We start from the raw sequence: 57,382 nt of genomic DNA, 5'->3' as shown, positions 1-57,382 counted from the left end.
AGGGCTTGTTCCTCGGGACGGGGGCGCAGGCAACGGCAGCGATGCCGTCAGGTGCAGTTCGTCGACTGCAACGACTTCTCCGGCAGCAAAAATCACCGCACGCTGCATGACGTTTTCCAGTTCCCGCACGTTTCCGGGCCACGAATGACTGCGCAGGGCGTCCTCGGAGGAGGGTGCCAGCCGCAAGCCGGTGCGCCCGGAACGACCGCCGTGCTCGGCCAGAAAATGCTGCGCCAGCGGGACAATATCTTCGCGGCGCTGACGCAACGCAGGTATCAGCAAGGGAAACACGTTGAGCCGGTAATAGACGTCTTCCCGGAAAACCCCCTTGGCCACGGCATCGGCAATGTCTCTGTTGGACGTGGCGATGATACGAATGTTGAGCGCGACCGGCTTCTTGCCGCCAACCCGCTCGACCTCGCGCTCCTGAAGCACGCGCAACAGCTTGGCTTGCAGCCCCAGCGGCATCTCGGTCACTTCGTCGAGCAACAGCGTTCCGTTTTGCGCCTGCTCGAATTTTCCGGCCTGGGCCTGCTGGGCGCCGGTAAAGGCGCCTTTCTCGTAGCCGAAAAGCGTCGACTCAAGCAGGCTGTCGGGAATGGCGGCACAGTTGATGGCGACAAAGGGCCCCGAACGCCGCGCCGAGTGGTTGTGGATGTATCTGGCGACGATTTCCTTGCCGACACCGCTTTCACCGGTCAGCAAGACCGTGGTGTCGGTCTGCGCCACGCGTGTCGCCAAGGCAAACAGATTGCGGGTGACCGGGTCGTTGGCGACGACGCGGTCATCATCCATGGCTTCCGGCAGTCGATAGCGCGCCACGTGTTCGAGCAGCGCCTTGGGTTCGAAAGGCTTGAGCAGGAAATCACAGGCGCCGGAGCGCATGGCTTCGACCGCCCGATCGACTTCGGCATAAGCGGTCATCAGGACCACCGGGAGATGCGGGAAACGGCTGCGAATTTCCTTGAGCAGCGCGATGCCATCCATCGGCATCATGCGCACATCGCTGACGACCAGCGCCACGGACTGCGCTTCAAGCAGCTTGAGCGCTTCCTCGCCGCCCGGCGCGGAAACGACGGCCAGCCCGGCAAGTTCAAGCGTGTCGCACACCGCTTCGCGCAAATGGGGGTCGTCTTCGACAACCAGTATCGGCAATCCCTGAGCCATCATTGTTCTGTTATCCTAAAAACCGCAGTTCAAACCACGGCGACACGGCGTCACGGCGGGCACAGCGAAAAACCTCAGCATTTCAGGATTTCATGGCTCACCCAAAGGGTGATCCATGAAAACATTTCAAGTCATTATTTTGTTACGTTGTCCCTCTTCAGGGAGCACCCCGAGGGTATTTGCTACGGCGCAGCTTCGCGCTGTTCGCCGTGTTCGCCGTGGTCAACTGCTTTTTCCAAGGTTATTTGTTCGTTCGCCGCCCCGGCGGGCAGCAACATGATGAATTCCGACCCCTCACCCGGCATTGAACTGACTTCAATGCTGCCGCCATGAGCACGCACGACACCGAGCGCAATCGCCAGACCGAGCCCTGTTCCCTGGCTCCGAGTCGTAAAGAAGGGCTCGAAAATCCTTGCCTGCGCTTCCGGCGCGATGCCGCCACCGCTATCGCGCACGCTGACCCTGATCTGCCGCCCGGCGATGATAGCGCTTAACCTTACCTCACGCTGGCTTTCAATGCGCCCCTCGCAGGCCTGCAATGCGTTTTCCAGCAAGTTCAGCAGCGCACCACCGAGCGCTTTGCGACTGCCGATGATCATCGAGTCGCCCACCTCGGAGGTGACACGGAAACTGACTCCTTTTTCCCGGCACAAGGGCTCCAGCATCTGTGCGGCATCGGCGATCAGCGCAGCGGCCGGAATGATGTCACGACCGATGCTTTCGCCGCGCGCGAAAAGCAGAACGTCCTGAATCAGCCGCTCGAGGCGTTTCAATTGTTCGGTCGCCTTGCCGGCAAAGCGCGTACGTGCGGCATCGGAGAGGTCCGGCTGGGTCAGGTTGGAGCTGTAGAGCAAAGCTGTCGCCAGTGGCGTTCGCAACTGGTGTGCCAGTGAGGCGGCCATCTCGCCCATGGCCGCCAGGCGCTGGTTGCGCTCGACGTTGGCCTTGAGTTCGCAGGCGGCGGTAATGTCGTGAATCAGCAGCAGGCGACCGCCCGCTGAATCAAGCGGGCTTTCGGCGATTGAAACGCGTCGCGCTTGAAGCTGCCACTCGTCCGGTGCGTCGGTTGCCGCGAGTTTGTTCCTGGCCAGCGTCGGCCAGTCGCTGTCGATGACTGTTGCGCCAAACATCTGCCGGGCGACGGGATTGGCTTCACTGACCGCCGCTGTGCTGTCGAGAACCACGACGCCGGCCGGCAAGGCATTGAGCAGCAGGGAAAGACGTTCGGAAAGCGCTTCCTTCTCCTGAAATTGCCGTCGCAACTCGCCGTTGGCGACGGCCAGCTCAGCGGTCAGCGATTCGACGCGACCTTGCAGTCCCTCGTAAGCCTGGGTGAGTTCGAGCGAAACCTGATTGAATACGTCAAAAGCGCGCTGCAATTCCTGCGCCTTCATTTCCGGAGCCGGTATTTGCGCCGCTTCACTCATTCGTTGGAAAATCCCATGCCGTTAACAGCTACAATAGTAGAATAATTTTTAGTACTTTTCGCTTTTTGCTTGATTAATCGCAGAGTTAACTCATTATCGCAAGCATGGCGGCAACAGGAACCAACACAGAGACTACAGCAGGCACAGAAAATCTGACTGATCGCCTGCGCTTCGCCTTGACGCGCTTGAGCAACCAGCAAAAAGTTCTGCTGATGGTTTCGATCGCTGCCGTCATCGCGCTGGTCGTGGCCAGCAGTACCTGGCTCAAGCAAGCGGATTACCGTGTGCTTTTCTCCAATATCTCTGAACGTGATGGCGGCGCCATCATCGCCGCGCTTGAACAACTGAACGTTCCTTACAGCTTCAGCCCTAGCGGGGGGGCCATCCTGATCCCCGGCGGACGGGTGCATGAAGTTCGCCTGCGCCTGGCCACGCAAGGCCTGCCGAAGGGTGGCGGCGTCGGTTTCGAGCTGATGGAGAACCAGAAGTTCGGCATCAGCCAGTTTGCCGAACAGGTCAATTACCAGCGCGGCCTCGAGGGCGAATTGGCACGTACGATTCAGTCGATTGGTGCTGTCCAGGCCGCCCGTGTGCATCTGGCAATTCCCAAGCCGACCGTTTTCGTGCGCGAGGAATTGAAGCCTTCGGCGTCGGTATTGATCAACCTTTACCCCGGACGCCTGCTGGAACCCTCCCAGATCGCCGGTATCCAGAATCTTGTTGCCGCCAGCGTGCCGAATCTGGCCGTCTCCGGCGTAACGCTCATCGACCAGAGCGGGGCGATGCTCTCGCAACTGAAGAGCAAGCTGATGGAGGCCGGCCTCGATCCGACGCAGATCAAGTACGTCCAGGAAATCGAGGCGAGTGCCATCAAGCGGGTTGAGGACATTCTTTCGCCAATCGTTGGCCAGGGCAACGTCCGCGTCCAGGTTGCCGCCGATGTCGATTTCTCGCAGAGCGAGCAGACGGCCGAAACCCACCGCCCGAACACCACGCCGCCTGATATCAGCATCCGCAGCCAGCAGACCAGCGAATCGGCGAGTGCCACCCCGTCGGCGCAGGGTGTTCCGGGTGCGCTAAGCAACCAGCCGCCAGTTCCTGCCACTGCTCCGCTGACGCAACCGGCGGTGCCGGGCGCCGGACCTGCGGCTGCCCCCGGTCCGCCGTTGCCGGGCCAGCTTAACGCGGCCGGGGTCCAGGCGCCGATCGCCAGCGTCGCCCAGCCGATCAATACGCGCAAGGACTCGACGATCAATTACGAGGTCGACAAGACCATCCGTCACACCAAGCAATCGGTCGGCATGATCAAGCGCCTGTCGGCCGCTGTCGTGGTCAATCACCGCAAGGATGCCAAAGGCTTGGTCAAGCCGCTCGCTGATGCCGAGCTCAAGCAGATCAACGAACTGGTCAGGGAGGCCTTGGGTTTCAGCAAGGAGCGCGGCGATACCGTTTCGGTGGCCAACGCGCCATTCACCGCCATCGACCGGAGTGATTCGGAAATTCCGCTCTGGAAAGACCCGGAGATTCTCTCGCTGCTCAAGGAGCTCTTCAAATACGGCGCCATCGCTGCCATCATTGCCTACCTGATGCTCAAGGTCGTTATTCCGCTGAGCAAGGCCATGCTTGAAGCGCCGCCGAAGCCGGCGAAACAATCCCTGGGCACCAACGTCAATATCCTCGACGAAGAAGAGGAAAACCTGCCGCCTTCCGCGGCCGAGAGCCTGGAAAGAAAGCTCGGGCACGCGCGCGACCTGGCACAGCAGGATCCCAAGGTTGTCGCCAACATAATCAAGGACTGGACGGGTGCCAATGCCAGCTGAGGACGGCGTGGAAAGGAGCGCCATTCTGCTCATTGCACTCGGAGAGGACTATGCCGCCGAAGTGCTCAAGCATCTTGGCCCGAAAGAGGTGCAGAAGCTGGGACATGCGATGGCGGCACTGAAGTCGGTGCCACGAACCAAGCTGGAAGAAGTGCTGGCGGATTTCCATAAAACGGCCCGTGATGCCGCCGCAGTGCACGTGGATACCGACGCCTACGTCCGCTCGGTTCTGACCAAGGCTCTGGGCGACGACAAGGCGGCCAACCTGATTTCACGCATCCTGCAGGGCGGCGATACCAACGGTATTGAAGGCCTCAAGTGGATGGACGCACCGACTGTCGCCGATCTCATCCGCAACGAGCACCCGCAGATCATTGCCACCATTCTCGTTCATCTTGAGAACGACCATGCCAGTGAAATCCTCAACTACTTTACCGAACGCTTGCGTAACGACGTGATCTTGCGCATTGCCACGCTTGAAGGCATCCAGCCCGAGGCGCTGAAGGAGCTGAATGATGTGATGCTGCGCCTGCTCTCGGGCTCGGCCAACATCAAGAAATCAGCCAGGGGTGGGGTGCGTGCGGTGGCTGAAATCCTCAATTTCATGGGTACCGCCAATGAAACCACGGTCGTCGATTCGATCCGCGAATACGACCCCGACCTCGCACAGAAGATTCTCGATGAAATGTTCGTCTTCGAGAACCTGCTTGATCTTGACGATCGCGGCATTCAGTTGCTGCTGCGCGAGATCCAGTCCGACTCGCTGATTCTGGCCATGAAAGGCGCTTCCGAGGCGTTGCGCGAGAAGATTTTCAAGAACATGTCGCAGCGCGCGTCGGAAATGTTGCGCGAAGATCTCGAATCGCGTGGGCCGGTACGCCTCTCGGAAGTCGAAGGCGAACAGAAGGAAATCCTCAAGATCGTCCGCCGTCTGGCCGACGAAGGCCAGATCGTGCTAGGCGGCGCGGGTGGCGAGGAAATGGTCTGAGCGCCTGTGAAAAAGTCATTTCAGCCTGATCTCATTGCTCGTCACCCCGGCGAAGGCCGGGGTCTAGTTCGTCTATCTGATTGTTTTCATGCATATCAGAGGTGCTTACTGGATTCCGGCCTTCGCCGGAATGACGGTCTTGGATGCTTGTCCAATTTAATTCGCCGCCTCTGAGTACTTTTTTGTCATGACCGGTTTTGTTCCCAAGGAGATGCTCACCGCCTACCAGCGCTGGGAAGTGGCTGCCTTCGACGAGGCAGAGCAGGCTGCAACCCGTGCCGCCAGATCAGTCGCCACTCCGGCGAGCAATGCCATTCCGGCAGAAGTTGCCGAGCCGAGCGAGCAGGCACCGATTGTTTTGCCGACGGCGGCCGACATCGAACGTATGCATATCGAAGCACACGAGCAGGGTTACGCTGCCGGCTATGAAGAAGGCAGCGCCATGGCGCGCGCCAGTGCGGCAAAAATCGATGCCGTAATGACGAACCTGCAGCAGGCACTCAGGGAGCTGGATCAGCACGTTGCCGATCAGTTGCTGGCCACCGCCGTGGAAATCGCCAACCAGATGTTGCGGCAAAGCCTGCGCGTCAAACCGGAATTGCTGCTCCCGGTGGTCAGGGAGGCCGTCACCACGCTCCACCCGCATACGGGTCATCCGGCACTTTTTGCCCACCCCGACGATGTGGCGATGATCCGTACCCATCTTGGCGATCAGCTTGCGCATAACAACTGGCGGATTATCGAAGATGCCACGCTGACGGCCGGCGGATGTCGCGTCGAACTCGGCGCCAGCGAAGTCGACGCCACCCTGGAGACGCGCTGGCGCCGCGTGATTGAATCCATCGGTATCAGCCAGGAGTGGCTGAGCGATAAGCCGTGAAGCGCTGCTGGCCATGAATGACGTCGTTAAAAACCAGCGTATTGCCGGCTGGTGCGACTTTCTCGACAACTGCCGCGATGCGGCCAGCCAGTCCGCACCGCTGCTGCCCAGCGGCCACCTGACACGAATCAATGGTCTGGTCATGGAAGCCACCGGCCTGAAATTGCCGCTTGGCAGTTCGTGCCGGATTCTTCCCGTTGGCGGTTCGCCAATCGAAGCCGAGGTGGTCGGCTTCAACGGCGAGCGTCTTTTTCTCATGCCGTCCGAGGATGTCTACGGCCTGTCGCCTGGCGCCAGGGTTGTTGCTCTGGAGACGCCGACCGTACCTCCAAAAATGGGGCAGCCCCCTCCCGCCAGACGGCGGGCCATCGATCGCGCCAAGCTGCTTCCGGTCGGCAACGCACTGCTTGGCCGTATCCTTGATGGCGCCGGTCGGCCGCTGGACAAACTCGGCCCCCTCCGGGCAGACACCCTGCGCCCGCTTCAAGGCCGACCTATCAACCCGATGTCGCGCGCGCCGATCGAACAGTCGATGGACGTTGGCGTGCGCGCCATCAACGCGCTGCTGACAGTCGGTCGCGGGCAGCGCATGGGGTTGTTTGCCGGCTCAGGGGTCGGCAAGAGCGTCCTGCTCGGCATGATGGCCCGCTACACCGAGGCCGATGTCATTGTCGTCGGGCTGATCGGCGAGCGCGGTCGTGAAGTCAAGGAGTTCATCGAACAGATTCTCGGCGAGGAAGGCCTGCGCCGATCCGTTGTCGTTGCCGCCCCGGCCGATGTCAGCCCGCTGATGCGTCTGCAAGGCGCCGCTTACGCCACATCGATTGCCGAATACTTTCGCGATCAGGGTCGCCATGTCCTGCTGATCATGGATTCGCTGACCCGCTACGCCATGGCGCAGCGCGAGATCGCCCTGGCCATCGGCGAGCCGCCGGTCACCCGCGGCTACCCGCCCTCGGTTTTTGCACGCTTGCCTCAACTTGTCGAACGCGCCGGCAACGGTGCCGATGGCGGTGGTTCGATCACCGGTTTCTATACGGTGCTGGCCGAAGGCGACGACCAGCAGGATCCGATTGCCGATGCGGCACGCTCGATTCTCGATGGTCACGTGGTTCTGTCACGGGCGCTGGCGGATGCCGGGCATTATCCGGCAATCGACATGGAGCAATCGATCTCGCGCGCCATGGTCAATCTGATCAAGCCGACGCACTTTGAGCAGATCCGTCGCTTCAAGCAACTTTTCTCGCGTTATCAACGCTCTCGTGACCTGATCAGCGTCGGCGCCTACGCCGCCGGCTCAGACCCGCTGCTCGATCAGGCCATCAAGCTCTACCCCGCCTTTGAAGCCTTTCTGCAGCAAGCCTTGAGCGAGCGAGCCGATTTCGATAGCAGCGTTAATCAGCTCTACGCTTTGTTCGGTGCTCACCGCTAAGTACGGTTATGACCAAGCCGTTCTCTCTCCAGGCCGTGCTCGAATTGATGCAACTTCGTGCCGATGATGCAACGAATCGCCTGGCGCGACTGATTGCCACCGAGCGCGACGCAACAAGCAAGCTGGAAATGTTGCAGCAGTACCGTGACGAATACGCCACGCGTTTTCGCCAGGCGGCACAGAACGGATTGGCTCAGCGCGAATGGCACAACTATCAGGAGTTTCTCAACCGTCTTGACGAGGCCATCGACAGCCAGCGTCTGACGGTTGCTCAGCAGGTGCAGAACACCGCTGCCGGCCAGACGCACTGGCAGCAACAACGAACGAAACTCAAGGCCTTCGATACGCTTTCCGAACGTCACTTCGTCAGCGAAAACGCCCTCGAACTAAAGCGCGAACAAAAAACCCAGGACGAGTTTGCTGCACGGCACAAGGGCGGCAAGGAGAAGCAGTAATCCCGTAATCAGGTGGCTTGCATATCCACAAGTCCTGAAAATTCAGCCTAAAAACCTCAGTCTATCCACGAAAATCACGAAAGACACGAACAAAATCAACAGCTTGATGTATTTTCTCTATTCACCCTTTGGGTGGCGATCTTCAGCTTGTTATCTCCTTGATTCTTTTCGTGCTTTTGGTGTATTTCGTGGACGAACTGCTTTTTCTAGATTCAATAATGACCTGACTGGCACAAAGATTGCTAATAGCAATGCAACACTTGCCATCAAGGATAAGATCATGTCCGTTACCATTGTTTCGACGCTACCCAAACCGCCGCAGGCCAGCGTAGCCGATAAAGCGGCCAGCAGCGCCAGCGGTAGCGACAACGCGTCAGCAGGTCTGGACTTCGCCAGCTTGCTGCTCGGTCAGTTGGCGCCCGCCGTTGCGGAAACCCTTCTCGCCGCCCCCGTACAGAAGGACTTGCCGGCAACTGATGCCGCTCCAGCCGATGCGGCCTCCCTTCTCGCCGCCCCCGTACAGAAGGACTTGCCGGCAACTGATGCGGTTCCAGCCGATGCCGCTCCAGCCGATGCGGCTTCCCTCATTGCCGCGCTGGGACTCGTCGCACTCGAACCGGGGCGTAATTCGGACAAATCCCTGCCTGATACGGGCAAGGTCGTCAAGACGGCTTCGGACTCATTGACGGCTGTGCAAACAACGGTAAGCGTTGGCCAGAGCCTCAAACTGGAAGGCAAAGCCGATTCGCTCAAGACCGAACTTGCGTCAACTCCCACGCTAGCCGGAACGCTTGCCGCTGACGACAAACCGGCAAAATTTGCCGTCACTCCCTTTGTTGCGGCAAGTGCAGAGGCCGTGATAGTCAAGAACGTTTCCGCCGACTCCTTGCCGAACATCATCCCGGCAGTCACCAACAACGCCTCCGGCAATGCCAACAACCTCCCGGTTGGTCGTGAAGCCGCGCTATCGGTACCAACGCCAATCCGCGATCAAAACTGGGCTGGCGATTTCAGTCAGAAAGTCGTGTGGATGGCCACCAACGACAAGCAGTCCGCCCAACTCACCCTCAACCCGCCGCAAATGGGGCCGATAGAGATATCGTTGAAGCTGGATAAGGGCAACGCCATCGTGTCCTTTGTTTCAGCAAATTCCGAGGTTCGCAATGCGATCGAAACGGCGCTGCCAAGATTGCGCGAAATGTTTGCCAGTGCCGGCATCGAGCTGGGCCAGACCAACGTCAGCGCCGAGTCATTCAAACAGCAAGCCGGAAGTTGGGAAGGCAACCGGAGTTCATCCCAATGGAGGGCCGATAACGCTATACTTGATGCCAGTTCGGCTGGTTCGCTGCCAGCCAGGGCGTTTGCTACGCAGCAAGGAAACGGAATGGTCGATATTTTTGCTTGATCTCCTTGCCCAGCGTCCTGACGGCTCAGTGGCAGGATCGATAGCCACAATCCGGCTGGCAATTTGAAACTTGTAAATTATTAGAAAACTAGAGGGAGGTTTCGCAGATGGCCAAGGACGCCAAGCCTGAAGCAGAGGTCGTAGTAGCAGCGCCACCGAAGAAGAGCAAGAAGCTGATGATTATCATTGCCGCTGCCCTTGTGCTGGTTCTGCTTATTGGTGGCGCTGCTGCCTTCTTCCTGATGAAGAGTCATAACGCGCAGGTTGTTGGCGAAGACGGAGAGGTTGCTGCCGAAACTGCCAAGTCCGACAAGAAGAAAGGCGCCAAGGAAGTGGCGCCGGTCTATGTCGCGCTTGACGCGTTTACGGTTAATCTTGTTCCGGAGACGGGCGACCAATTCCTGCAACTGATAATTTCCGCCGAAGTCGCAGATATGCGTGTAGGTGACAGGCTCAAGATGTACACGCCGAAGCTGCGCAACAACGTGATGATGCTGTTGTCAGGCAAGAAAGCGTCCGAACTGATCACGAAAGAAGGCAAGGAAACCCTGGCCAACGAAGTTCGTGACCAGATGAATGAAATTCTTGAACCCGGCGTCAAGGGGGATGAAGGCCCGGTCAAGGAAGTGTTGTTTACCTCTTTCATTATTCAATAACGGGATATGGCCACCGACTTTCTATCCCAGGAAGAGGTTGACGCTCTACTCAAGGGCGTCAGCGGCGAGACTGACGAACCTGAAGCCACCGATGAAGGTGAAGGCGGTGTTCGTTCGTACAACCTGGGAACGCAGGAACGCATCGTCCGCGGGCGCATGCCGACGCTCGAACTCGTCAATGAGCGATTTGCCCGTTACCTGCGCATCGGCCTGTTCAACTACATGCACCGCACCACCGAGATTTCGGTCGGCCCGATCCGCGTGCAGAAATACAGCGAATTCATCCGCAATCTGGTGGTGCCGACCAACCTGAATCTGGTCGCCGCCAAGCCGCTTCGTGGCACATCGCTTTTCGTTTTCGACCCCAACCTGGTTTTTCTTGTCGTCGACAACATGTTCGGGGGCGACGGACGCTTCCATACACGCGTGGAGGGTCGCGATTTCACGCCAACCGAACAACGCATCATCCAGGGGCTGCTGAACGTCGTCTTCAAAGAATATTCACGCTCGTGGAAGCCGGTATACGACATCACCTTCGAATACATCCGGTCCGAGATGAATTCGCAGTTTGCCAATATCGCCACCCCATCCGAGATCGTCATTTCGACGACTTTCACGCTGGAGTTTGGCGGAACGGCAGCCGACATGCACATCTGCTTTCCCTACTCGATGGTTGAACCGATTCGCGACCTGCTCTATAGCACGATGCAAAGCGATCAACTGTCCACTGATCGACGCTGGATCATCATGCTGCGCAGACAGTTGAAAGATGCTGAAGTCGAAATCGCCGCTCAACTCGCGACAACGACGGTCACGCTTGGCCAGATACTGAAGATGAAGACCGGAGACATCATTCCGATCAACATCGAGGAGAAGATCGTTGCCAAGGTGGACGATATTCCGTTGATGGAATGCCGCTACGGTCAGCAGGGCGGTCAGTACGCACTCAAGGTTGAACGATTCATAACGTCGGAGGGCGAGGAAGTCGCCCCGGGAGTACAAAATGGCTGACGAAACAGAAACCAGCGCAGAAGACGATTGGGCAGCGGCGATGGCCGAGCAGGCGATTGCCGAGTCGGCAGCACCTGCAGCCAATGCCCAGCCCGCCCAGATATTTCCTGCCTTTGGCGAGACGGACGGCAAAGCGTCGATGATGAACGAACTCGACATGATCCTGGACATTCCGGTCCAGATCGCCGTCGAACTTGGCCGCACGAAAATCACCATCAAGAATCTGCTGCAGCTTGCCCACGGCTCCGTGGTCGAACTGGATGCCATGGCCGGCGAACCGATGAGTGTCTTTGTCAATGGCACGCTCATCGCACAAGGCGAAGTCGTGGTGGTCAACGACAAATTCGGCATCCGTCTCACCGACATCATTACCCCCTCCGAGCGCATGCGGAAAGTCGGACGCTGATCGGACTGGGTGCGATTCTGACAGGCACCCAGGTTTCACCTTGCGCTTACATGCTTTAAGATAGCGGCCAGAATGCATTACCGACCGACTGACTTGATTAAACATCCCAGATTTTCTCTCCTTCGCATCCTCGCCGCTTGCTTCCTGGCGTCTGCTTTTCTTTGTTCGCCCTCGTTTGCACAAGCTGCTGTCGAGGCACCTGGAGTGTCCGGCGCTGCGCTGCTGCAAATGCTGCTCGGCCTGACGCTGGTCATCGGCATCCTGTTCTTTGGCGCTTACTTCTTGCGCAAGCTCAATGGCGGCAGAAGTTTTGGCAACACCGGCCCTTTACGCATTGTCGGCGGTTTGATGATCAGTACCCGGGAGCGAATCGTCCTCGTCGAAGTCGGCGACGCCTGGATTGTCATTGGCATTGTCCCGGGGCAGATCAAAACACTGCACACTCTACCCAAGGGAGAACTTCCCGCCAGCCAAAGCGGCGAAAAACCTTTTGGCCAGTGGTTGAAGCAGATGACCGAGCGCAAGAATGAAAACAAATAGGCTCACCTCCTGGCTCATGCTGCTCCTGCTACTCTCCCCGCTTGCGGCGTGGGCCCAGGCCGGCGGGCTGCCGGCACTGACCAGCACCCCCGGCGCCGGAGGCAGCCAGACCTACACGCTGTCGATCCAGACACTGCTCACGCTTACCTCGCTGACCTTCATTCCCGCCGCGCTGTTGATGATGACCAGCTTTACGCGCATCATCATCGTGTTCTCTTTGCTACGACACGCGCTGGGCACACAAACCTCGCCGCCCAATCAGGTCCTGGTCGGCATGTCGTTGTTCCTGACGTTTTTCATCATGTCGCCGGTCCTCGACAAGGTGTATGTCGATGCCTACCTGCCGCTCTCGGAGAGCCGGATTACTTTCCAGCAGGCCGTCGAGCGCGGCGCAGTACCGCTACGCGGCTTCATGCTGAAACAAACGCGCGAAGCCGACATCGGCCTCTTTGCGCGGCTGGGCAATCTGCCGGTGCTTGAATCAACCAACGACATCCCGATGCGAGTGCTGATTCCGGCCTTTGTGACCAGTGAGCTGAAAACGGCTTTCCAGATCGGCTTCATCATTTTCATTCCCTTCCTGATTATCGACATGGTGGTGGCCAGTGTGCTGATGGCGATGGGCATGATGATGATGTCGCCGGTGATGGTGGCGTTGCCCTTCAAGTTGATGCTTTTCGTTCTGGCCGATGGCTGGCATCTGCTGCTTGGTTCGCTGGTCATGAGTTTTGCCACATGACACCTGAACTGGTCATGAACATTGGCCGACAGGCCATCGAGATGACCTTGATGCTATCCGCCCCCTTGCTGCTGGCGGCACTCGTCATCGGCTTGGTCATCAGCATTTTTCAGGCCGCGACGCAGATCAACGAGCAAACGCTCTCATTCATCCCGAAGTTAGTAGGAACATTCATGGTGCTGATACTGGCCGGCCCCTGGATGTTGCAAATGATAGTCGAGTACATTCGGCGGCTATTAGAGAGCATTCCTCAGGTCGTCGGCTGAACGGTGCATGATCAGCTTCACTTCCTCCGAAATAAACGCCTGGATCGTCGCCTTTTTTTTCCCTCTGGCACGCATCCTGTCGCTGCTGGTTACCGCACCGCCATTCAACAACGCCGCCCTGAGCGTGCGCATTCGCCTGATGCTTGGACTGGCGATAGCCATCGCCATCACCCCCGCGCTGCCAAAGATCCCCGCGCTCGAACCAGCCTCCGGGCTGGGCCTGCTGATCCTCGCCCAACAAATGATCATCGGTTTCGCCATGGGGTTTTCCATGCGCCTGGTGTTCACCGCCATTGATCTGGCCGGCACCCTGATCAGCAACCAGATGGGGCTGGGCTTCGCAACCGCTTACGACCCACTGAGCACGTCCCAGACACCCGTTGTTTCAGAACTTCTGGGGATGATCGCCTCGCTGCTGTTCCTGTCCGTCAACGGCCATCTGATGATAATCGCCACCCTCGCGCAAAGCTTTACGCTCATTCCCATCGGCACCTTGTCCGTCACCAACGCCAGCTGGTTGAACATAGCCAACGCCGGGGCGATGATTTTTTCTTCCGGGGTTTTATTGTCGCTGCCGGTGGTTGTCGCTCTGATGATCACCAACATAGCTCTGGGCGTTCTGGGGCGTGTGGCACCACAACTCAATCTGATGGCAATCGGCTTTCCTTTAACCATTGCCTTGGGATTTTCCGCACTTATTGTCAGCATGTCGCACCTGAGTGCGCCGCTTCAAAAAATGTTCGAATTTGGACTGCAGTCGATGCTCGGCTATTTTGTGCTCAAGTAGGCGCATTGTCGGACTGAAGTCCGAGCCACGCTATTTTGACTAGCGATTCAGGGGCAACTGCGTATTGACCAACTGGATGGTGCCTTCGGCCACACGGTGCGTTAGCGGCGTACTTGATTCAACGCCTTCCGAGTAGTCAAGAATGCGATAGTCTGTATATCCCTTTTCACGCTGAAGTTGCAGCGCGCGCCGCTTTACGATCTGGATCGCCTCGCCGTCGCCGCCAATTCGATAACTTTTGGCGCGCAGCGAGAGGTAGTAAGTGCCTTCGCTGATTGGCGTCTCCTCGATGCTCCAGTTCGGCGCCAACGGACCATAGCTGGCGATATTCTGTAGAGCGCCTGACGCTGAAGTCGTACCACACGAAGCCACGGAAAAAGCGGCGAGCAGGGAAAAAATAATGCGTACACCACGACCGCCAGCCATCAGATGTACTTGAACAAACTTAAACCGCTGATCTGCACAAACGATTTTTGTGCTGCTTCAAGATTTACCTGTTGCTTGGAGAAATCAGTAATCGCCTTGACGTAATCCAGATCCTGAAGATCGGACAAGGTCGACGTGTATTGAATTCCCTCGGCGGTTGATGCACTAGCCAAGGAATCCAGTTCGTTCATACGCGTCCCCATCGTTGCCCTGATCTGGCTGACGTTGTCGAGCGCTTGGTCGACGTTTGTCAGTTGCGCCCTTAGATCCTGAGCCAACTGCGTCGTGGAATACGTTGAGGTGCCGATAGGCGTGCGCAAAATTCCGATCAGGCTCTGCATTGTCTGGAAGATGCTTTGACTGGAATCGGGCGTGATGGTAAACGTATCGCCATCGCTCGGTACGCCGCTTATAACCACCCGTGCGCCAAAATCGGTTCCAGCCGGTAGTGTCGTAGACGGCGTTGGGGGAATAGTCGGAATTGGGCTGGCCACCGCCGTCGTTACCAGCGAAATGGGCGACCCCGGCGAGAAAAGGACAGGATCACTCACCGCCACGGGCGTCGAGGGTGTGGCATCAAATAGCTGATAATATCTTTTATCCAAATCAGGATCGGTAGGATCGATGGGGTCATGAACAACCGTAAATTTAATCTGCAGCGCCGGATTGTTGCCGGGCAGCAAATTGACTGCCGCCTGCCATTTCTCACGATCCAGCACAGATCCCGCATCGACGGTCCCAGTTCCCCCATTACCGCTGGCTGATGAAGCAATAAAGGAACCATTGCCACTCGTGGCCGTCATGAACAGATCGCTACCGGCAACGTTAATAGCCATTTGCTGCGAAGTCGAAACCTGCAACAAGCGCTGGCCGTCATCGCCAAAATAACCAATAGGTGAAACCTTAGCCGGAGAAATCGGATCGCCACCCGACACCGCAAAGGGCAGCGTCCCCCCTTTATAGCCGGAAAACATGTAATCACCCGACCCATTATCAATGTTGGCAATTCCCATCATTTCACCCAATCGCGAATCGATCTCGGTGGCGATCGCCTGCCGGTCACTATTGGCCAAGGTCGTATTACCAGCCTGTACGACTCGATCACGCACGCTTTGCAAAAGATCGGTCAACGAGCCCAACTGGGTATCAACCAGCGCCAACTGGTCCGAGGCGATGGCCTGATTCGCCAGATGTTGTTTAGTGACAGATTGAGACTGTGTAACCACCAGTGCTTGCGCGGCAGCAACGGGATCGTCAGCAGGCGTCAGGATGCGACGCCCACTTGATATCTGGTTACTTGTTTTAAAAACCGCCGCTTGATTGCGCTGAATACCAAGTGCGCCGGCATCGTAAATTTGACTGGTACTGATACGCATGTGCTTCCCCTTAGGCTCTGAGCGCCAACAGGACATCGAATAATTTCGATCCGATTTCGATTACTTTCGCCGACGCCTGATAAGCCTGCTGAAAACGAATGAGATTGGCGGCTTCCTCATCGAGGTTCACGCCAGAAAGTGACTGCTGTGCTGCCGTCGTCTGATCGAGAAGCGACTGCTGCGAAGCTCCAGTCACCTGGATTTCACGCGTCTTGTTACCGGTTTCGCTGACCAGTTGGGCGTAGGCAGACTGGTAAGTGGCGGTTTGACCGGACATCGTGTTTTGCGTTTGGAGTTGACCAAGGGCGAGTGCGTTGCGGCCATCGGAGACGGCGCCACTATTTTTGGAGATCGTAAACTTGTCACCGTTATTCGGAGAGCCCGATATTTCAAAGCTGAATCCGCCAGGAGGAATGCTTGCATTTGATCCAACAAGCGTAATCGTTGCACCGCTAACGTAAGGAACAGAAGCGACAGGGAACGGGTAGTCGGTCGTGATCGGCGGCGTTCCGGGAACGGTCACCGACACTGCCACCGGAAAACCCGTCAGATTCGGAACGGGCGGCGTTGAAGCTGGCGAAGTGTTTGTGTTATAGGTCAGCGTGATTGGTGCAGCTGCAACCGCCGCAGAATAACCGGTTGCCACTTTACCCGCGCTGATGGTTGCCACACCCGTATTGCCCGTTGCAGCTTGCGTACGGACTGGTGCAGCCGCAGCGATCAGCCGTGGATCTGCAACGATCGCCGAGTTAAGCGTCAGATTTTGAACCCCCGCTCGGGTGGGCTCGATTTTAAAGGAATCATTAGTCGCCATTCGCTTTGCAGCGTTCTCGGTGAGGGTAAAACCTTCCGTTGCCGAGAAGATACTGCCTGTCGAGTCAGCCATAGCATTTACGCTTGCAGCCGACCATTGGTGATTATCAGTCGATCGAGTCAAAGTGTAATTCGTCCCGTTGAACGCCAGTTGATAATCAGCATTGGTCAAACTGGTAGAATTCGCCACGGACGTTGGCACTGACAGTGTCGCCGTTATATCTGCCGGTGCGAGCTTATTGTTATTAGCATTCGCAATCACTGTTGGCGTGGGAATTGAAAAGAAATTTGCCTGAAATGTCGAACCTGCCGGCGACATTGCTGACTGTCCAAGCAAGTCCTGACCCAGTGCATTCTGCGCATTAAACGTCAGTGCCAGCGATGCTGCGTTATTCCCCAACTTATTGGCCACGCTATCAAGCGACTCACTACGAAAACGCAACAGACCCCCAAGCGAGCCGCCGTTAATAAACTGTTCGGGAAGTTCCTGACTTCCCCCTGCGTTTGGCAGCCACACCGTGAACCGCGATGAATCGGCACTCGAAGGCAGCGCCGATATTTTTGACACCTGAGTGTTTACGACGAGTTGCTGGCCGGTACCGATAAAAACGTTGAGGCTACCATCGGAGTTTGTGAACGTTGACACACTGATCAGTTTGTTCAATTCAAATACCAGTTGGTCACGCTGATCAAGCAAGTCGTTGGCCGGTTGATTGACTGACGACTCGGCGATAATGATCTGTTGATTGAGACTGCCAATCTCGGTCGCGTAGGAATTGATGCTCGATACGGTAGAAGTAATTTGGCTGTTAACGCCGTCGTACATCTGGCTGAGTTGATCATTGAGTCCTTGAAAGCGAGAAATCAGCGCCTGGGCTGAGGAAACCATCGCTTGCCGCGCCGGTAACTGCGACGGGTTGGCTACTACCTGCTGAACGCCGGTAAAAAAATCCTGGAGCGCCGGAGACATGCCTGTATTTGTATCCGCCAGCATGTTGTCAATCTGACTAAGTTGGGCATAGTAGCTGTCGAGTTCGCTAACCTTGCTCTGCGCCGTGCTCACCTGGGAATTCAAAAACGAACTGTACATGCGATCTACAGTAGATACATGCGCTCCTTGACCGACGAAACCGGCACCCGTTGCCAGTGCGATATTACTCGCCTGTACTGACCGCTGCCGGTTAAACCCTGGAGTGCTGGCATTAGTGATGTTGTGCGAGGCCGTTTGCAAACCCATTTGCGCGACCTGTATGCCTGTAACACCGTTACTGATAGTTCCCATGGAGTAAGTTCTCCTTCTTTATTGTCTACGGCAGAATCGCCGGAATATTTAGCTTTGCTTCTGCCCGGCTTCTGCTAGATCACTACCCGGCCAATGCCTGACGTAGCGTCGGGCCGTTAATGATGCGGCTGAGTTTGTCGGCGTAGAGCGGATCGGTGGCATAACCTGACTGTTGCAATGATTTAGCAAACTGCGTGCCATCTTGCTGACCAAGCACAGCGGAGAAGCGGGAATTGTTCTTGAGAAGATTGGCGTAATCGTTAAAGGATTCAGCGTAGGAGCCATAAACCCGGAATTTCTCACGCGACGTCTGCGCCACACCGTTGACGTATTCGGTAGTCTTAACCTCAACCGTCGGCCCTTGCCAACTGCGCCCAGCTTTAACTCCAAATAGATTGTAACTAGGCGAGCCATCGGCGGCTCGAATCTCACTCTTGCCCCATCCACTCTCCAGCGCCGCATGCGCAACAAGGAATTGTGGCGGCAGTCCGGTCGCCTTGGCGGCCTCGATGGCCTGCGGCCAGACGCGATTGACAAAGTCAGTGTTGCGGCCTGCTGGCGTCGAGGCAGCGGAAGAAACTGATGAGACGACAGCGGCGGGCGTGCTACGGATGCGCTCGGCACCGCTCATGGAGCCGGCAGAACTTGCCGCTTGCTGCGCAATCAAGGTCTGTTGAAGCGCTTCCAGAGAAGACGCCGGATCAGCCGTCGTTCCACCAGCCATGGTGCGGCCCAGTTGTTGCTCGATCAACTTGGCGAAACCAAGCTGGCCCTTGGCTGAAAGATTCTGCGCCAGTTGCTGATCCATGATGGAGGTAAAGAAACGGGTTTGATCGCTATCCATCAACCCATCCTGCGGCGTTGCGTCGCGCATGCTCTTGAGCATCATCTGCAACAACATGCCTTCGAATTGCTGTGCCGCCTGTTTCAGCCCGGCTTGCGGGTCTTGTTTGAGTTTGAGGCGAAGATCGGCCGAGGCCTTCGGATCAAGGACAAAGCTGTTAGCGGTGAGGTTTTCTGCTTTCATGAGGTTAGATAGAGCAATTTCTGCGCCTGACATAGTTCTCCAGCGCGAATATCACTTTAGTCGGATTGAAACAAATCTGTGCAAAATACCGAGCCCACCGCAAAGGCGCAAAGGTGCAAAGGTGCAAAGGTTTCGCAAAGAAAACACTTGCAAACAATGGGTTTCCTCTGCGTTTTCTTTGCTTCTTTGCGCCTTTGCGGTGGATTTTTGATTTTTTCAAAGGCTCTCAGCCTTAAATAACTTCCAGATCGGCTCGGAGCGCGCCAGCGGCTTTCATTGATTGCAGGATCGACACCAGATCCTGCGGATTGGCGCCAAGGGCATTGATCGCCTTGACCACGTCGGAAAGATTGGCGCCAGCCTTCAACACCATCAGCGCACCCCCACCTTGTTTGATATCGATCTCGGTCTGGGTGGTGGTCACCATCTGACCTCCGGCCAGCGCATTCGGCTGGCTGACCTGCTGGTCGGTATTGATCACCACCGAGAGTGCTCCATGCGCGACGGCACAGTTTTCGATGGTAACCATCTGATTCATCACCACCGAGCCGGTGCGCGGATTAACGATGATCTTGGCCATCATTTTCATCGGTCGTACTTCAAGATTCTCGATGCGCCCCATGAAGGCCACGCGGGAACTAGCTTCTTCCGGTGCATTGACGCGGATCAGGCGCCCATCAACCGCTTGCGCCGTACCCGGACCCATCTCGCGATTGATCACCTCCACCACGCGCTGTGTGGTACCAAAATCGGTAATACTCATCTCGTAATGAACGAACGGGCCTTGCCCGAGCGAGGTCGGCACCTCGCGCTCGACCGTGGCGCCAGAAACAATGCGCCCGGCCAGAAGGTGATTGATCACGGCCTTGGTTCCGGCCGCCGCTGCGCCGGCGCCACCGACCATCAGGTTACCTTGTGCCTGGGCGTAAATCTGCCCGTCCGCGCCTTTGAGTGGCGTCATCACCAACGTTCCACCGCGTAAACTCTTGGCGTTACCCATCGACGATACGGTGATATCGATCTGCTGACCGATTCTGGCGAAGGGCGGCAAGTTCGTCGTAATCATCACCGCAGCAACGTTCTTCAGTTGCAGCGATTGCGTCGTCGGCAAGGTGGTGCCCAATTGCGCCAGCATATTGATGATGCTCTGGGTGGTAAAAGGCGTCTGCGTTGTCTGGTCGCCGGTACCGTCAAGACCGACCACCAGCCCGTAGCCCACCAGTTGATTGTTACGAACCCCTTGCACCGAGGCCAGATCCTTGATTCGATCCGCCCAGGCGGCGCTGCTGAAAAGCGGCAAGCTGCAACAGGCAAGAATTGCCAGTCGACGCCAGAAGTTGCCGGTTTGAAATGTGCTCACGATAGCGTTCTCAGAAAGGCAGGAAGGTTAAGAAGAAGCGAGCCAGCCAGCCCATGACCTGCGCCTCGCTGATCACACCGGCTTCCTTATATTCGATGCGCGCATCAGCCACATTCGCCGAGCTGATGGTATTGGCCGCATTGATGAAGTAAGGATTGACGATTCCCGAGAGCCGGATGTATTCAGTGCCGGCACCGATGGACACCTGCTTTTCACCCGAAACCAGCAGGTTGCCGTTGGGCAACACTTCAATCACGGTGACGGTGATGGTTCCGGTAAACACGTTGTTGGCTGCCGCATCGCCTTTGCCGGCAAGGGAGTTAGCACTGTTGGCTTGTAGCCCCAATCCCTGGAAGCTCTTCCCCGGTAGGCCGGCGATCAAGGGCACCGATGCTGAAACCGCCGTGGTACGACTGGCATTGGTATTCGACGCCGTTGCCGCCGTGGTGGCTTCGGCGATGGTGATGTGCATCGTATCGCCGACATAACGCGCACGACGATCTTCGAACAGGGTTCGCGAAACGCCAGCCTGGAAAATACTGCCGGTGGCGGCCATGTTTTCCGTTTTTGGCGCTGGGCGGGCGGTCATCGGCTGATGTACGCTGGTCGGCGGAATGGTCGTGCAGGCACTGATCGACAAGCCGGCAAGAATAATAACTAGCCCGTTTTTCATCATCGCTCCTTTACAACTGCGTCAGTTTCGCGAGCATCGCGTCGGAGGTCGAAATAACCTTAGAGTTTAGTTCGTAAGCCCGCTGGGTTGCTATCATACTCACCAGCTCCTCGGCCACATTAACGTTTGACGTCTCGACAGAGCCCTGAATAAGGGTGCCAGCACCATTGGCTCCCGGCGCATTCGGTGATGGCGTTCCGCTCGACGCGGTTTCAAGAAAGAGGTTCTCGCCAATCCGCTGCAGGCCCCCATTATTAACAAAAGTGGCTAGCTGAACGGTGCCGAGCGAGGTCGTGCTGATGGGGGGGGTTGTCGTACTGAAGGAAACCTCACCAGTGGAAGCGATGGTCACTGTACCAGTCCCCGGAATGGTGATCGGCGGCTGCAAAGGATAGCCGCTGGAAGTTACAATTTGACCTACACTATCCTTCGCAAACGACCCGTCACGGGTATAAGCGGTCGTGCCATCGGGCAGTAGAACCTGCAGGAATCCCGCACCGTTGATTTCAACATCAAGTTGGTTACCGGTGGAGAGAGAGCCCCCTTGATTGAAAATAGTTGCCGTCATTACCGGCAGCACCCCGGTACCGATTTGCAACCCGTTTGAAATCTGGGTCGATTGCGACGACTGGGCGCCGGGCTGCCGTATTGTTTGATAGAGCAAATCCTGGAAAACCGGGCGCGCCCGCTTGAATCCATTGGTACTGACGTTGGCCAGATTGTTGGCGATCACGTCCAGGCTGGTTTGCTGTGCATCCAGGCCGGTACGGGCAATCCACAGGGAGCGGATCATTTTTTTATAGTCCAGTTAGTGTGGAAGTCGCTCTAGCGACTCTCGAACCTCCCCTCGCCCTGCGGGAGAGGGGTCAGGGGGTGAGGGGAACGGGCATGGCTTTCATAACTTGGGGCGACTCTCAAAGCCATGCCCGTTAAGCATTCATCGTAAGAATCTGGGTCGCCTTGCTGGCATTGGCATCGGCGGTTTGCAACATCTTGATCTGCATTTCAAATTGCCGAGCCAGGCTGATCATGTTGACCATTGAATCGACCGGATTGACGTTGCTGCCTTCCAGCGTTTCAGGAGCCACTTTGACGTTTTCATCGAGTTCGGCTGGCGCACCGTTGCGCGTGCGAAAAAGCCCGTCGTCACCGCGCACCAGATCGTTTTCCGCCGGATTAACCAGTTTGATACGGCCAACGATGCTGACGTTATTCGGTGCCCCAAAGAGTGGAACGGTAGAAATCGTCCCGTCCGGCGCGATGGTTATGCGGTTATCCGGCGGTATGGCAATCAGACCACCATCACCTTGCACGTTCAGGCCACTGGCCGTCTGCAGTTGGCCGTTGGCGTTGATTTGCAGGTTTCCGGCGCGCGTATAAGCTTCACGCCCATCGGGTGCCTCCACCGCAATCCAGCCGGCGCCTTGTACCGCGACATCAAGCGGCCGTCCGGTAGCCATCATTGGCCCCTGATCGAAGACATTAGCCACCGAAGCGTCGACCACGAAAGCGCGTGTCGGCGCGCCTTCACCCTGGATTGGCACAGCGCGGAACTTGTGCTCCATGGCGCGGTAACCGGTCGTCGAGGCGTTGGCCAGATTGTGCGCAACGCCTGCTTGTTGCAGGAAAGCGTGCTTGGCGCCGGTCATCGCGGTATAAATCAGGCGATCCATGGTTGCTCCTTTTCGATTTCAAGCACCATCGCTGTGAGCCACACCAATAGGCGTTCTACAAACATACTTGCCTGAGAGCAAATAAAAATAATGCTCTTCAGGCATAGCCTCTGTAGATTGCCTATCCATGCGCTTATCAGCGAAGCATCAATGGATATTTTATTTAAAAACAGGTGCATTACCTGACTTGGCTCATGCTGTAACTTAACGCAGATTGATCAGCGTTTGCATGAGCTGATCCTGCGTCTTGATCGACTGCGCATTAGCCTGGTAATTACGCTGCTGGGTGATCATATTGACCAGTTCGGCGGTGAGATCGACGTTCGATTCTTCAACGGTCGCCGATTGCAAAACACCCAGCGTCCCGGTATTGGGCGCACCGACCAGCGCGGTGCCAGAGGCTGACGATTCCGCCCACTGACTGCCGCCGAGCGAAATCAGTCCGTTTGGATTGGTGAAGCTGGCGAGAGCCACCTGCCCCAAATTTTTAGATTGTCCGTTGCTGTAGTTACCGCGAACGGCCCCCCCCGGGTCAACATTGACACCTGTCAAACGACCCGAGGTATACCCATCCTGCAGCAGATTGTTGGTACCAAAGGCAGCACCAAACTGAGTGCTGGAAGCAAAATCAAGATTGAACTCGAACGGAGTTGCTGCACTGTTCGCCTGGCCCAGATCGGCCATCACCTTATTGAGATTGATAACTAGTGGAGAACCTTGAGATGGCGCATTAACCATCTTCCCGTAAGAATCAAACTTGAGAACCAGTGGAGTGCCACCATTAATATTACTTGGATTTGTCCCATCGAGGGATGTGTACATATTCCATTGCGATGGATAGGCGGAAGCGGAAGCAGCTGCTGCAGTAGCATCGGCAGTAGCGATGTCGAGTACTGAAGTTGCTGTCCCTGTCAATAGTTCATCCGGAGTCGGGGCGACCGGGGTGGTGGCGAAGGCTGCTGCGGGTGTGGCGTAGGCTGCAGCGCTCGTAGCGGCCAAAGCTGCAGCCGTCGCGGCCCTGCTATAAACATCAGGAATGACAACAGCTGCTGCTGCAGTGTCGGCGGCTGTAGCTGCGGTGGTGGCGGCTGCAGCTGCGGTGGTGGCGGCTGCAGCTGCAACGAGGGCAGCAGCAGCAGCAGCATCTGCTGCTGCTTGTGTACCGGTAGGCGGTACTGCTATTACGGCGGCGGCGGCGGCGGCGGCGGCGGCGCCAGCACTAACGGCCGTATTAGCTGCATTTACGGCAGTGGCAGCAGCCGCAGTAGCCGCGCTGGCTGCGGTGACGGCGGCAATATCCAAAGGGTCAGTGGCAGCAGACCCTTTTACGGCATACATTGTCAGAGTGTGCGCATTTCCCAAGCTATCGTAGACCGAAGTCGATGTCGAGAAGTTGTAACTCAGCGGATCGACCACCCCACCAATCCCGCCCGACCCGGAAGTAAATGCAAACGGTACGGTCTTGATTAAATCGCGCGAATCGAAATTGAGGCTGGCCTGCACACCTGTAAAACTCCCACCAACGCTTGCCCCCGTGGCAACCGGGTCAATATTGGCTGAACTCAATAGCAACGGGACTGGCGCCGACACGACGGTTGTACCCTGAACTGCGAGGTAACCGGTCAACTGGCGCCCACTATCATCAATAACATAGCCACTCTTGTCCAGATGAAACTGGCCGGCGCGACTATAGGTTATTGAACCGTTATCGCTCATGCGATAGAAGCCGTTACCATTGATGGAAATATCCAGCGGGTTATTCGTTGTCGTGAGATTCCCTTGAGTAAACTGTTGTTGAACTGCGCCCACCGATGTTCCAATACCAACGGGTGCGCTTCCACCGGACCCCAGCGAGGCAGCAAAAATATCAGCGAAGTGAGCCTGGGCCGACTTGAAGCCCACCGTAGCCGCATTGGCGACGTTATTGCTCGTGACATCAAGCGCTTTTGAAGCTGCGTTTAATCCACTCAGACCTTGTTGGAATGCCATTTTTTTCTCTCCCTTTTATTAGAGTATCTGCTGCACGTTCTTGAAATCGACTGTTCCAAGTGCGCCCAGATCGAGCAGGAATCCACTGCCTGATCTAACAAGAGCAGAAACCGTGCCAACTTGAAGTGCGTCCGCCACGACATTGTTGCCGCCCTGCGTGGCCGTGACCGAAAACTTGTAGGCGCCATCGGCGGCAGTTTCTCCAGCTTGGGTTTGTCCATCCCACATGAAATTGAAGTTACCCGCCTCACGCGCACCGAGATTCTCGGTCTGCAATACTTTCCCGCTCGCATCGCTGATGGTCAAGGTCACCTGATCAGCCGCACTAGCCAGATTGACGCCACCAAACGCCTGCCCCGAGGCCAGTGAAAGCTGCGTTCCGGGAACCAGAACACTCTTGCCGATCAATGCAGCCGCCTGCATGGACTGGCTACTACCAGCACTATCGACCAGCGCATTCATTGTCGCATTGAGTTTCTCGATGCCGGAAACCGTACTCATCTGGGCCAACTGACTGGTCATCTCGGCGTTGTCCATCGGATTGAGCGGATCCTGATTCTTCAACTGCGTGGTCAGCAGCTTGAGAAAACGATTCTGAGAATCTTCGGTTGCCGAAGTCGCAGTCGATGAATTGCTCGTTGTTGAGGCGTTCAGCGAAGCATAGATATCGCTGGCGGAAGTTGTCGACTGCACGGTTGCCATGTTTTTTCTCCTGGGAATTTAATTATTATTGGCCGAGCGTCAGTGCTTTGAGCAGCAACTGCTTGGCGGTATTCATCACTTCGGCGTTGGTCTGGTACGAGCGCGATGCTGAAATCATGTTGACCATTTCGTCGACCACGCTGACGTTCGGCATCATCACGTAGCCCTTCTCGTCAGCCGCCGGGCTGCGCGGGTCATAGACCATGCGCCCCGGGCTGGCGTCCTCGACCACTTGCTTGACGCGCACGCCCTGCGCCGCCGGTCCGTTCAACGGCGTTGCCTCAAATACGACTTGCTTGGCGCGATAAGGCTTGCCATCCGGCCCGGCAATGCTGTCGGCGTTGGCCAGGTTGCTGGCCACCGCGTTCAGACGCATGCCCTGCGCCGTCATGGCGCTACCGGCGATATGAAAAACGTTGAATACGCTCATGATTATTGTCCTTGTATGGCCGTCATCAGGGTTTTGAATTTGCCCGTGATAAACCTCACGCCAGCTTCAAGCTGAATGGCGTTTTCGGAAAACTGGGCACGCTCGATATCCATATCCACCGTATTGCCATCGACACTGCCCTGCGACGGTGTGCGGTACATGAGGTGCGCCGGACCGTCGTCCAGCGAGCCGGTCAAATGCCGCGCGGTGGTGGTGGCCATCGCCAGGTTGCCAGCACTGCGGCCGGCAACCGCTTCTTTTAAGGCGCTGGAAAAATCAAAGTCACGCGCCTTGAAGTTGGGCGTGTCGGCATTGGCAATATTGCCGGCCAGAATCTGCATCCGATGAGTGCGCAAGCCAAGGGCTTGTTGCTGGAAGGCAAAGGCATTATCAAGCTTACTGACCATGACGACTCCGGTTTGAGTGTTGCACCCGGTTCAATAACGCAATTCTTGTGCCATGGATTAAAACCCTCAGAAATGGACACTCCCGAGCAAATTTGAACAAATTCTGCCGGACGATCGGCAAATATTGCCGGGCCGCTTCGCCAAATGCTTTGCTGAACGCTACGCTGGCCGAAAAAAACAGAGTGCTTCGCTATCGCGCCGCGATCAGGCAAAATAGAGCCATGAATTTCCACTGCCCGAGCCATCTTCTGCGCACCGTTTGCGGGGTCTTTTGGCTATTACTTCTGACCCCGATGCTTTCTTTTGCTCAGAGCCCCCTGCACAGCGCGCTGGACGACTACCTGCGAACGCAAACGCAGGGCTTGCCCGGCACCGTCACCTACAGCATTGGCCAACTCAATGCTCGCGCTCAGTTGTCGGAGTGCTCCGCCTTCGAGCCCTTTCTGCCGGCCGGGGGCAGGCTCTGGGGTAAATCAACGGTCGGCGTTCGCTGCCTTGGCCCATCGAACTGGACGATCTATGTTCCAGTCAGTGTGAACGTTACCGGCAACTACTTGATCACCGCACGGGCGTTGCCGACAGGTTATTTGCTCACTGCAAGCGATATTATTGTCCGCAGCGGCGATCTCAGTTCGCTCCCGGCCAGTATCGTCACTGATCAGTCACAAGCCATCGGCAAAACAGTCAAAAACAGGCTTCCCGCAGGGCAGCCACTGCGCAGCGATCAATTGCTTGCCCCATGGGCTGTCCAGCAGGGGCAGAGCGTTAAAACCGTTTCAAAAGGCCCCGGCTTCAGTGTCAGCAGCGAGGGAATAGCGCTCACCAACGCAGTTGCCGGACAGATTGTTCAGGTGCGCACGGCTTCCGGACAATTGATCAACGGCATTGCGCGACCCGGTGGCGTCGTGGAAGTCTCGCATTGATTTGCACTGCTTTGGCCTATCAGGGAAAATAGTTCTAAAGTTTCGCTGATACAAGTCGTTAAAACGCTTGAGAAGTAATCCATTAGAGGCATAGCCATGAAGATCGAAAGTTCAACCAATCCCGTCGCTGCCCCACCGGTCAAAGAGACGCGTGTTCATTCCGCCAGCAATGCAGCGTCGGCAGTTGTCGACGACGTTAAATTAAGTGGCCTTTCCGCGCAGATGCGTGCAGCCGATGGCGAACAACCCTTTGATGCCGCTCGCGTTTCTGAAATAAAGCAGGCCATAACCGATGGTCGCTTCACGATTAACGCCGGCGCTATTGCCGACCGTCTGCTTACCTCCGCCAGAGAGCTTGTGGATTCCCAGCGGCGGGCATGATTTTGGCAACATCAATGACCGCTGAGACCAGTGCCTTCTTACAGGCACTGGTGGCTGAGGCAGAAACGGTTCAGCAGTTTGTTGACCTGCTGAAGCTTGAGCAAACTGATCTCAGTAGCGGGAAGACGAATGACCTGCCGGCATTTGCAGAAAAAAAGGCAACGCTTGCCGCGCATTTGAACCGTTTTGCTACCCGACGCAACACAGCACTTGCCGCGCAAGGATTCGATGCTGATCGTGCGGGCGTTGAGGCTTGGTGTGCGAACCATTCCGGGGTACAAGAGGCTGTTGATGCCTGGTCGAGAATCATTTCTCTGGCCGGTGAGGCGCGTGAGTTGAATCGTCTCAACGGCGAGTTGATCCGGACGCGCATGCACTATAACGCCAGGGCGTTAGAAGCCTTGCAGGGCGGGAAAACCTCGCTCGATTTGTATGGCCCTGATGGCCAATCGAAGTCTTCAGGCATCCGTCGTATCAACGACGCCGTGTAGCTGGGCTGGTGCTGGCTGGTGCTGACTTATCCCAGGCTGCAGCCCGATTTGCAAATCCCTTGCGGCTACGGTTTTACGGTGGCGGAGCCGACTGAGATTCGAGATCAACCTCTTTCCCTTTATCCGGTATTGCCGAGTCAATAAGAATGGTCACCCGGCGATTTCGCGCCCGTCCATCAACCAGCAGGTTTGGCTCTACGGGGCGCGTATCGGCATAACCTATCGCGGTCAGACGCTCGGGCGCCACGCCGGAATCGGCAAACAAGCGCAAAACCGTCGTTGCTCGCACCGCCGAGAGTTCCCAATTGGAAGGAAACTGCGGGGTCTTGATCGGCACATTGTCGGTGTGGCCTTCAATGGTAATCGGAAAATCCGTCGGAACCAGCACCTCAGCAATGGCGCTCATGGCTTTGACCAAAGGGGGTTGCAGTAGCGCCTGCCCGGGTGAGAACAAGATACTGTCGTTGATTTCAATGGTCACCCCACGGTTCGTTTCAATCACCCGAACCTTGCCTTGCTCGATGAGCGGCGCCATGACTTCAAGAATCTCCTTGGCAACATTGCGCATTTTTTCGCGCTCTAACTGTTTTGTCTTTTCTTGCCCTTTGCTCATGACGCTTTGCTGCTGAATTGTCTGAATCGGCGAGGCTACAGGAATTACAGGGGCTACCGGCGTGATCAACTGCGACGAGGTATTGATTTGTACGTTGCGAAAGGCACTGGTCATCGAATCGCTGAGGATACGATACTTCCCCTCATTGACCGTCGAAAGCGCATACATCACCACGAAGAAGGCAAAAAGGAGCGTAATGAAATCGGCGTACGAAACCAGCCAGCGATCGTGGTTGGGATGGTCTTCTTCGCGTTTTCGGCGAGCCATAAATTAAAAGATGTAGCCCTGAAGGCGGCTTTCAATAATGCGCGGGTTGTCGCCGTTGGCGATACCGACCAACCCATCGACAATCATTTCACGCTGCACGACCAGACGATTGATATGCGCCTTGAGCTTGTTTGCCATCGGCAGAAAAACAAGATTGGCCAACCCCACGCCGTAGATCGTCGCCACAAACGCGACCGCTATACCCGCCCCCAACTTGGATGGGTCGGAAAGATTCTCCATCACTTGTATCAGGCCCATTACGGCTCCAAGTATGCCAATGGTTGGCGAGTAACCACCGGCGGCGTCCCAGATTTTTGCCGATAGTTTCATTTCTTCTTCAAAGGTGCTGATCTCAACCTCCAGCACCTCGCGCAAGCGCTCTGGTTCTGCACCGTCAACCAGCAGTTGCAAGCCCTTGCGGGCAAAATCATCCTTCAGTTGGTTCATTACGCCTTCCAGCGCCAGCAAACCTTCACGCCGGGAAACTTGGCTCCAGTTCGACACCTGCTTGATCAACTGCAGATAATCAACAACCGGTGGATACCATACCCAGCGAGCCATCCGCATGCCGCGCATAAAGGTCGCATAGGGACTTTGCAGCATGACCGCGCCCATCGTCCCTCCCAGAACGATCAGCAACGCGGTAGGCTGCGATAACGAAGCAACATGGCCGCCTTCCAGTATCTGCCCACCGACGATCGCTACCATGCCGAGCAGCAATCCGAGAACGCTAATTTTATCCATTCTGCCCGGCTTTCTTTTTCTTGATCCCGGCCTCACCAAAAATCCGCGCTCGCAGTCGGATCACCGCTTGACTGTGCAACTGGCAAACGCGTGACTCCGTCACGCCCATGACCGCGCCGATTTCGCGCAGATTGAGATCCTGCTCGTAATATAGGGCCATCATCAGTTTTTCACGCTCGGGCAAGGATTCGATACCCTGCACCAGCAACTGTCGCAAACTCTCTTCTTCGAGCAGCTTCGACGGCTCGTTCGAGGTATCTGTCAAATGCCGCTCGAGAAAATCTTCTTCGCCGTCTTCAACCATATCCTCAAAAGAAATGAGTTGATGCCCGCGTGCATCCTGAAGCATTTTTTGATAATCAACCAATGTCATACCCAGCGCGTCGGCCAGTTCTTTCTCGGCTGGTGGGCGCCCATGCTTTTGTTCGAGTTGAGAAATTGCGACTTCAATGCGACGAAAATCCCGGCGCAAACTGCGCGGCAACCAGTCGTTCTCGCGCAAACCATCAAGCATGGCACCCCGCACACGTTGCGCTGCGTAGGTTTCAAACTGGGCACCCATCCCGGATTCAAAGCGGTTTATGGCATCGAGCAAACCCATCATGCCGTTCTGAACCAGATCGTCGACCTGGACACTGGACGGCAATCGAGCCATCAGATGATAGGCGATACGCTTTACGAGCGGAGCGAAGCGCTGTACCAGCTGATCCTTGTTAATCTGGCCAGCAGCGTTATACATGTATTGGAGCTATCAACCTAGAAAAAGCAGTTCGTCCACGAAAAACACCAAAAGCACGAAAAGAATCAAGGAGATAATAAGTTGAAGTTCGCCACCCAAAAGGTGAATAGAGAAAATACATCAAGCTCCTGATTTTGTTCGTGTCTTTCGTGATTTTCGTGGATAGACTGAGGTTTTAAGGATCAAGCGTAAATGGCTATCGGATCGATGTGTTGGCTCAAGTGTAGCAGTTGTTGAACGAATTGTTCGAGCCCACCGGCCTCATTTCCGGGCAACGGCCAGTTGAGCAGATCACTGGCTATCGTTCGATACGCTTTTGCCGAGGGTGCGTCAGGGAATAAGCCCAGCACGGGCTGACACAGGCGTGCGGCCTGCCGCAGGTGTACGTCAAGCGGTACGAAGCCGGCGTATTCAAGGCGTGCCAGTCCCCGACTGTGAGTCACCTGGGCAATATTGCCGTGTATCGCCTCCGCTTCTTCCAGACCGCGCACCTTATTCACCAGAATCCTGAAGTTTTTTCGCGAATAACCCAGGCTGACTTTCTTGATCAGGGCGTAGGCATCGGTAATCGACGCACTGGTCGCCGATATGACAATCACCGTATCGTGAGCGGCCAGGCCAAGCGGTGAAAAACCGAGCGGGTGATCAAGGGAGGCGTCCACCAGAATCACATCGGCCGGATGTTCCATGCCGGTGATGCTTTCAATCAGGGCTTCCTGCTGATGAAGACTCAACTTGCCGAGTTTCTTCACCGCCCGGGCTGCTGGCAATACGCGAACACCTGGCGCGACCGTTAACAGCACTTCATTAAGCACTTTCTCACGGTAGATCACCTGTAACAGGTCGTGGCGAGCCAGAGCACCGTAATAAGATGCGATGTTATTCTTGATATTTTCGTCCAGAATCAGGACTTCCTTGCCCTGACGAGCCAGCGAGGCCGCGAGATTGGCCACCAGAATGCTCTTTCCGACGCCGATACTCCCCGCAGCGAAGGTGACGATGCGCGGCGGCTCGCGACCAAAAAGGCGGCGCAATCCATCCGCCTGGTCACCGTGACACTCAGCCACGACGGCCTCCGGTGGCCGCCATGCCGGAACCTGCACTGGCCATCATCAAGCCCGGCTCAAGGCCGTCAAGACGATGCGGCGAGGTCTCGGGCACATCCTTGAAGGCCCGGTGCAGCAGATAGGAGCGATTGGGCAGATGCAGGTCTTCCGGAACACGTTGGCCATTCGAGACGTAGTGCAGGCGCAAGCCGTGGCGAATAATGACATCAAGCGCCGAGGCCAGGCTGGCTGCCTCGTCAACCTTGCTCAGGATGCAGCCGGCCAGATCAGGCCCGTTATAGGCGCGCACCACGTCGTCAAGGGTGTCGCCGCGCCCAGTGGCTGAAAGCAGCAGCAAGCGTTTGACGTTGCTGTTGCCAAACATCGCCACCTGTTCCCCGACCATTCGGTCGCGCTGGCTCATGCCCATCGTATCAACCAGTACCATATGCTTCTGTTGCAGATTGAACAGGGTCTGCTTCAACTCCTCGGCATCCTTCACCAGATGCACCGAGACGCCGAGAATACGGCCATAGATCCGCAGTTGTTCGTGAGCGCCGATACGGTAGCCGTCCGTGGTTACCAGCGCTACCTTGCTGGCCCCATGACGAAGCACGCAGCGGGCAGCAAGCTTGGCGGTGGTCGTCGTTTTGCCAACGCCGGTCGGGCCGACCAGTGCATAGATGCCGCCGCGATCAACAATGTCATTCTCGGCATTGATGGTCAGAAAAGATCGATCAGCGCCGGACTTCACCCAGGCCAGAGCCTCCGTTGCATTGAGTGTACGCGGCAATTGCATGAGCAGTTCGCGGGCCAACTGCGGTGAGAAGCCGGCATCAAGCATCTGCCGAAGAATTTCCGTTTTGACCGGCTCCGAACGTGCGCTTTCCCCCCAGGCAGCGCCCGCCAGATGCTGCTCGAACATTTTCCGCAGTGAGCGGATTTCGTCCATAACCTCCGCTGGAACAATTTCTGCCTGCGGCTTGGCCGTTTCCTGCGCTGGAGTGGATGGCCGGTCAAGCTGCGGTGCAGGACGCGGAGTCAATGGTGGAAGTTGAGGTGGAAGTTTCGGTGGCTGTTGCGATGATGATTGCGGTGGCTGTTGGGAGGGTTGCGCTACTCTTGCCTTGAGCGGCATGCTGCTGGTCGGTGAGGAAAGCCGAACCGTATAGTCATCATGCGGCCTTGGATTTTCCCTGGCCGGTGTAGGAACGATCATTTCCATATCACCGGCGGCGACCGCCATGATCTCGACACCCCCGGGAATGGCCCGGTTGGACAGGATGATCGCATCAGGCCCCAATAGCTCCTTGACCTTGCGCAATGCGTCGCGCGCCGTAGCGGCGATGAATTTCCTGACGTTCATACCTTACCTCCAATGATCGAGGTGACCTTGATGATTTTGCTTTCAGGCACTTCGCTGTGGGCGAGGACCTTCAATTGAGAAATGCCGCGCCGCAGGAATCGGGACAGCAGTAAGCGAAGATTGCCGGAAACCAGCAGGACGGCTGGCAAACCGAGTTCTTCCTGGCGCTGAGCGGCGGCCGACGTCTCGCGGATCAGCGTATCGGCGAGACTCGGCTCGATGCTGGCATTGTCGCCACCGCCGGCGATGGCTTGCAGAAGAATACGTTCGAGTTGCGGATCAAGCGACATGACCTGCATTTCAGAACCACTCGGGTAAAGTTGCTGAACGATTGAGCGGCCAAGCGCGATACGCACTTGCGCCGTCAGCGCTTCGGCGTCCTGCGTGCGGGTCGCCGTCTCGGCAAGCGTCTCGATGATGGTACGCATGTCGCGAATATGGATGTCTTCTTCGAGCAGGTTTTGCAGGACTTTTTGCAGTACGCCGAGTTGCAGCACCTTGGGCACCAGATCTTCGACGAGCTTCGGCATGTCCTTTGCCAGATGATCGAGCAGCGCTTGCGTTTCCTGGCGACCCAGCAGTTCAGCAGCGTGCGACAGAATCAGGTGGTTCAGATGCGTCGCGGTAACGGTGCTGGCATCAACGACGGTGTAGCCATAGGCCTGTGCCTGCTCGCGCAGCGCGGTGTCGATCCAGACGGCGGGCAAGCCGAAGGCCGGATCTTTGGTTACGGCGCCCGGCAACTGGCCGGCTACTCGTCCTGGATTGATCGCCAGCAGGTTGCCAGGGAAGGCCTCGCCCTGGCCAATCTCGACGCCCTTGAGGAGAATCCGGTAGGCATTGGGCTTCAGTTCCAGATTGTCGCGAATATGTACGGGGGAAACGAGAAAGCCCACTTCCTGGGCAAACTTCTTGCGAATCCCGCGAATGCGCCGCAGCAACTCGCCATCCTGCGCCTTGTCGACCAACGGAATCAGCCGATAGCCGACCTCCAGACCAAGCACGTCAAGCGGCGATACATCCGCCCAACTCGCCTCCTGGGATTCTGTAGCCACCGTCGGCGCCGCCATGACCGGCACCGGCTTGGCTTCCCGCATCCGTTTGTCCATATTCCAGGCCATTGTTCCCAGGCCTGCCGCCAGCATCAGGAAAACAAAATTCGGCATTCCGGGAATCATTCCGAGCAGACCAACGATGGCCGCAGTCAGCCCGATCACCTTGGGATTGTTGAAAAGCTGGGAAATGAACTGCTGGGAAATGTCCTGGGTGTCGCCAACCCGGGTAACGACCATGCCGGCAGCGATCGAGACGATCAGCGCAGGTATCTGCGCGACCAGACCGTCACCAATGGCGAGCAGGGTATAAGTCTTGGCGGCTATTCCAAAGTCCATGTTGTGCTGCAGCATGCCAACAAACAAGCCGCCGATGACGTTGATGAACATGATCAGGATGCCGGCCACGGCATCGCCGCGCACGAACTTCGACGCGCCATCCATTGAGCCGAAAAAGTTGGCTTCGTCGGCAATCGTGGTGCGCCGCTTGCGCGCTTCGTCCTCGCCAATCAGGCCGGCATTGAGGTCGGCATCGATCGCCATCTGCTTGCCCGGCATCGCGTCGAGGGTGAAGCGTGCCGCCACTTCGGCAACCCGGCCGGCACCCTTGGTAATCACGATAAAATTTATGATCACCAGAATTGCAAACACCACGATACCGACGGCGTAGTTGCCGCCGACCAGAAAGTGGCCAAAGGCTTCGATCACCTTGCCGGCAGCCCCCGGGCCGGTATGCCCTTCGAGCAGCACGATGCGCGTTGAGGCCACGTTGAGCGACAGGCGCAACAGCGTTGTGACCAGGAGAACGGTCGGAAAGACCGAGAAGTCGAGCGGCTTCTTCACGTTGATCGCCACCAGCATGACGATGATTGAAATCGCGATGTTGAAGGTGAAAAACAGATCCAGCATGAACGGTGGCAGCGGCAGCACCATCATCGACAGGATCAGCAGGATGAGTACGGGGCCCGCCAGTTGCTGCAGGCCTGAGCGCCCGAAGAAACTCTGTAGCATCATGGTTGCGCTAGCCATTTACCACCTCGGGTACCAGTTCGGCGGGAACGGCAATTTCATGCGGCGGCATCGGGTAGTTGCCTCCGACCTGCCGCCAGTTGGCGAGTTGATAGACGTAGGCGAGAACCTCGGCCACGGCCGCGTAGAGTGCTGACGGGATTTCCTGATCGATTTCGGCATGGCGATAAAGCGCCCGTGCCAACGGCGGTGCCTCAAGCATGGGCACTCCGTTCGCCGCGCCGATTTCACGAATTTTCAGGGCAATCTCGCCCATTCCCTTGGCCAGCACCTTCGGTGCCCCCATACCGCTCTTGTAGGCCAGGGCGACGGCAAAGTGCGTCGGGTTGGTGACGATTACATCGGCAGTCGGTACCGCGCCCATCATGCGCTTGCGTGCCGCCTCTCGCTGTAGCTGCCGGATACGCCCCTTGACTTGGGGATCACCCTCCATCTCCTTGCCTTCCTGCTTGACCTCATCCTTGCTCATCTTCAGTTTGTCGTAGTATTGCCAGAGCTGGAACGGCACATCAACGGCAACGATCAGCAGCATCGCCAGGACAATCATGAGAAAACTGTAATTGACCAGATGACCTGCGCTGGTCAGACCGACCTCGATGGACTGACCAAAGATCGCGAAAATTTCGTTGCGCTCGCTCCACAATACCCAGATGGCGACACCGCCGACCAACAAGGCTTTGGCGACGGCTTTGAGGAGTTCGACCAGCCCGTTCCAGGAAATCAGCCGAGCCAGCCCCTTGAGCGGATCCAGCCGCCCCAGATCGGGATTCAGCGCCTTCAGTGAGAAATTCCAGCTACCGAGAAAAAATGGGGAGATCAGTGCGGCAATGACCAGCGCCAGGAGCAGCGGCGCAAAGGATAGCAAAGCATCAAGGGAAAGATCGGCGAAACGCACCAGCATGAACTGGGGATCGCGCAGCAACGGCTCTTCAAGAGTCAGGCCACGCCTGACAATGGCCGTCGTACGTTGCATCATCCATGGCCCGACGAACCAGAAAGCGCTCGCTGAAACGACCAGAATCAAAAAAGCACCGATCTCTCGCGAGCGGGGGACTTGCCCCTCCTCGCGTGCCTGCTCAAGGCGTCTGGATGACGCAGGCTCTGTTTTTTCGAGATCGCTTTCTTCTGCCATCAGCGGATTCCAATTGATTGCAGCCTATTATATAAAAAAACTATAAAAAATAAAGAGGTATGAGGTTTTATTTACATTGATTCTAGAATAGTAGCGCGGCTACAACAGTCGTTGCTGGCGTACAAAAAAAGACAGGGAGCCGAAGCTCCCTGTCTAGTGACTTGTTTTTACTGTGATTTATAAGGAAAGCGCTAGCGACTTCGACTGTTTGGTGCCGGAATCCCGTTCAATGAGCGCATTCAGATCGGCCAGCAACTCTTTCATGTCCAGAATCAGCACGATCTGACCATTTGAAAGTGTCGTCACACCGGCCACGCCACGCGGCCTGAAGTCGTCCAGCGACTTGATTACCGCATCATCCCGCCCGGCAAAACTATCAACCGAGAGAATGAAGCTGCGCTCCGCAGTCTGCATCAGCACGCCGTATTCGGGTGTTTGCAACTGCGGCCAGCCGAGCAGGAGAGAAAGCGCAACGACAGGCAATACTTCGCCACGCACGACCAGGGTTTCCTTGCCGCCCACCTCCTGCATCTTGCTTTTATCGATGGGCAATATTTCACGAACCATCGAAAGTGGCAGGGCGAATGGCTGATCGCCAAGCAGGACGAGCAGAACCGGAAGAATTGCCAGCGTCAGTGGCAGCGAAATAATGAAGACAGAACCTTTGCCGGGCTCGGAACGGATCTCGACCGAACCGTTGAGTTTCTGGATGTTGGTTTTGACCACATCCATGCCCACGCCACGACCAGAAACTGCCGAGGCCTGCGCCATGGTGGAAAATCCGGGCAGGAAGATCAGATTGAGGCTCTGCCTGTCATCCAGCGTATTGGCTGCTTCCTCACTGATAATGCCCTTTTCGATCGCCTTTGCACGGATACGTTCAGGACTCATCCCGCGACCGTCATCGGCAATGATCAGGACGATGTGATCGCCTTCCTGGCGTGCTTCGAGCCGAACGACACTCTTGGCTGGCTTGCCTGCGGCCAGGCGCTCATCCGGTGTTTCAATGCCATGGTCAACCGCATTGCGAACGAGGTGTACCAAGGGATCGGCCAGATCCTCGATCATCGTCTTGTCGACCTCGGTTTCCTCACCGATAAGCGCCAGTTCGACATCCTTGCCCAACTGTCGGGCAAGGTCGCGAGCAATCCGTGGATACTTCTGGAACAAACGCCCGATCGGCTGCATCCGGGTTTTCATGACGGAATTTTGCAGATCGGAGACCAGCAGATCGAGCTGGCTGACGGCCTGATCGAGAGCATGCAAGGTCTCTGAATCATTGCGCCCGGCGAGAATGTCGGCACGCAGGCTGGTCAAGCGGTTTTTAGTCAGACCAATTTCGCCGGAGAGGTTAAGCACCTGATCCAGACGAGCGGTATCGACGCGAATCGTCGATTCACGTGCAGCGGCTTTTTCTTCGACACGCCGACCCGAAATCGCTCCCGAGACAGCGACGCCTGGCTTGTCGGTCACACGTCGACCCTCTGGCGGGAAGTGGGGTGTCATCTGAGCAGCAGAAGCAACGGCATTGCCCGATTCAATCTGCGCGACAGCGGAAGAAGCGGGTTTTGGCAGCGGATCTGTCACCGGAACTGTCACCGGAACTGGCTGGCCGGTCACCGCGCCGTGAAAAATCTGCCAATCAGGCTCGTCACCGTCACTGGCAGCAGACTCTGGCGCAACCTGCGCCGGTGGCTCAACCGTGGGCACATCAAAAATAACGGCCGCCGCGACCGGCTCGGTATGCACCTCGCCTTCAAGCGCTGCGCGCAAGGCGGCGATCACTTCCGGCTGCGCCGGGCGCGGCAGCGAAGCCTGGGACAGTTCGCCAAACATGTTGCGAACACCTTGAGTCGCCGCCATGATGGTATCCATCAACTCCGGCGTCAGATGCATCTGGGCGTTTCGCAACTGGTCAAAAAGGTTCTCTGTCAAATGGCAAAGCGTCACCAGTTCAGTGGCGTTAAGGAAGCCCGCCCCGCCCTTGATGGTGTGAAAGCCGCGAAAGATATCGTTAAGCAAACGATGATCGTCCGGACTTCTCTCCAGATCGACCAGTTTGTTGTCTACGTCAGATAGAAGGTCGCTGGCTTCCTGCAAGAAATCCTGCAGCAGGTCTTCCATTCCCGAAAAATCACTCATGTTGAACCCCCTAGAACCCCAGGCTGTCGAGCAGATCGTCGACCTGCTGCTGACTTCCGACGACGTCAGTACGCCCAGCGGCATTGATTACCGGGCCGTTGAGCAAAGTATTGACGGACTCGGTACGTTTCTCTCCCGGCATCGTTTCAATGAGCACGTTCATCAGTTGCGACTCCAGTTCCTGCGCAACCGCAATCACTTTCTTGATTACCTGACCGGTCAGATCCTGAAAGTCCTGCGCCATCATGATTTCCAGCAACTGCTCCTTGGTCGCTGCGGTTCGCTGCGGCACGGCATTCTTGAGGAAGGTACGTGTTTCCGCAGCCAGAACCTTGAACTCTTCGACCCCCATCCTGTTGGCGAACAGTGCGTCCCACTTCGAGCCGAGCAAGGTCGCTCCGGCTTCCAGTTCATCCTGCAAGGGATTGGCGATATCGGTGGCGTTCAACACCTTGCACGCCGCCTGCTCGGTTAGGTTGGCGATGTAAGCCAGCCTGTCCTTGGCATCAGGAAGCGCAGCGACGGTACTTTCAATCAGCTTGTCGTAGCCCAGACCACCCAAGGTGTCATGCAACTGCCTGGCCATCTGTCCGACCTGGAGGAATACCTTGCCTTGAACCGGCCACTCACCCGATTCCTCAGTCGAACCTGAATTGCGATCGGGGGGGCTTGCGCTATCGGCTGGCCTCTTCTCGGCTATTGAATCAAACAAGGCCTGCAAATCTTGCGAGTCGTCGGTTGAACCTTCGCTTTCACGCAACTGCTGCATAGGCGAAGGCCGGCTTTCCGCAACCGGAGCGGACTTAGGGGCGGGCGGCGGCGCTGTAATTGCAACACCACTGGCAATGCTGTTGAACAAAGCCTCAAGTTCGTTCGAATCCCCGGATGTATTAGCGTCGCTCATCTCAAACACCCATCTTGTCAAATATTTTCTGCAGCTTCTCGGCCAGCGTCGCCGCAGTAAAAGGCTTTACGATGTAACCGCTGGCCCCGGCCTGGGCGGCGGCAATGATGTTTTCCTTTTTTGCTTCGGCCGTAATCATCATCACGGGCAAATGTTTCAGGGTTGGCGTCGAACGAATCGCCTGCAGCAACTGCAGGCCGTCCATATTCGGCATATTCCAGTCAGTCACGACGAATTCGAATCCTCCGCCCTGGAGTTTCTGCAGAGCAATCGCACCATCTTCTGCCTCGTCAACATTGGTAAAACCCAACTCCTTGAGCAGGTTTCTGACAATACGGCGCATCGTAGAAAAATCATCGACTACCAGAATTCTCAACTTCGGATCAGCCATTCTTTAATTACTCCTGTGTTTCTTCTTATCGTTCGAGCATTGGGCGCAGCGTGTCAGACAATATCTCGGCATCAAACTTGGCCACGTAGGCATCGACACCTACCGCCTGTCCCATGGCCTTGTTGGCCTCTGAAGAGAGCGAAGAGTGCATGATGACCGGGATGCCGACGAAACGTGCATCGGCCTTGATGTGCTTGGTGAGTACGTAGCCGTCCATCTCCGGCATTTCCGCATCAACGAGAATGAGGCGGACCTCATCACGTAGCGAAGAGCCCGTCTGCTGTGCATGCGTGGCCAACCCCTGCAAACGGGTCCATGCTTCCAGGCCATTGGTGGCATGTTTGTGCTTGACACCGAGCTTGTCCAGCACTTCCACAATCTTGCGTCGGGCGACGATCGAATCATCGACGAAAAACACCGTCGTATTTTCGTCAACCTGTGCCGGAGTTATGTCGACAATGATCGCCTCGCCAAACGCATTGGCGAGAATCTGCTCGACGTCGAGAAGCGATACCAAAGTACCGTTCTCAAGCTCGGTAATGGCCGTAATGAGCCCCTGATTCGACGACAGAATGCTTTCCGGGGCTCTGACTTTGTCCCAGTCAACCCGGATGATGCGGTCGACGTCATGCACCAGAAAACCGAGCGTGCGCTTGGAGTATTCGGCAACCATCATGGTCTTGCCACGCTCGACCGGCTTATCCTTATGATCCAGAAAATTGACCAGCGAGAGCACAGGAATGACGTTGCCACGCAGGGAAACCAATCCTTCGACGCCGCGTGGCATATTCGGCGTTTTGGTGATATGCGGCGTCCGCCCCACTTCGCGCACCTTGAACACGTTGATCCCGAAAGTCTCCCGCGTTCCCAGCGAAAACAGCAAAATCTCCATCTTGTTGGAGCCAGCCAACTTTGTTCTGGCATCGACGCTATCGAGCAGGCTTCTCTTTTCCACCAAGTCCATCGTCATCGTTATACTCCAACGAGATCACTACTGTTTCAGGTTTTAGGCTGAATAACGGGAAACTACCCCAGCAAGCGCCGCGTGAGCACTTCCGAAAGTTTCAGCGCTTCAAATTTGGGTACATATTCATCCACACCCACCGACTTGCCGAGTTGCTGATTGGACATCCCGGACAGAGACGAATGCATGATTACCGGCACACCGGCAAAACGCGGATCAGTCTTGATTCTCTTGGTCAGGATATATCCATCCATTTCCGGCATCTCGACATCGGTCAGAACCAGACTGACGAGATCAGTGATATTCTGGCCGGAAGACTCGGCAAGGTTGGCGATTTTATCGAGCTCTTTCCAGGCTTCGAGACCATTTGTCGCGCCGACGTACTTGACGTTCATCGCCTCGAGAGCGCGTGTTATCTGCTTGCGCGCCACCACCGAGTCGTCGGCAAAGTAAACCGTCAAATTCGGGTTGTTGAGTGGCTTGATCTTGCGGTAAACGCTTTCCTCGTCGTAATTCGTCGTTTGGGAAAGCACCTTTTCAACGTCCAGCATCATCACCAGTCGACCATCGGGCAACTCGGTAACCGCCGTAACCAGCCCGCCCATCTCGGCCAGCAACATATCTGGTGGGACCTTCATCTGACTCCAGTCCAGGCGAAGAATGGTATCAACCCCCTCAACCAGAAAGCCCTGGGTATGCCCTGCGTACTCCGTAACAATCATGATCGAGCGTGGCGTTTCGGTGGCCACGCCGGCATAGCGAGCCAGGTCGACAACCGGAACCAGAACGCCACGCAGACTGACCATCCCCTCGACCGATGAAGGCATTTCAGGTGCCGAAGTAATCGCCGGCGTACGCATGACTTCACGCACCTTGAAAACGTTGATGCCAAAAGTTTCCCTTCGCCCCGTGTTCGAATTGGTGCCGAGCGAAAACAGCAAAATCTCCAGCTTGTTGGTGCCGGCGAGCTTTGTACGAGCATCAATATTCTTCAGCAACTCTGACATGCCTGAACTCCCTCCTGGGTAATAACATTACCACTTTACCAGTACATCTTAATCGAACAAGGGGCATTTCACCATAAACATCTGCAGAAAAAAAGGGCTCAATAGCGCATCAAACCTGGTTCTTGTTGAAAACTCATAGGCCCGCCATGAGGGTGCAATCCGGCTTGTTGTCGATCATTGCCGAGGCTAATCACCTGTCCTCATCACAGCTATCCAATTATGGACTACGACCAAACCGGTCTTGTCTTTAGCCAAATCTTGCCTGAATGCCTAAAATCAGGCGGCCTGGAGCCAGTTCCGTCAGATTTCTCAGTGTCTCAATGCATTCACCAGTGATCATGATGGGCCTGTCCTGCCAAGAACCGAGAGAACTCGCCGGGATAGCGCATCCAGGCTGGCGACTTCTTCGACTGCACCAACCATCGCCGCCTCACGCGGCATCCCATAGACGATACAGCTCGCCTCATCCTGACCGAAGGTGCGTGCACCTGCCATTCGCATGCGGAGCAGGCCGTTGGCACCGTCCTTGCCCATGCCGGTGAGAATAACCCCGATTGCGTTGCTCCCGACAACGTCGGCCGCCGAGTCGAAAAGCACGTCCACCGAAGGGCGGTGGCGATTGAATGGCGGCGTTTTCAACAGCTCGGTGATGTAACCCGACGCACGACGCCTGATCGTCAGGTGTGAATGACCGGGGGCAACATACACTGTACCCGATTCGAGCGACTCACCGCCTTGGGCTTCTATTACGCGTGGTTGACAAAGGCTGTTCAGGCGGGCAGCGAACGAAGCGGTAAACGTCTCCGGCATGTGCTGCACGACCATGATCGGCACGCAATCTGGCGGGATGCCCAGCAAAAAGTTCTTGACCGCCTCCGTCCCGCCCGTCGATGCACCGATAAATATGATCTTGCTGCCGTTGGCCACCGGTCGTGCCACCCTGCTGCCTGGCGCAGTCGCTGCTTTGGGCATCTCAGCGCGGCCTGGACGCGAGTTCATACACGGTTTTTCCCTGTGACCGGAACAAATCGGCGGCGTGCATGAAACTCTCCGAATGCCCGGCAAAAAGAAGACCGTTGTCACCGATCAAGGGGGCAAAACGCGACAGGATCTTGTACTGAGTCGGCTTGTCAAAATAAATCATGACGTTTCGACAGAAAAGGGCATCGAATGGACCGCGAACCGACCAGTTGGGCTCCAGCAAATTCAGCCGCTGAAAACTGATCAGGCGACGCAATTCCGGACGGACGGTAAAGAGCCCCTCCTGCGCGCCCGAGCCTTTCAGGAAAAACCGGTTCAATCGCTCGCCAGAGAGCTTGTCGACACGATCCAGCGGATAAACTCCTTTCGCTGCGGTAGCCAGCACATTGGTATCCAGATCGGAGGCCACGATGGACACCGGTACGTTAAAACTGTTGAAGGCTTCAACCGCTGTCATGGCGATACTGTAGGGCTCTTCTCCGGTCGATGCAGCCGAACACCAGATCTTGATCGGTGAACGCCCATGCAGCTTCTTCAGATGCTCGGCAAGAATCGGGAAATGATGCGGTTCGCGAAAAAATGAAGTGAGATTGGTGGTCAGCGAATTGACGAATTTCTCCCATTCGTTCTTGTCGCCGCGCTCCAGCAGCGTCAGGTACTCGAAAAAAGAGTTCAGCCGGGTTTCGCGCAAACGGCGCGCCAGACGGCTATACACCATATCCTGCTTGGCGGCCGAGAGGGAAATGCCGGCATGTTCGTAGATCAGCTTGCGCACACGCTCGAAATCCGCTGCAGTAAAAGCGAATTCGCGATCAGTTGAATCGCGCAGGGCTGGCACCTTGTTCCAGGCAGGCTTTTGTTCAATCATCAATCAGATCCCTCGATTTTCCACGGCGAACCAAGGTGAGCAAACCCCACGACAGCCCTGGCCGGTCGCCTAAGACCCGGCAACTCAATTCCTGGCGTCGGGTTTTGCCGGCGCAATCAAGGTTTCGGCATCCGTTTCGTTAGCCATATCGGCCATATCGACCGTGGCATTTCCGTCTTCCTGCAGCATGGCTTCTTCGGTTCGCTTGTTCAGCACGACGATATTGATGCGTCGATTGGCCGAACTCAAGGGGTCGTTCTTGTCGTACAGCACGGTCGAGGACAGGCCAACGACACGCAAAACCTTGTTTTCGTCCATGCCTCCGGCAATCATTTCGCGGCGCGACGCGTTCGCCCGATTGGCCGACAGTTCCCAGTTGGAGAATCCTTTCTCGCCATCACCGAACTGCGCCGCATCGGTGTGTCCGGAAAAGCTGACCTTGTTGGGCACGGCGTTCAAGGCCCTGCCGATCTCGCGCAGAATCACCTTGGAATAGGGCTTGAGTTCAGCGCTGCTGGTGTCGAACATCGGGCGGTTCTTCTCATCGATGATCTGGATGCGCAGCCCCTCTGTGGTGACGTCGATCAGCAACTGGTTCTTGAACTGCCTGAGCACCGGATTGCTGTCGATGAGCTTCTCGATGTTCGCTTTTAGCTCGTTAAGCGCCGTTTTCTCACGTTGCTCGAACTCCTTGCGCGCTTCAGCTTTGGCTTCCCTGATCGTGGCTGCCTTTTTCTTGGGTTCCAGTTCACCACGCTTGACCTGGCCAGCGCTGCTGGTCAGATCCTTGCCGCCGCCCTTGAGAATGCTCGTCGCGTCACCTGCCCCCGATCCGCCCGACATGCTGACCTTGACCGGATTGGTGAAGTAATCGGCAATGCCCTTGAGATCACCAGTGGCCGTTGAGCCAAGTAGCCACATGAGAAGGAAGAAAGCCATCATGGCGGTCACAAAGTCGGCGTAGGCGATCTTCCATGCCCCGCCGTGGTGACCACCGGCTACCTTGTTGATGCGTTTGATGACTATCGGTCGGACATCATCACTCATTGGGTCGCCTCAGGCCAGGCCATTATTTACCCTTGCGACTCTTCAGTTCGGTCTCAAGCTCAATGAAGGTAGGACGGTCACCCGAGAAAAGTACCTTGCGTCCGAACTCGACCGCCACCTGTGGCGCGTAGCCCGACATTGACGCCAGAAGAACCACCTTGATCACCTGATAAATTTTGGAGCCTTCTTCGGCCTTCTGCTCAAGCAAGGTCGCGACCGGCGTAATAAAGCCGTAGGAAATCAGGATGCCAAGGAAGGTGCCGACCAGCGCGCCACCGATCATCTTGCCCAGCACCGCCGGTGGTTCGCCGACCGAGCCCATGACGTTGACCACACCCATCACGGCCACGACAATACCGAAGGCGGGGGTTGCATCCCCCAGTTTGGCCATGATGTGTCCGGGAACCATCACTTCATGGTGGTGCGTCTCGATTTCGATATCCATCAGGTTTTCGATTTCAAGGGCATTGAGGTTGCCGCCGACCATCATCCGTAGATAGTCGGTAATGAACTCCATGACGTGATGATCGCTCGACAGTGCGGGATACTTGCCGAAGATCGGGCTCTCGTGCGGGTTCTCGACGTCGTTCTCGATCGACATCAAGCCCTCCTTGCGCACCTTGGCCAACACCTCGAACAGCATGGCCAGCAAGTCGACATAAAGCGTCTTGCTGAATTTCGAGCCCTTGAAGAGACCGGGCAGGGCGCCAACCGTCGATTTGATGACCTTGATATCGTTTCCGGCCACGAAGCCACCGATCGTCAAACCCACGATGGCGATGTATTCGAGGGGCACCCACAAGGCCGCCAGGCTCCCGTGAACCGCATAGGTTCCGAGTGCCGAAATCAGAATGATGACGTAGCCGATGATCAGAAACATTCAACCTCTCCCTGCCATGCCGTGCTGAAGATACGCTTGTTCTTTATTTATGCTGAACTCGGCATCTTAAAGCGTGATGGCGCCCTGTGGGAAATAAAAAATGCAGTCAGAAAAATTACCGAATAAACACCACCGCCCGGCACCCGCACTGCACCTATCGTATAGAATCCGAACGATGAACAAGGACTCCACGTCATGAACTACTGCAACCTGTGCGGCGCAACGGTTGAACTCCGCGTCCCGCCTGGCGACTCGCTGCCGCGCCATGTCTGTCAGCATTGCGGAACGATCCATTACCTGAATCCGAAGCTCGTTGTCGGCTGCGTCGCCGAATGGGAGGGCGATATCCTGCTCTGTCGCCGCGCCATCGAACCGCGCTACGGGCTGTGGACGCTGCCCGCCGGCTTCATGGAAAATGGCGAATCGACAACCTAGGCCGCCTTGCGTGAAACGCTCGAAGAAGCCTGCGCGCGAATTGAAATCGACGATCTTTTCTCGCTGGTCAATGTGCCGTACATCAACCAGGTGCACCTGTTCTATCGCGGACGGCTGCTCGACACTGACTATGCCGCCGGAGCGGAGAGTCTCGAAACGGTACTTTTTTCCGAAGCCGACATCCCGTGGGAAGAACTCGCCTTCCGCAGCGTTACGCTGTGCCTCAAGGCCTATTTTGCCGACCGCCGTGCCGGCCGTTTCGAATTTCATGAAGACGATCTGACGCCGTCTGCGGGTTACTGATCCGTTACTGATCCGTTACTGATCCGCTACTGACTCTCATCCAGGCTGAACTTTATCGACAAGGGAACCCGCATATCACGCCCCTTCAGGCCTTCGGGCAGGGTCGTTACTCGCGCCGCCTGCGCAATCGTTTCCAGCGCCTGCTCGTCAAGAACGCCACGACCGCTCGATCGAACCAGCAAAACCTCCGGCAGCGGTGATCTTGCATTAATGTTGAGCGCCACTTCAACCGTACCCTCCCACCCGCGCTCACGAGCCAGCGCCGGATAGCGCTTGAAGCGTCGTGCCGCCGTTGCCAGCGACAGGCGGTACTGGCGCATATCATCGGCGCTGACGCCCTCGCGCGCCGGCTCTGAGCCGGCTCCGGCCTTGGCTGCAAGGCCCGCTGAAGACGACGGAGGCGCGGCATCACGCACCGCCTGTTGATCCGGCGGCTCTGAGAATGCGCTGACTGGAGAAGGCGCTGGAACAGCAATCCGTGGTGTCACTGCCTTGCGCACGACCGGCACAGAAGGCTTTACAGGCTCAGCAAGCGGCTTTGTGGCCGGCTTCGCTGGCTCGCCACGGCGGTCGCGACTCACCACCACATTGATCGTCGTTGCCGGCAAATCCAGCCGCAGCGGATACATGCGCTCAATACTCAGCAAGAGCGCGCCATGAATCAGCAAGGAAAAAGTCAGGGCCTGCAACAGCGTGCGGCGAGAGGAGGGGGGCATCGGTAGCTTTGCCAGCAGATGAATGGCTCAAGGCATAAGAATAACGCACCACCTCCCAATACCCTTCGGCAATGCGCATTACCAGTGCTCTGATGAGGGTTTGTACGATCAGGTTTTGGTGTTAAATTGACATTGGTCTGTGCAGATCGAGTCCAGCATCTCCTTGTACTCTGGCTCCAGACGCGGCACGCTCAAGTACGCAGCCCCTGACAGGCCGGATATCCTGGAAAAGGCAGTTGACCACGGCGAACACGGCGAACGCAACGGAAAAACAATGGCTTGTAATGTTTTCATGAATCACCCTTTTGGTGAGCCATTAAATGCTGAAAAACTGGGGCATTTCGCTGTGTCCGCCGTGTCGCCGTGGTTTGAACTGCGGTTTTTAGGGTTATTTCCCCCAACCAGACCATCGACACCAGCGCTCTGTTGCGGCCTGACAGGCGTGAGACAAGGACAATCACTTTGCAGTTCACCGAACTTGATGACGACAACGAAGATGCAGAACATAGCGCCACCATGCGCGCTGCCGCCGCATCGAAAAGCACCTGGGTCAGCGTCGCCGTCAATCTCCTGCTGACGATCACCCAGATTGCGGCCGGCGTTTTCGCCAGATCGCAGGGTTTGATTGCCGACGGCATTCATTCGCTGTCGGACTTGGTCGCCGATTTTGTCGTTCTCTTCGCCAACCACCACAGCCAGAAGGCGGCCGACAAGGACCATCCCTACGGACATCACCGTTTTGAAACGGCGGCTTCGCTGGCCATCGGCGTGCTGTTGCTGGCCGTCGGCGTCGGCATGCTGTGGTCGGCGTTCAAAAAGCTGGAAGCGCCCGCCAGCGTGCCGACGGTGCATATCGCGGCGTTGTGGGTCGCCGGTGGTGCGCTGCTGGTAAAGGAACTCCTGTTTCGCTACATGCTGGCGGTGGCCAAACGCGTCAAATCCAGCATGCTGGTGGCCAATGCCTGGCATGCGCGCTCCGACGCAGCCTCCTCGCTGGTGGTTGGACTGGGCATCATCGGCAATCTGGCCGGCTATCCGATCCTTGACCCGATTGCCGCCTTGATCGTCGGCTTCATGGTCAGCCGGATGGGCTGGACCTTCAGTTGGGATGCGTTGCACGACCTCATGGACCGCTCGGCCGATGACCTTGAAGTGCAGGCCATTCGCCAAACCATCAGCGAAACCCCCGGAGTACTGGGCGTGCACGAACTGCGCACGCGCAAGATGGGCGACCTGATCGTCGTCGACGCCCACCTCGAAGTGGAGGCCACCCAAACCGTCGAGGCCGGACACGAGATTGCCGTCCATGTCAGGCATCGGGTCATCCAGCGGCATCGCGTCCTCAACCTGATGGCCCACGTCGATCCTGCCCTGAGGCCGGATCGGGACCACATCCCGGTGCGCTAACCAATGGCCCAGTCAGGCACCAAATCCACTTCCGCAGTGCAGACGATCCCGCTGCACGGCCCGCTGCTGCGCGGCGAGCGGCGACCGCGCGTGGCGCTGATCGGCCGTTATGGTGTCGGCAAAAGCACCATTTTCGACGATGCCTCCAGCCCGGTGGCGCGTCATGAACGTCTGGCCGGCGTTGGCGGGGCTTACCAGGAATGCGTGGTTGACGTCGGGCTCGACCAGATCGCGCTGGTCGATCTGCCGTCGATCGACTCCCTGCATCATCTGAGCGCCCACGATCAGGTCGTCCTCATGTACCTGTTGTGGGGCGATCAATGGCCGCTCGTTGCACCGCACGAAGTGCACAATGAGGATGCCGACTTCCCGGCTCCGGATGTCCTGATTCAGGTGGTCGACGCCACGGCGCTCGAAAAGGATATCGAGCTTTGCCTTGAGTTGAGCCTTTTCGGCCGCCCCCTGGTGATCGCCCTGAATCGGGTCGACGAAGCCCGGAAGAAGGGTCTCTTCATCAACGTGCAAGCACTCAGCGAACGGCTGGGCGCACCCGTCATCCCGACCATCGCCCACATGGGAAAGGGCATACTGGAGCTCTTCGAGGCGGTTCTTGATGTGGCGCGGAAGAATACCTGCCCCTTGCCGCAACCGCCTACCCGACATATCGCCGAAAGCCTGAAACCGCTGAAGGCGGTGATTTCCCGCCCCGAAATCGAAGAGGTCTTTCAGGTGCCGCGCGCGCTCCTGCTCTCGCAACTGGCCGAAAACGACGACTATTTCCTGCACGCCCTGAGCACCCACTTCCCGGCCCTGGTGCCCGAAATAGCGCTGGCCAGAACGCAGGCGGAACAGACGCTGCCACGCCCGCTCTCCGACGAGTTGCACGCCGACCGTCACCATCGTGCGGCGCTGCTATTCGAAGCCGTCAGCAGCCCGCGTGGCGTCGACTCCGGCGAAGGCTGGCGGCGCTGGCTCGACGAATTGTTCCTGCACCCGCGCTGGGGTTTGCTCGGCAGCCTGCTGGTTTTCGCCCTGGTGCTGCTGATCGTCTTCGAAATGAGCGCGTTCCTCGACTCCTGGACTTCGGCGCGGCTGGCCAACTGGGTGCAGCAATGGGAGCCGGCATCGACCGCCGGCGTCGTCGGCCGTGCCGTCGCCGACGGCCTGGTCGGACTGGTCGGCATCGTCGCTCCCTACATGCTGCCGCTGGTCCTGCTACTGGTCACACTGGAAGAATCCGGGGTCATGCATCGTGTCGCCTTCGTTGTCGACCGCGGCTTTCACCGCATCGGCTTGCACGGCGGGGTCGCGGTTCCCTTCCTGATCGGACTCGGCTGCAATGTCCCGGCCATTTCTGCCGCCGCCACCACGGGATCGCGACGCGAACGCGTGGTATCGGCCATCCTGATCACCTTCGTTCCCTGCTCGGCGCGTTCGGCGATCATCCTGGCCATCGGCGGCAAGTATCTCGGCGGCCTCGGCGTGTTCTCGATTTTCATGCTCACGCTGATCGTCATTGCCCTGCTCGGCAAATTGCTGGCGCGTCGCTACTCCGATAGCGCACCGGGCATGGTTCAGGAAATCCCGCCCTACGCGCTGCCGGTGTGGGGAAAAGTATGGCGCAAGACCTGGGAGCGGACCGAAGATATCGTCACCATCGTCACGCCGCTGCTGGTCATCGGCAGCATCGTTCTGGCGCTGCTCAGCCACTTTGGCGCCGATGCGCTGATCAACACCGCGCTGATCCCGATAACCTCCTGGTGGCTCGGTTTGCCGGTCGTCCTCGGCGTCCCCATCCTGTTCGGCGTACTGCGCAAGGAACTGTCGCTGCTGATGATCTACCAGGCACTCGGTACCTTGGAAATCATGCCGCTGCTCGATCATGTGCAGATTTTCACCTTCCTCGTTTTCCTGACTTTTTACGTCCCCTGCCTATCGACTTTCGCGGTGATGCTCAAGACGCTGGGGCGCAAGGAAGCCTGGGTCTCGGTGTCGATCTCCCTGGTCAGCGCCCTGCTCATGGCCGGCGCGGTGCGCTTGCTGCTGGAAGTGGCGAGGGCCATCGGCTAGCAGGCTAGTAGTCAGTCACGGCAAAACCGATGGGTAGCCCGTCATTCCGGGCTTGACCCGGAATCCAGAGGTGCATCACTGGATTCCGGGTCAAGCCCGGAATGACGAATATTTTGACTCAATACAAATTTGGACAAAGCCCGATGAAGGGTCAAAATGGGGCCAACAACAATCCTGAAAACATCATGGACCACCTGATCAAAGACAGCGTGACACTGGAGCTTTTTGCCTGGCTGGAACCGGATGCCGAGTTGCCAGGCTGGGACGTGCTCACCGGCAACCCCTTCGGCACCTCGTTGCCCGAAGACCAATTCACCACGGTGCAGAATTATTTCGCCGAATACCATCTCGAATACTACCGGCAGCGCCTCTACAACCACTTCCCCAGCCGCCTGCACGCATTGCTGCTGTTTGCCACGCGCGTCGATGCCGAGAATTTCCGCGCCAAGCATCCCGGCCGTGTCTTTGGCAAATACCTGGTTTGCGCGCACAGCAAAGGGCCTTACGTCGTCTCGTTTCACGATTCGAGCTGGCTCGATTACCTGCGCCTGCCGCACAGCCTCACCCTGTCGACACTCAACGAAGTTTCCGACCACTACTGGAAGGGCGCGCTGGTCGAGGAAATCGGCCTCCACTTCATGAACGAACGCTGGCGCGAACCGCCGGTCATCGAAGCCCTGTTTCAGGGAACGCTGGAACCCCTTCATGCGCAGCAGCAGACGCTCTTGTTGCCGGGGTTTGCCTGACAGAATCTTGCGGGAGCGCAGGTTTTCTCAGCGGATACCAGTCTGCAAGGCAATGAATACGGGCATCTCCAAGGCATATGTCGCGCCAGCCAATGTTCATGCGGGTCTCCAGGCATGCAAGGCCAGAACAGCCGATTGACGCGCCTCGCAGCCCATCGTTTCGCCGACTATCTGATCATCGCCCCGACCGCTGAGTCCTTGGCCGGCGGCGGCTTCGCTATGGGCGCTATCGGCGCTATCGGCGGAACAACCGGCAGCAACAGTATGCGCGGCTTGGGGTGGTTCCGAAGCGTGGCATGGCGCATGAAAAACCGGATCGGCGCGGCCTTTTTCAGCACCCGACCATCACCGTCAACAATACTCGCGTCCAGTTGCATGCTCTGGTTGGGCGGCGGCAACTCATCGCCCCAGAACTCCGGGGGAATCATGAATTCGGTCGCGGTAAAGCGCTGGCCGACCCGGCGACCGTTGATGCTGACCACAAAGGCGTGTCTTTCGCCCAGTTGCAGCGGCGGATCGACGGCAACACGCACCTCGAAGATGGCGGTATTGGCGACGACGCTGCCGTTGTTCTCAGGGGAAACCACAGCGAGACTGCGGTAGGCAACAGCAGTGGCATCGGGCTTGACACTGTCACTATTAGCCACCGCTGCGGCGCTGGGTGCGGCTGTCCTGGCTGCCGCTGGCGGAGCCACGACGTTGAGCGGCGGCAAGGACACCTCTTTGGCGCCAGCCTGCGGCTTGTCGGAAAAAACCGGGCCTTGTTTGCCGGGGGTTACATAGACGCCCTGCGCGTGCAGCGTTGCGCTCTGCACCATCAAGGCACAAAACAGAAAAACCGTCGTGACGAATGATTTCATGAGCACCTCCGGAACCTTCTCATTCAAACTAAAAACCGCAGCTGGATGTAATGCCAATGCCGCAAGCCCTCATCCCCGGCCCTTCTCCCGCAGGGAGAAGGGTGCAAACCCCCTCTCCCCGCGGGAGAGGGTTGGGGTGAGGGCGACCCCCCGTCAAACCTGGCTTTGCGGTCAATTTGTCGCGGTCAGCTGAGGTTTTAAGGTTCAAACCTTGTTGCCCCGCTTTACTGGATCAAGCCCATCCAGCAAGGCTTCGGCCACCCGTGGCGAATAAACCATGGACAGATGCCCCAGCCCGTCAATCGCCATGTTCTGCGCGCCCGGCAATTCAAGGTTCGACTGCGGGATCACGTAGTTGTCATGCGAGCTGAAGATGACCAAAGTATCGATCGCCGGCGCTTCGCTGGCAAGAGTCGCCAGCCACGCACTGCCCGGCGTCATCTGGCGGGCGTTCTCGCCTATCCCGAATTTTGCCAGTTCGCTACCCGCATGCGGTGTTCCCAGCGTCACCAGCCGGGCCACTTTCGCCCCCCCATTTCGGCGCAGATAGGCACGCGCCGCCAGTCCGCCCATGCTGTGCCCGACCAGGATCACTTGCTTGGCGCCGGTTGCGGCGAGCACCTCGTCGATACGCCGGGAGACGGGTTCCACATAATTCTCGATACTCGTATAGATCGGCTCCAGGCTGATCGTCGCCACCGTCCAGCCGGCGGCCTCAAGGCGTCGGCGCATCCACCACCATGCCGCTCGCGAACAGCCGAAGCCGTGAATCAGCAATACCGGCGGACGCTCGCTGTCCGGCCGCAGGCGATCAGTTCCCATCCACAAGCGCTCGAAAGGAGAAATCAGGACGAAGTTGACGATAAATGCCGCATATTCAGCGAGAAACATGGCGACGGACTGCCATGGCCCAAGACGAGGCCACGGCGAATGGTGGAGCCAGGTAAAAACATAGGTCAGGCCGGTGATCCACAGCCGTAAACCCAATACGCCAGCCAGCGCGAAGAGGCCCGCAGCGAGCGGAGTGGCAGCGAAATAGTGCAGAGCCAGCGTCGAATAGACGGCCAGCTCAAGCACGATAAACAGTCGAAGAGCGATGGCAAGCATGAAAGTAATAAATCCTCAGAAGCAGTCGAAAAACAGGAAAACTGCGTAGACCGTGAAAGGTGGCAATACTGGCCATTCAGCCAAAAAACCTCAATCTATCCACGAAAATCACGAAAGACACGAACAAAATCAAGAGCTTGATTCTTTTCGTGCTTTTGGTGTTTTTCGTGGACGAACTGCTTTTCTAGGTTCGGCCGTCCGATCAATCCCGGCGCGAAGCCTTGATCATATCCGAAGCCTTTTCGGCAATCATGATCGTCGGCGCGTTGGTGTTGCCGCCGACCAGCAAGGGCATGATCGACGCATCGACAACGCGCAGGCCGCTCAGGCCGTGCACACGCAATTGGGCATCGACAACGGCCAGCGGATCATTGCCCATCTTGCACGTACCGACCGGATGGTAAATGGTTTCCGCCTTGTTGCGAATGAAGTCCCGGATTTCTTCGTCGCTCTGCACTTCGCGTCCCGGAACGATTTCCGCGCCACGATACGCAGTGAAGGCCTTGGCCGCGAGAATCCGGCGCGCCAGCTTGAAGCCTCGGACCATGTGCTCCATGTCTTCCGGGTGCGAAAGATAGTTGGCACGAATCGCGGGCGGGGCAAACGGGTCGCTGTCGGGCAGACGAATCTCGCCCCGACTTCGGGGGCGCAGATTGCACACATGCAGCGTATAACCGTCGCCGCACAGGAATCCCAAGTCACGGCCGTGGTCGCGCAACTTGCCGGGGCTGAAATGGAACTGCAGGTCAGGCAAGGCTTCATCAGGCGAGCTTCGCGTCACGCCACAAGCTTCCGCACCGTTGGTGGTAAACATTCCGCGCCCCGAAACCAGGTAGCGCAACAGATCGACCCCGCCACGCAGGACATTGCGCCAGGTGATGCCGTAGGAAATGGGCTGGGTGCAGGCTTGCACCAGCGTCACATCGAGGTGGTCCTGCAGGTTCTGGCCGACGCCCGGCAGATGATGATGGGGTTCGATGCCGATCGGCTGCAGTTGCCGGGCATCCCCTACGCCTGAGAGCATCAGCAAGCGCGGACTCTGGATGGCGCCGGCCGACAGAATGACTTCCCGACGCGCGCCGACCTGCTGCAAGCGCCCCCGATGCTGATATTCGACGCCAAGCGCCCGGTGTTGCTCAAAGATTACCCGCGTCGCGTGCGCCCCGGTAATTACCGTCAGATTGGCGCGCGATCGGGCCGGCGTCAGATAAGCACGGGCCGTGCTGCAGCGGCGACCGTTTTTCTGCGTCACCTGAAACTGCCCGACACCTTCCGGATTCGCGCCATTGAAGTCGTTGTTGTACGGCAAGCCGGCCTCCAGCCCGGCCTCGATGAAGGCTTGGGTCAAGCGGCTGGGGCTGCGCAGATCGGCCACGTTCAGCGGCCCGCCGGTGCCGTGAAACGCGGAAGCGCCGCGCTCCTGATTTTCCGAACGTTTGAAACAAGGCAAGACCTCGGCAAACGACCAGCCCGGATTGCCGAGGGCCGCCCATTGGTCGTAGTCGTCCGGATGGCCGCGCAAATAACACATGGCGTTCGACGAACTGCTGCCGCCCAGGGTGCGTCCGCGCGGCCAGAACATCCGTCGCCCGCCCATTTCCGGCTCGCCCTGGGTAGTGAAATTCCAGTTCAGCACCTTGCTGCGCATCAACCAGAGAATGCCCATCGGGATATGAATAAGCGGATGCCAATCCGGCGGGCCGGCCTCCAGCAGGCACACCGTGACATCCTCGTCTTCGCTCAGCCGGGCGGCCAGCACGCACCCCGCCGAGCCGCCGCCAACAATCACATAATCAAACACGTTCTGGCCTCCCGAGAACCTATGAAATTTTCAAGAATCCACCGCAGAGGCGCAAAGGCGCAGAGAAAACGCAGAGGAACCCCCATTGTTTTTAAAGGTTTTCTCTGCGAAACCTCTGCGCCTTTGCGCCTCTGCGGTGGGTGTTCGGCATTTCCTCACAGCTTCTGAGCATGAGATAAGCATCAGCAACTCACTTTCTGCATCATCGCAACAGCACCTTCATCAGACGCTCGAACAAGGCCCCATATGGTGGCTTGAACCAGCCGATACCGGAGAACCTTGACTGACGGAAGACAGCCTTCTTCGCCGAAAACGTCTGAAAGCCGTCAAACCCGTGATAACAACCCATGCCGCTTGGCCCGACGCCGCCGAAGGGCAGGTCGTCCTGCGCGATGTGCAAAATGGTGTCATTGATCGTCACCCCGCCCGAAACCGTTTCATTGAGTACCTTGTCGATGCGCGACGAATCGGTATCGAAGTAATAAAGCGCCAGCGGCCTGGGTCGCGCATTGACGAAAGCAATCGCCTGATCGAGATCGCCATAAGGGATCAGCGGCAACAGCGGCCCGAAGATCTCCTCCTGCATGACGCGCATGCCATCATTAACGCCGCGCAGAACAAGCGGTGGCAGGCGGCGTGACAGCGGATCGGCAGCCACCCCGGGTATCAGTTCGATAATTTCAGCACCTTGTTCACGTGCATCCTCAATGTATCCACAAAGCCGGGCGTAGTGGCGCGCATTGATGATGGTCGTGTAATCCGGGGTCTTCTGAATATCGGGGTAACAACGCGCCATTACGCGGCGTGCCGTGTCGACGAACGCCTGTTCGCGTCCGGCCGGCAACAGCACGTAGTCCGGCGCGATGCAGGTCTGACTGGCGTTGAGCGCCTTGCCGACGATGATCCGCTCAACCGCTTTGTCGAAATTCGCCGCTTTCCCGATGATCGCCGGCGACTTGCCGCCGAGTTCCAGCGTTACCGGCGTCAGGTTATCAGACGCCGCGCACATGACGTGATGACCCACCGGCGTCGACCCGGTAAATAGCAAGTGATCGAAGGGCAATCTGGAAAAGGCTTGAGCGACAGACGCATCGCCCTCGACCACCGAGACTTCATCGTCGGCAAAATTACGGGCGATCAACTCGGCAAACAGGCGCGCCGTCGCCGGAGTAAATTCGGACATCTTGACCAGCGCCCGGTTACCGGCGGCCAAGGCTGCAACGAGCGGCGCAACAGCCAGGAAAATCGGGTAGTTCCAGGGCACGATGATGCCCACCGCGCCGAGCGGCTGAAAACGCACCTCGGCGCTTCCCGGCTGGAACCAGAGCGAAACCTTGCGCCGTTGCGGACGCATCCAGCGACGCAGCTGCCCGATCGCATCAGCCAGCGCTTCATGGCAAGGGAACAATTCAAGCAGTCGCGTCTCGACCGGCGAACGGTTCCCGAAATCACGACTCACCGCAGCGGCCAGGGTTTCCGCGTTGTCACGCAACACACGTTCAAGCACTTTGAGACGCCGCACCCGTTGTTCGACGGACGGATTCGCATCGCTTCGCGCCGCCTGCCGGATACGGCTAAAACGGGATTCAAGCGAAACCATTTCCAGTCGATCATTCATGCTGAAAACCGCAGTTGAAAGAGGCTAATTGACCGCCAAGCCAAGTTTGACCGGTGTGTAGCCCTCACCCCAACCCTCTCCCGCGGGGAGAGGGGGTTTGCACCCTTCTCCCCGCGGGAGAAGGGCCGGGGATGAGGGCTTGCGACATTGGCATCACATCCAACTGCGGATTTAAGGTTCATGCTCTCTCCAAGGCTTCCTGTTCTATTCGTTTTGAGTGTATGCCGCCGCCCGGCTACTCGCCAGGTGAATTTTTATGAATGAAGTTTCACCAGCCGTGCATAATTCGTCGCCATGGATAATTCAGGACTAAAAGACGAGAAGCTGGCGTGCACCGAGGCGCTGCGCCAGCATCTGCAGACGGCGAAAAGGTTGCGGCGGCAGGCCAATGCAGCGCCAGCGACCGCACGCCAGCGCCTGTTCCTGCGCGAGTGGCAGGCCGGGCGCCTGGCCCACACCTACGCCGACCTGCTGGCCAGCGAACGTTTTGGTCAGGCGGCGCAGTTCTTTCTCTCCGACCTCTACGGCCCGAAGGATTTCAGCAGCCGCGATGAAGAAGTCGAACGGATTCTGCCCTTGCTGATCAGCCTGCTGCCGTTCTCTGCCCTGCAAACCCTCTCGCTGGCCATCGAAGTCGACGCCCTGAGTGAACTGCTGGACGCCGCCATGGTTGTTGAACTGGAGCGCGCCGGAAGCATCGAGCACATCGACGAAGCGGCCTATGCCGCCGCCTACCGTTGCGTCGGCCGCCGCCCGGAGCGTGAGCGGCAGATCATGCTCATCCGCAATACCGGTAAAGCCCTGGAAAAACTGTCCCGGAAAACCCTGCTCAACACCCTGCTCAAGCTGATGCGCGGCCCGACGCACCTCGCCGGACTCGGCGATCTGCAAGCCTTTCTGGAAAACGGATTTGCTGCCTTCCGCCACATGGGCGACGCCAGCGAGTTTCTCGACTGTATCGAAAGCCGGGAACGCCGGCTGTTCACCAACCTGTTCAGTGGCGCCGCTCAACCGTTTGCCTGATCCTAGAAAAAGCAGTTGACCACAGCGAACACGGCGAACAGCGCGAAGCCTCCCTGAAGAGGGACAGCGTAAAAAAGATGACTTGCAATGAATTCATGAATCACCCTTTGGGTGAGCGATTAAATCCTGAAATGCTGAGGATTTTCGCTGTGCCCGCCGTGTCGCCGTGGTTTGAACTGCGGTTTTTAGGAT

The 57,382-nt window shown here is 57.3% G+C and carries 55 protein-coding genes and 1 pseudogene (1 of these 56 cut by a window edge); 21 read left to right on the top strand and 35 right to left on the bottom strand.

The genetic code is table 11. The features are described from left to right. Nucleotides 1-1,167, bottom strand: the 5' portion of a protein-coding gene (locus tag ACOYNV_RS05135) for a sigma-54-dependent transcriptional regulator (RefSeq protein ID WP_422898683.1). It extends 207 nt beyond the left edge of the window; the window shows 1,167 of its 1,374 coding nt (coding positions 1-1,167); the start codon lies at nt 1,165-1,167; its stop codon lies off the left edge, out of view. A gap of 182 nt (nt 1,168-1,349) precedes the next feature. Beyond that, nucleotides 1,350-2,594, bottom strand: coding sequence for a sensor histidine kinase (locus tag ACOYNV_RS05130; RefSeq protein ID WP_422898674.1), 1,245 nt, complete (start codon nt 2,592-2,594; stop codon nt 1,350-1,352). 104 nt (nt 2,595-2,698) lie between these two features. Between ACOYNV_RS05130 and fliF the strand changes: the two genes are divergently transcribed. The 13 genes from fliF to fliR all read left to right on the top strand — a co-directional run bounded on the left by fliF (nt 2,699) and on the right by fliR (nt 13,979). After that, nucleotides 2,699-4,414, top strand: coding sequence for a flagellar basal-body MS-ring/collar protein FliF (gene fliF / locus ACOYNV_RS05125; RefSeq protein WP_422898673.1), 1,716 nt, complete (start codon nt 2,699-2,701; stop codon nt 4,412-4,414). After that, nucleotides 4,404-5,402 carry a flagellar motor switch protein FliG gene (fliG, locus tag ACOYNV_RS05120; RefSeq protein WP_422898672.1) on the top strand — a complete coding sequence of 333 codons (999 nt, stop codon included), beginning with the start codon at nt 4,404-4,406 and terminating at the stop codon, nt 5,400-5,402. Before fliF ends, fliG begins: the two co-directional genes overlap by 11 nt. Before the next feature lie 187 nt (nt 5,403-5,589). After that, nucleotides 5,590-6,282, top strand: a complete 693-nt coding sequence (locus tag ACOYNV_RS05115; protein ID WP_422898671.1) for a flagellar assembly protein FliH — start codon at nt 5,590-5,592, stop codon at nt 6,280-6,282. Between the two features lie 13 nt (nt 6,283-6,295). Further along, entirely contained in the window at nt 6,296-7,714 is a 1,419-nt protein-coding gene (fliI, locus tag ACOYNV_RS05110; protein ID WP_422898670.1) for a flagellar protein export ATPase FliI, read from the top strand. 8 nt (nt 7,715-7,722) lie between these two features. After that, nucleotides 7,723-8,169 (top strand): flagellar export protein FliJ, encoded by a 447-nt coding sequence (gene fliJ / locus ACOYNV_RS05105; protein ID WP_422898669.1) that lies wholly within the window; start codon nt 7,723-7,725, stop codon nt 8,167-8,169. 280 nt (nt 8,170-8,449) lie between these two features. Further along, a complete protein-coding gene (locus ACOYNV_RS05100; RefSeq protein WP_422898668.1) occupies nt 8,450-9,574 on the top strand; it encodes a flagellar hook-length control protein FliK in 1,125 nt (374 codons plus the stop codon). Between the two features lie 107 nt (nt 9,575-9,681). Further along, nucleotides 9,682-10,230, top strand: coding sequence for a flagellar basal body-associated FliL family protein (locus tag ACOYNV_RS05095; protein ID WP_422898667.1), 549 nt, complete (start codon nt 9,682-9,684; stop codon nt 10,228-10,230). A gap of 6 nt (nt 10,231-10,236) precedes the next feature. Continuing rightward, the gene (fliM, locus tag ACOYNV_RS05090) at nt 10,237-11,241 is read left to right on the top strand and encodes a flagellar motor switch protein FliM (protein ID WP_422898666.1); all 1,005 of its coding nucleotides are present in this window, start codon (nt 10,237-10,239) and stop codon (nt 11,239-11,241) included. After that, nucleotides 11,234-11,647 (top strand): flagellar motor switch protein FliN, encoded by a 414-nt coding sequence (fliN, locus tag ACOYNV_RS05085; RefSeq protein WP_422898665.1) that lies wholly within the window; start codon nt 11,234-11,236, stop codon nt 11,645-11,647. The genes fliM and fliN overlap by 8 nt, the downstream gene beginning before the upstream one ends. 204 nt (nt 11,648-11,851) lie before the next feature. Next, on the top strand, nt 11,852-12,187 hold the full coding sequence (fliO, locus tag ACOYNV_RS05080) for a flagellar biosynthetic protein FliO (RefSeq protein WP_422898664.1): 336 nt from the start codon (nt 11,852-11,854) through the stop codon (nt 12,185-12,187). Further along, nucleotides 12,174-12,926 carry a flagellar type III secretion system pore protein FliP gene (fliP, locus tag ACOYNV_RS05075; RefSeq protein ID WP_422898663.1) on the top strand — a complete coding sequence of 251 codons (753 nt, stop codon included), beginning with the start codon at nt 12,174-12,176 and terminating at the stop codon, nt 12,924-12,926. Before fliO ends, fliP begins: the two co-directional genes overlap by 14 nt. Next, complete coding sequence (gene fliQ, locus ACOYNV_RS05070; RefSeq protein WP_422898662.1) at nt 12,923-13,192, top strand: flagellar biosynthesis protein FliQ; 270 nt, start codon at nt 12,923-12,925, stop codon at nt 13,190-13,192. Before fliP ends, fliQ begins: the two co-directional genes overlap by 4 nt. 7 nt (nt 13,193-13,199) lie before the next feature. Beyond that, a complete protein-coding gene (fliR, locus tag ACOYNV_RS05065; RefSeq protein ID WP_422898661.1) occupies nt 13,200-13,979 on the top strand; it encodes a flagellar biosynthetic protein FliR in 780 nt (259 codons plus the stop codon). Between the two features lie 39 nt (nt 13,980-14,018). Here fliR and ACOYNV_RS05060 read toward each other — a convergent pair whose 3' ends face one another. The 12 genes from ACOYNV_RS05060 to flgB form a co-directional block, all read right to left on the bottom strand. Continuing rightward, nucleotides 14,019-14,405: a hypothetical protein gene (locus ACOYNV_RS05060; protein ID WP_422898660.1), complete on the bottom strand. Its 387-nt coding sequence runs from the start codon at nt 14,403-14,405 to the stop codon at nt 14,019-14,021. Then, nucleotides 14,405-15,781: a flagellar hook-associated protein FlgL gene (gene flgL, locus ACOYNV_RS05055; protein ID WP_422898659.1), complete on the bottom strand. Its 1,377-nt coding sequence runs from the start codon at nt 15,779-15,781 to the stop codon at nt 14,405-14,407. The genes ACOYNV_RS05060 and flgL overlap by 1 nt, the downstream gene beginning before the upstream one ends. A gap of 10 nt (nt 15,782-15,791) precedes the next feature. Further along, the gene (flgK, locus tag ACOYNV_RS05050; RefSeq protein ID WP_422898658.1) at nt 15,792-17,876 is read right to left on the bottom strand and encodes a flagellar hook-associated protein FlgK; all 2,085 of its coding nucleotides are present in this window, start codon (nt 17,874-17,876) and stop codon (nt 15,792-15,794) included. 82 nt (nt 17,877-17,958) lie between these two features. Next, nucleotides 17,959-18,903: a flagellar assembly peptidoglycan hydrolase FlgJ gene (gene flgJ, locus ACOYNV_RS05045; protein WP_422898657.1), complete on the bottom strand. Its 945-nt coding sequence runs from the start codon at nt 18,901-18,903 to the stop codon at nt 17,959-17,961. Between the two features lie 232 nt (nt 18,904-19,135). Beyond that, nucleotides 19,136-20,263: a flagellar basal body P-ring protein FlgI gene (locus ACOYNV_RS05040; RefSeq protein WP_422898656.1), complete on the bottom strand. Its 1,128-nt coding sequence runs from the start codon at nt 20,261-20,263 to the stop codon at nt 19,136-19,138. Nucleotides 20,264-20,273: 10 nt separating this feature from the next. After that, the gene (locus ACOYNV_RS05035; RefSeq protein ID WP_422898655.1) at nt 20,274-20,936 is read right to left on the bottom strand and encodes a flagellar basal body L-ring protein FlgH; all 663 of its coding nucleotides are present in this window, start codon (nt 20,934-20,936) and stop codon (nt 20,274-20,276) included. Between the two features lie 10 nt (nt 20,937-20,946). Continuing rightward, nucleotides 20,947-21,729: a flagellar basal-body rod protein FlgG gene (flgG, locus tag ACOYNV_RS05030; protein ID WP_422898654.1), complete on the bottom strand. Its 783-nt coding sequence runs from the start codon at nt 21,727-21,729 to the stop codon at nt 20,947-20,949. Nucleotides 21,730-21,865: 136 nt separating this feature from the next. Further along, nucleotides 21,866-22,609: a flagellar basal-body rod protein FlgF gene (gene flgF / locus ACOYNV_RS05025; protein WP_422898653.1), complete on the bottom strand. Its 744-nt coding sequence runs from the start codon at nt 22,607-22,609 to the stop codon at nt 21,866-21,868. A 204-nt stretch (nt 22,610-22,813) separates the two neighbouring features. After that, nucleotides 22,814-24,598, bottom strand: a complete 1,785-nt coding sequence (locus ACOYNV_RS05020) for a flagellar hook protein FlgE (protein ID WP_422898652.1) — start codon at nt 24,596-24,598, stop codon at nt 22,814-22,816. A gap of 18 nt (nt 24,599-24,616) precedes the next feature. Next, nucleotides 24,617-25,300: a flagellar hook assembly protein FlgD gene (locus ACOYNV_RS05015; RefSeq protein ID WP_422898651.1), complete on the bottom strand. Its 684-nt coding sequence runs from the start codon at nt 25,298-25,300 to the stop codon at nt 24,617-24,619. A 25-nt stretch (nt 25,301-25,325) separates the two neighbouring features. Next, entirely contained in the window at nt 25,326-25,730 is a 405-nt protein-coding gene (flgC, locus tag ACOYNV_RS05010) for a flagellar basal body rod protein FlgC (RefSeq protein WP_422898650.1), read from the bottom strand. A 2-nt stretch (nt 25,731-25,732) separates the two neighbouring features. Beyond that, nucleotides 25,733-26,137, bottom strand: a complete 405-nt coding sequence (flgB, locus tag ACOYNV_RS05005) for a flagellar basal body rod protein FlgB (RefSeq protein WP_422898649.1) — start codon at nt 26,135-26,137, stop codon at nt 25,733-25,735. A 221-nt stretch (nt 26,138-26,358) separates the two neighbouring features. Between flgB and flgA the strand changes: the two genes are divergently transcribed. From flgA to ACOYNV_RS04990, 3 genes are all read left to right on the top strand, one after another. After that, nucleotides 26,359-27,060, top strand: coding sequence for a flagellar basal body P-ring formation chaperone FlgA (gene flgA / locus ACOYNV_RS05000; RefSeq protein WP_422898648.1), 702 nt, complete (start codon nt 26,359-26,361; stop codon nt 27,058-27,060). Nucleotides 27,061-27,156: 96 nt separating this feature from the next. Further along, entirely contained in the window at nt 27,157-27,441 is a 285-nt protein-coding gene (flgM, locus tag ACOYNV_RS04995; RefSeq protein WP_422898647.1) for a flagellar biosynthesis anti-sigma factor FlgM, read from the top strand. Nucleotides 27,442-27,455: 14 nt separating this feature from the next. Then, nucleotides 27,456-27,932: a flagella synthesis protein FlgN gene (locus ACOYNV_RS04990; RefSeq protein WP_422898646.1), complete on the top strand. Its 477-nt coding sequence runs from the start codon at nt 27,456-27,458 to the stop codon at nt 27,930-27,932. Nucleotides 27,933-28,005: 73 nt separating this feature from the next. On the opposite strand, the gene motD is transcribed toward ACOYNV_RS04990, so the two are convergent. The 16 genes from motD to motA all read right to left on the bottom strand — a co-directional run bounded on the left by motD (nt 28,006) and on the right by motA (nt 45,104). After that, nucleotides 28,006-28,812, bottom strand: a complete 807-nt coding sequence (motD, locus tag ACOYNV_RS04985; RefSeq protein WP_422898645.1) for a flagellar motor protein MotD — start codon at nt 28,810-28,812, stop codon at nt 28,006-28,008. Between the two features lie 3 nt (nt 28,813-28,815). Continuing rightward, entirely contained in the window at nt 28,816-29,556 is a 741-nt protein-coding gene (locus ACOYNV_RS04980) for a flagellar motor protein (protein ID WP_422898644.1), read from the bottom strand. Continuing rightward, nucleotides 29,549-30,295: an RNA polymerase sigma factor FliA gene (locus tag ACOYNV_RS04975; RefSeq protein ID WP_422898643.1), complete on the bottom strand. Its 747-nt coding sequence runs from the start codon at nt 30,293-30,295 to the stop codon at nt 29,549-29,551. The genes ACOYNV_RS04980 and ACOYNV_RS04975 overlap by 8 nt, the downstream gene beginning before the upstream one ends. A gap of 182 nt (nt 30,296-30,477) precedes the next feature. After that, nucleotides 30,478-31,362 carry a MinD/ParA family ATP-binding protein gene (locus ACOYNV_RS04970; protein ID WP_422898642.1) on the bottom strand — a complete coding sequence of 295 codons (885 nt, stop codon included), beginning with the start codon at nt 31,360-31,362 and terminating at the stop codon, nt 30,478-30,480. Further along, a complete protein-coding gene (gene flhF / locus ACOYNV_RS04965; RefSeq protein ID WP_422898641.1) occupies nt 31,355-32,707 on the bottom strand; it encodes a flagellar biosynthesis protein FlhF in 1,353 nt (450 codons plus the stop codon). Before flhF ends, ACOYNV_RS04970 begins: the two co-directional genes overlap by 8 nt. Then, the gene (gene flhA / locus ACOYNV_RS04960) at nt 32,704-34,788 is read right to left on the bottom strand and encodes a flagellar biosynthesis protein FlhA (RefSeq protein WP_422898640.1); all 2,085 of its coding nucleotides are present in this window, start codon (nt 34,786-34,788) and stop codon (nt 32,704-32,706) included. The genes flhF and flhA overlap by 4 nt, the downstream gene beginning before the upstream one ends. Continuing rightward, nucleotides 34,781-35,920 carry a flagellar biosynthesis protein FlhB gene (gene flhB / locus ACOYNV_RS04955; protein ID WP_422898639.1) on the bottom strand — a complete coding sequence of 380 codons (1,140 nt, stop codon included), beginning with the start codon at nt 35,918-35,920 and terminating at the stop codon, nt 34,781-34,783. The genes flhA and flhB overlap by 8 nt, the downstream gene beginning before the upstream one ends. Before the next feature lie 177 nt (nt 35,921-36,097). Next, entirely contained in the window at nt 36,098-38,062 is a 1,965-nt protein-coding gene (locus ACOYNV_RS04950) for a chemotaxis protein CheA (protein ID WP_422898638.1), read from the bottom strand. Nucleotides 38,063-38,072: 10 nt separating this feature from the next. Further along, complete coding sequence (cheZ, locus tag ACOYNV_RS04945; RefSeq protein ID WP_422898637.1) at nt 38,073-38,966, bottom strand: protein phosphatase CheZ; 894 nt, start codon at nt 38,964-38,966, stop codon at nt 38,073-38,075. Nucleotide 38,967: 1 nt separating this feature from the next. Further along, nucleotides 38,968-39,357, bottom strand: a complete 390-nt coding sequence (gene cheY, locus ACOYNV_RS04940) for a chemotaxis response regulator CheY (protein WP_422898636.1) — start codon at nt 39,355-39,357, stop codon at nt 38,968-38,970. A gap of 25 nt (nt 39,358-39,382) precedes the next feature. After that, complete coding sequence (locus tag ACOYNV_RS04935; protein ID WP_422898682.1) at nt 39,383-40,321, bottom strand: chemotaxis protein; 939 nt, start codon at nt 40,319-40,321, stop codon at nt 39,383-39,385. 62 nt (nt 40,322-40,383) lie between these two features. Further along, entirely contained in the window at nt 40,384-41,328 is a 945-nt protein-coding gene (locus ACOYNV_RS04930; protein WP_422898635.1) for a chemotaxis protein, read from the bottom strand. A 336-nt stretch (nt 41,329-41,664) separates the two neighbouring features. Then, nucleotides 41,665-42,327 carry a chemotaxis protein CheB gene (locus ACOYNV_RS04925; protein ID WP_422898634.1) on the bottom strand — a complete coding sequence of 221 codons (663 nt, stop codon included), beginning with the start codon at nt 42,325-42,327 and terminating at the stop codon, nt 41,665-41,667. Then, nucleotides 42,302-43,177, bottom strand: a complete 876-nt coding sequence (locus ACOYNV_RS04920) for a CheR family methyltransferase (protein ID WP_422898633.1) — start codon at nt 43,175-43,177, stop codon at nt 42,302-42,304. Before ACOYNV_RS04920 ends, ACOYNV_RS04925 begins: the two co-directional genes overlap by 26 nt. An 84-nt stretch (nt 43,178-43,261) precedes the next feature. Then, nucleotides 43,262-44,224, bottom strand: a complete 963-nt coding sequence (motB, locus tag ACOYNV_RS04915; RefSeq protein ID WP_422898632.1) for a flagellar motor protein MotB — start codon at nt 44,222-44,224, stop codon at nt 43,262-43,264. Between the two features lie 22 nt (nt 44,225-44,246). Continuing rightward, entirely contained in the window at nt 44,247-45,104 is an 858-nt protein-coding gene (gene motA / locus ACOYNV_RS04910; RefSeq protein ID WP_422898631.1) for a flagellar motor stator protein MotA, read from the bottom strand. 195 nt (nt 45,105-45,299) lie between these two features. On the opposite strand from motA, the pseudogene ACOYNV_RS04905 reads away from it, so the two are divergent. Next, nucleotides 45,300-45,842, top strand: a pseudogene (locus ACOYNV_RS04905) (NUDIX hydrolase). Between the two features lie 26 nt (nt 45,843-45,868). Here ACOYNV_RS04905 and ACOYNV_RS04900 read toward each other — a convergent pair. Next, nucleotides 45,869-46,558: a TonB family protein gene (locus ACOYNV_RS04900; protein ID WP_422898630.1), complete on the bottom strand. Its 690-nt coding sequence runs from the start codon at nt 46,556-46,558 to the stop codon at nt 45,869-45,871. Between the two features lie 462 nt (nt 46,559-47,020). Here ACOYNV_RS04900 and ACOYNV_RS04895 point away from each other — a divergent pair, with 462 nt between their 5' ends. From ACOYNV_RS04895 to ACOYNV_RS04885, 3 genes are all read left to right on the top strand, one after another. Then, the gene (locus ACOYNV_RS04895; protein WP_422898629.1) at nt 47,021-47,965 is read left to right on the top strand and encodes a cation diffusion facilitator family transporter; all 945 of its coding nucleotides are present in this window, start codon (nt 47,021-47,023) and stop codon (nt 47,963-47,965) included. A gap of 3 nt (nt 47,966-47,968) precedes the next feature. Beyond that, nucleotides 47,969-50,035, top strand: a complete 2,067-nt coding sequence (locus ACOYNV_RS04890) for a FeoB small GTPase domain-containing protein (RefSeq protein WP_422898628.1) — start codon at nt 47,969-47,971, stop codon at nt 50,033-50,035. Nucleotides 50,036-50,178: 143 nt separating this feature from the next. Further along, on the top strand, nt 50,179-50,781 hold the full coding sequence (locus ACOYNV_RS04885; protein ID WP_422898627.1) for a hypothetical protein: 603 nt from the start codon (nt 50,179-50,181) through the stop codon (nt 50,779-50,781). Nucleotides 50,782-50,948: 167 nt separating this feature from the next. Here the strand turns inward: ACOYNV_RS04885 and ACOYNV_RS04880 are convergent, their stop codons facing one another. The 4 genes from ACOYNV_RS04880 to ACOYNV_RS04865 all read right to left on the bottom strand — a co-directional run bounded on the left by ACOYNV_RS04880 (nt 50,949) and on the right by ACOYNV_RS04865 (nt 56,167). Then, nucleotides 50,949-51,641: a hypothetical protein gene (locus tag ACOYNV_RS04880; protein WP_422898626.1), complete on the bottom strand. Its 693-nt coding sequence runs from the start codon at nt 51,639-51,641 to the stop codon at nt 50,949-50,951. A gap of 204 nt (nt 51,642-51,845) precedes the next feature. After that, on the bottom strand, nt 51,846-52,748 hold the full coding sequence (locus ACOYNV_RS04875) for a lipase family alpha/beta hydrolase (protein WP_422898625.1): 903 nt from the start codon (nt 52,746-52,748) through the stop codon (nt 51,846-51,848). A gap of 202 nt (nt 52,749-52,950) precedes the next feature. Beyond that, nucleotides 52,951-54,549, bottom strand: coding sequence for a GMC family oxidoreductase (locus tag ACOYNV_RS04870; RefSeq protein WP_422898624.1), 1,599 nt, complete (start codon nt 54,547-54,549; stop codon nt 52,951-52,953). Between the two features lie 202 nt (nt 54,550-54,751). Next, the gene (locus tag ACOYNV_RS04865; RefSeq protein WP_422898623.1) at nt 54,752-56,167 is read right to left on the bottom strand and encodes a coniferyl aldehyde dehydrogenase; all 1,416 of its coding nucleotides are present in this window, start codon (nt 56,165-56,167) and stop codon (nt 54,752-54,754) included. Between the two features lie 294 nt (nt 56,168-56,461). On the opposite strand from ACOYNV_RS04865, the gene ACOYNV_RS04860 reads away from it, so the two are divergent. Further along, nucleotides 56,462-57,190, top strand: a complete 729-nt coding sequence (locus tag ACOYNV_RS04860) for an FFLEELY motif protein (RefSeq protein ID WP_422898622.1) — start codon at nt 56,462-56,464, stop codon at nt 57,188-57,190. Nucleotides 57,191-57,382 lie beyond the last annotated feature (192 nt).

The sequence above is a fragment of the Propionivibrio sp. genome (genome assembly GCF_049316945.1).
GTDB lineage: Bacteria > Pseudomonadota > Gammaproteobacteria > Burkholderiales > Rhodocyclaceae > Propionivibrio.
Note: the sequence above shows the minus strand (reverse complement) of the source record. Positions and strands in the feature narration are given on the sequence as shown.

Coding starts and splice junctions, on each gene's coding strand:
- ACOYNV_RS05100 (WP_422898668.1), top strand. CDS start 8,450: ATGTCCGTTACCATTGTTTCGACGCTACCCAAACCGCCGCAGGCCAGC.
- ACOYNV_RS05015 (WP_422898651.1), bottom strand. CDS start 25,300: ATGGCAACCGTGCAGTCGACAACTTCCGCCAGCGATATCTATGCTTCG.
- ACOYNV_RS05060 (WP_422898660.1), bottom strand. CDS start 14,405: ATGGCTGGCGGTCGTGGTGTACGCATTATTTTTTCCCTGCTCGCCGCT.
- ACOYNV_RS04935 (WP_422898682.1), bottom strand. CDS start 40,321: ATGGACTTGGTGGAAAAGAGAAGCCTGCTCGATAGCGTCGATGCCAGA.
- cheY (WP_422898636.1), bottom strand. CDS start 39,357: ATGGCTGATCCGAAGTTGAGAATTCTGGTAGTCGATGATTTTTCTACG.
- flgL (WP_422898659.1), bottom strand. CDS start 15,781: ATGCGTATCAGTACCAGTCAAATTTACGATGCCGGCGCACTTGGTATT.
- ACOYNV_RS05035 (WP_422898655.1), bottom strand. CDS start 20,936: ATGAAAAACGGGCTAGTTATTATTCTTGCCGGCTTGTCGATCAGTGCC.
- ACOYNV_RS05130 (WP_422898674.1), bottom strand. CDS start 2,594: ATGAGTGAAGCGGCGCAAATACCGGCTCCGGAAATGAAGGCGCAGGAA.
- ACOYNV_RS04885 (WP_422898627.1), top strand. CDS start 50,179: ATGAAGGGTCAAAATGGGGCCAACAACAATCCTGAAAACATCATGGAC.
- ACOYNV_RS04880 (WP_422898626.1), bottom strand. CDS start 51,641: ATGAAATCATTCGTCACGACGGTTTTTCTGTTTTGTGCCTTGATGGTG.
- fliI (WP_422898670.1), top strand. CDS start 6,296: ATGAATGACGTCGTTAAAAACCAGCGTATTGCCGGCTGGTGCGACTTT.
- cheZ (WP_422898637.1), bottom strand. CDS start 38,966: ATGAGCGACGCTAATACATCCGGGGATTCGAACGAACTTGAGGCTTTG.
- motB (WP_422898632.1), bottom strand. CDS start 44,224: ATGAGTGATGATGTCCGACCGATAGTCATCAAACGCATCAACAAGGTA.
- fliR (WP_422898661.1), top strand. CDS start 13,200: ATGATCAGCTTCACTTCCTCCGAAATAAACGCCTGGATCGTCGCCTTT.
- ACOYNV_RS04930 (WP_422898635.1), bottom strand. CDS start 41,328: ATGTCAGAGTTGCTGAAGAATATTGATGCTCGTACAAAGCTCGCCGGC.
- flhB (WP_422898639.1), bottom strand. CDS start 35,920: ATGGCAGAAGAAAGCGATCTCGAAAAAACAGAGCCTGCGTCATCCAGA.
- ACOYNV_RS05020 (WP_422898652.1), bottom strand. CDS start 24,598: ATGGCATTCCAACAAGGTCTGAGTGGATTAAACGCAGCTTCAAAAGCG.
- ACOYNV_RS04950 (WP_422898638.1), bottom strand. CDS start 38,062: ATGAGTGATTTTTCGGGAATGGAAGACCTGCTGCAGGATTTCTTGCAG.
- ACOYNV_RS04925 (WP_422898634.1), bottom strand. CDS start 42,327: ATGAACTCGCGTCCAGGCCGCGCTGAGATGCCCAAAGCAGCGACTGCG.
- flgB (WP_422898649.1), bottom strand. CDS start 26,137: ATGGTCAGTAAGCTTGATAATGCCTTTGCCTTCCAGCAACAAGCCCTT.
- ACOYNV_RS04990 (WP_422898646.1), top strand. CDS start 27,456: ATGACCGCTGAGACCAGTGCCTTCTTACAGGCACTGGTGGCTGAGGCA.
- flgC (WP_422898650.1), bottom strand. CDS start 25,730: ATGAGCGTATTCAACGTTTTTCATATCGCCGGTAGCGCCATGACGGCG.
- motD (WP_422898645.1), bottom strand. CDS start 28,812: ATGGCTCGCCGAAAACGCGAAGAAGACCATCCCAACCACGATCGCTGG.
- ACOYNV_RS05115 (WP_422898671.1), top strand. CDS start 5,590: ATGACCGGTTTTGTTCCCAAGGAGATGCTCACCGCCTACCAGCGCTGG.
- flgM (WP_422898647.1), top strand. CDS start 27,157: ATGAAGATCGAAAGTTCAACCAATCCCGTCGCTGCCCCACCGGTCAAA.
- ACOYNV_RS05095 (WP_422898667.1), top strand. CDS start 9,682: ATGGCCAAGGACGCCAAGCCTGAAGCAGAGGTCGTAGTAGCAGCGCCA.
- fliM (WP_422898666.1), top strand. CDS start 10,237: ATGGCCACCGACTTTCTATCCCAGGAAGAGGTTGACGCTCTACTCAAG.
- motA (WP_422898631.1), bottom strand. CDS start 45,104: ATGTTTCTGATCATCGGCTACGTCATCATTCTGATTTCGGCACTCGGA.
- flgF (WP_422898653.1), bottom strand. CDS start 22,609: ATGGATCGCCTGATTTATACCGCGATGACCGGCGCCAAGCACGCTTTC.
- ACOYNV_RS04980 (WP_422898644.1), bottom strand. CDS start 29,556: ATGGATAAAATTAGCGTTCTCGGATTGCTGCTCGGCATGGTAGCGATC.
- ACOYNV_RS04900 (WP_422898630.1), bottom strand. CDS start 46,558: ATGCCCCCCTCCTCTCGCCGCACGCTGTTGCAGGCCCTGACTTTTTCC.
- ACOYNV_RS04860 (WP_422898622.1), top strand. CDS start 56,462: ATGGATAATTCAGGACTAAAAGACGAGAAGCTGGCGTGCACCGAGGCG.
- flgG (WP_422898654.1), bottom strand. CDS start 21,729: ATGATCCGCTCCCTGTGGATTGCCCGTACCGGCCTGGATGCACAGCAA.
- flgA (WP_422898648.1), top strand. CDS start 26,359: ATGAATTTCCACTGCCCGAGCCATCTTCTGCGCACCGTTTGCGGGGTC.
- flhF (WP_422898641.1), bottom strand. CDS start 32,707: ATGAACGTCAGGAAATTCATCGCCGCTACGGCGCGCGACGCATTGCGC.
- flgJ (WP_422898657.1), bottom strand. CDS start 18,903: ATGAAAGCAGAAAACCTCACCGCTAACAGCTTTGTCCTTGATCCGAAG.
- fliN (WP_422898665.1), top strand. CDS start 11,234: ATGGCTGACGAAACAGAAACCAGCGCAGAAGACGATTGGGCAGCGGCG.
- ACOYNV_RS04890 (WP_422898628.1), top strand. CDS start 47,969: ATGGCCCAGTCAGGCACCAAATCCACTTCCGCAGTGCAGACGATCCCG.
- fliJ (WP_422898669.1), top strand. CDS start 7,723: ATGACCAAGCCGTTCTCTCTCCAGGCCGTGCTCGAATTGATGCAACTT.
- ACOYNV_RS04920 (WP_422898633.1), bottom strand. CDS start 43,177: ATGATTGAACAAAAGCCTGCCTGGAACAAGGTGCCAGCCCTGCGCGAT.
- fliG (WP_422898672.1), top strand. CDS start 4,404: ATGCCAGCTGAGGACGGCGTGGAAAGGAGCGCCATTCTGCTCATTGCA.
- fliQ (WP_422898662.1), top strand. CDS start 12,923: ATGACACCTGAACTGGTCATGAACATTGGCCGACAGGCCATCGAGATG.
- flgK (WP_422898658.1), bottom strand. CDS start 17,876: ATGGGAACTATCAGTAACGGTGTTACAGGCATACAGGTCGCGCAAATG.
- ACOYNV_RS04865 (WP_422898623.1), bottom strand. CDS start 56,167: ATGAATGATCGACTGGAAATGGTTTCGCTTGAATCCCGTTTTAGCCGT.
- fliF (WP_422898673.1), top strand. CDS start 2,699: ATGGCGGCAACAGGAACCAACACAGAGACTACAGCAGGCACAGAAAAT.
- ACOYNV_RS04975 (WP_422898643.1), bottom strand. CDS start 30,295: ATGTATAACGCTGCTGGCCAGATTAACAAGGATCAGCTGGTACAGCGC.
- fliP (WP_422898663.1), top strand. CDS start 12,174: ATGAAAACAAATAGGCTCACCTCCTGGCTCATGCTGCTCCTGCTACTC.
- flhA (WP_422898640.1), bottom strand. CDS start 34,788: ATGGCTAGCGCAACCATGATGCTACAGAGTTTCTTCGGGCGCTCAGGC.
- ACOYNV_RS04875 (WP_422898625.1), bottom strand. CDS start 52,748: ATGCTTGCCATCGCTCTTCGACTGTTTATCGTGCTTGAGCTGGCCGTC.